The 57,671-nt window shown below is 69.1% G+C and carries 49 protein-coding genes and 1 tRNA gene (2 of these 50 only partly in view); 9 read left to right on the top strand and 41 right to left on the bottom strand.

Translation table 11 applies throughout. The features are described 5' to 3' along the window. Positions 1–285, bottom strand: partial view of a DEAD/DEAH box helicase gene (locus B9Y95_RS05660; protein WP_085510914.1) — the 5' end (the start) only. It extends 2,265 nt beyond the left edge of the window; 285 of the gene's 2,550 nt are visible here — the first part of the coding sequence; it begins with the start codon at positions 283–285; its stop codon lies beyond the left edge, outside the window. Between the two features lie 4 nt (positions 286–289). Beyond that, a complete protein-coding gene (locus B9Y95_RS05655) occupies positions 290–1,210 on the bottom strand; it encodes a heme o synthase (RefSeq protein WP_085510913.1) in 921 nt (306 codons plus the stop codon). Positions 1,211–1,587: 377 nt separating this feature from the next. Here B9Y95_RS05655 and tkt point away from each other — a divergent pair, with 377 nt between their 5' ends. The 6 genes from tkt to pgl are packed head-to-tail and all read left to right on the top strand — an operon-like array spanning position 1,588 to position 9,737. Further along, complete coding sequence (gene tkt / locus B9Y95_RS05650) at positions 1,588–3,678, top strand: transketolase (protein ID WP_064296932.1); 2,091 nt, start codon at positions 1,588–1,590, stop codon at positions 3,676–3,678. A gap of 24 nt (positions 3,679–3,702) precedes the next feature. Continuing rightward, entirely contained in the window at positions 3,703–4,812 is a 1,110-nt protein-coding gene (tal, locus tag B9Y95_RS05645; protein ID WP_085510912.1) for a transaldolase, read from the top strand. Continuing rightward, positions 4,809–6,422 (top strand): glucose-6-phosphate isomerase, encoded by a 1,614-nt coding sequence (locus tag B9Y95_RS05640; protein WP_085510911.1) that lies wholly within the window; start codon positions 4,809–4,811, stop codon positions 6,420–6,422. Before tal ends, B9Y95_RS05640 begins: the two co-directional genes overlap by 4 nt. A gap of 23 nt (positions 6,423–6,445) precedes the next feature. Then, positions 6,446–7,990 carry a glucose-6-phosphate dehydrogenase gene (gene zwf, locus B9Y95_RS05635; RefSeq protein WP_064296929.1) on the top strand — a complete coding sequence of 515 codons (1,545 nt, stop codon included), beginning with the start codon at positions 6,446–6,448 and terminating at the stop codon, positions 7,988–7,990. After that, positions 7,987–8,949, top strand: coding sequence for a glucose-6-phosphate dehydrogenase assembly protein OpcA (locus tag B9Y95_RS05630; RefSeq protein ID WP_085510910.1), 963 nt, complete (start codon positions 7,987–7,989; stop codon positions 8,947–8,949). Before zwf ends, B9Y95_RS05630 begins: the two co-directional genes overlap by 4 nt. Further along, on the top strand, positions 8,949–9,737 hold the full coding sequence (pgl, locus tag B9Y95_RS05625; RefSeq protein WP_085510909.1) for a 6-phosphogluconolactonase: 789 nt from the start codon (positions 8,949–8,951) through the stop codon (positions 9,735–9,737). The genes B9Y95_RS05630 and pgl overlap by 1 nt, the downstream gene beginning before the upstream one ends. Before the next feature lie 88 nt (positions 9,738–9,825). Here pgl and B9Y95_RS05620 read toward each other — a convergent pair whose 3' ends face one another. From B9Y95_RS05620 to polA, 16 genes are all read right to left on the bottom strand, one after another. After that, positions 9,826–10,188, bottom strand: coding sequence for an RNA polymerase-binding protein RbpA (locus B9Y95_RS05620; protein ID WP_064296926.1), 363 nt, complete (start codon positions 10,186–10,188; stop codon positions 9,826–9,828). An 86-nt stretch (positions 10,189–10,274) separates the two neighbouring features. After that, positions 10,275–10,523: a preprotein translocase subunit SecG gene (gene secG / locus B9Y95_RS05615; protein WP_056005661.1), complete on the bottom strand. Its 249-nt coding sequence runs from the start codon at positions 10,521–10,523 to the stop codon at positions 10,275–10,277. A gap of 135 nt (positions 10,524–10,658) precedes the next feature. Continuing rightward, on the bottom strand, positions 10,659–11,462 hold the full coding sequence (gene tpiA, locus B9Y95_RS05610) for a triose-phosphate isomerase (RefSeq protein ID WP_085510908.1): 804 nt from the start codon (positions 11,460–11,462) through the stop codon (positions 10,659–10,661). Then, positions 11,450–12,667 carry a phosphoglycerate kinase gene (locus B9Y95_RS05605; RefSeq protein ID WP_079705956.1) on the bottom strand — a complete coding sequence of 406 codons (1,218 nt, stop codon included), beginning with the start codon at positions 12,665–12,667 and terminating at the stop codon, positions 11,450–11,452. Before B9Y95_RS05605 ends, tpiA begins: the two co-directional genes overlap by 13 nt. A 136-nt stretch (positions 12,668–12,803) precedes the next feature. Continuing rightward, positions 12,804–13,811, bottom strand: coding sequence for a type I glyceraldehyde-3-phosphate dehydrogenase (gene gap, locus B9Y95_RS05600; protein WP_064296923.1), 1,008 nt, complete (start codon positions 13,809–13,811; stop codon positions 12,804–12,806). 124 nt (positions 13,812–13,935) lie between these two features. Further along, positions 13,936–14,562: a superoxide dismutase gene (locus tag B9Y95_RS05595; RefSeq protein ID WP_085510907.1), complete on the bottom strand. Its 627-nt coding sequence runs from the start codon at positions 14,560–14,562 to the stop codon at positions 13,936–13,938. Between the two features lie 155 nt (positions 14,563–14,717). Then, the gene (gene whiA, locus B9Y95_RS05590) at positions 14,718–15,695 is read right to left on the bottom strand and encodes a DNA-binding protein WhiA (RefSeq protein WP_064296921.1); all 978 of its coding nucleotides are present in this window, start codon (positions 15,693–15,695) and stop codon (positions 14,718–14,720) included. A gap of 124 nt (positions 15,696–15,819) precedes the next feature. After that, on the bottom strand, positions 15,820–16,701 hold the full coding sequence (rapZ, locus tag B9Y95_RS05585; RefSeq protein ID WP_064296920.1) for an RNase adapter RapZ: 882 nt from the start codon (positions 16,699–16,701) through the stop codon (positions 15,820–15,822). Between the two features lie 34 nt (positions 16,702–16,735). Next, the gene (gene uvrC / locus B9Y95_RS05580) at positions 16,736–18,661 is read right to left on the bottom strand and encodes an excinuclease ABC subunit UvrC (RefSeq protein ID WP_085510906.1); all 1,926 of its coding nucleotides are present in this window, start codon (positions 18,659–18,661) and stop codon (positions 16,736–16,738) included. Between the two features lies 1 nt (position 18,662). Then, positions 18,663–21,554 (bottom strand): excinuclease ABC subunit UvrA, encoded by a 2,892-nt coding sequence (gene uvrA / locus B9Y95_RS05575; RefSeq protein ID WP_085510905.1) that lies wholly within the window; start codon positions 21,552–21,554, stop codon positions 18,663–18,665. A gap of 79 nt (positions 21,555–21,633) precedes the next feature. Then, the gene (uvrB, locus tag B9Y95_RS05570; protein WP_056777426.1) at positions 21,634–23,700 is read right to left on the bottom strand and encodes an excinuclease ABC subunit UvrB; all 2,067 of its coding nucleotides are present in this window, start codon (positions 23,698–23,700) and stop codon (positions 21,634–21,636) included. Between the two features lie 68 nt (positions 23,701–23,768). Further along, positions 23,769–24,398 carry a dephospho-CoA kinase gene (gene coaE, locus B9Y95_RS05565; RefSeq protein WP_085510904.1) on the bottom strand — a complete coding sequence of 210 codons (630 nt, stop codon included), beginning with the start codon at positions 24,396–24,398 and terminating at the stop codon, positions 23,769–23,771. Between the two features lie 120 nt (positions 24,399–24,518). Then, entirely contained in the window at positions 24,519–25,976 is a 1,458-nt protein-coding gene (rpsA, locus tag B9Y95_RS05560) for a 30S ribosomal protein S1 (RefSeq protein WP_056005690.1), read from the bottom strand. A gap of 174 nt (positions 25,977–26,150) precedes the next feature. After that, positions 26,151–27,137 carry an epimerase gene (locus B9Y95_RS05555; protein WP_085510903.1) on the bottom strand — a complete coding sequence of 329 codons (987 nt, stop codon included), beginning with the start codon at positions 27,135–27,137 and terminating at the stop codon, positions 26,151–26,153. Further along, entirely contained in the window at positions 27,134–28,810 is a 1,677-nt protein-coding gene (locus tag B9Y95_RS05550) for a DUF885 domain-containing protein (RefSeq protein ID WP_085510902.1), read from the bottom strand. The genes B9Y95_RS05555 and B9Y95_RS05550 overlap by 4 nt, the downstream gene beginning before the upstream one ends. Before the next feature lie 55 nt (positions 28,811–28,865). Continuing rightward, positions 28,866–31,526: a DNA polymerase I gene (gene polA, locus B9Y95_RS05545; protein ID WP_085510901.1), complete on the bottom strand. Its 2,661-nt coding sequence runs from the start codon at positions 31,524–31,526 to the stop codon at positions 28,866–28,868. A 55-nt stretch (positions 31,527–31,581) separates the two neighbouring features. On the opposite strand from polA, the gene B9Y95_RS05540 reads away from it, so the two are divergent. Next, positions 31,582–32,004, top strand: a complete 423-nt coding sequence (locus B9Y95_RS05540) for a hotdog fold thioesterase (protein ID WP_079705949.1) — start codon at positions 31,582–31,584, stop codon at positions 32,002–32,004. A 75-nt stretch (positions 32,005–32,079) separates the two neighbouring features. On the opposite strand, the gene B9Y95_RS05535 is transcribed toward B9Y95_RS05540, so the two are convergent. Further along, positions 32,080–32,685 carry an ANTAR domain-containing response regulator gene (locus tag B9Y95_RS05535; RefSeq protein WP_064296913.1) on the bottom strand — a complete coding sequence of 202 codons (606 nt, stop codon included), beginning with the start codon at positions 32,683–32,685 and terminating at the stop codon, positions 32,080–32,082. A gap of 54 nt (positions 32,686–32,739) precedes the next feature. On the opposite strand from B9Y95_RS05535, the gene B9Y95_RS05530 reads away from it, so the two are divergent. Further along, positions 32,740–32,820: transfer RNA gene (locus B9Y95_RS05530), tRNA-Leu, on the top strand. A gap of 257 nt (positions 32,821–33,077) precedes the next feature. After that, positions 33,078–33,350, top strand: coding sequence for a hypothetical protein (locus B9Y95_RS05525; RefSeq protein ID WP_124769355.1), 273 nt, complete (start codon positions 33,078–33,080; stop codon positions 33,348–33,350). On the opposite strand, the gene B9Y95_RS05520 is transcribed toward B9Y95_RS05525, so the two are convergent. The 22 genes from B9Y95_RS05520 to gmk all read right to left on the bottom strand — a co-directional run. Continuing rightward, a complete protein-coding gene (locus B9Y95_RS05520; protein WP_085510900.1) occupies positions 33,351–34,013 on the bottom strand; it encodes a histidine phosphatase family protein in 663 nt (220 codons plus the stop codon). It abuts the gene before it with no gap. A gap of 60 nt (positions 34,014–34,073) precedes the next feature. Next, complete coding sequence (locus B9Y95_RS05515) at positions 34,074–35,414, bottom strand: CoA transferase (protein ID WP_085510899.1); 1,341 nt, start codon at positions 35,412–35,414, stop codon at positions 34,074–34,076. 115 nt (positions 35,415–35,529) lie between these two features. After that, positions 35,530–36,945 carry a pyruvate kinase gene (pyk, locus tag B9Y95_RS05510; protein ID WP_079705946.1) on the bottom strand — a complete coding sequence of 472 codons (1,416 nt, stop codon included), beginning with the start codon at positions 36,943–36,945 and terminating at the stop codon, positions 35,530–35,532. Positions 36,946–37,037: 92 nt separating this feature from the next. After that, the gene (locus B9Y95_RS05505) at positions 37,038–38,495 is read right to left on the bottom strand and encodes a glutamate synthase subunit beta (protein ID WP_085510898.1); all 1,458 of its coding nucleotides are present in this window, start codon (positions 38,493–38,495) and stop codon (positions 37,038–37,040) included. After that, the gene (gltB, locus tag B9Y95_RS05500; RefSeq protein WP_085510897.1) at positions 38,488–43,050 is read right to left on the bottom strand and encodes a glutamate synthase large subunit; all 4,563 of its coding nucleotides are present in this window, start codon (positions 43,048–43,050) and stop codon (positions 38,488–38,490) included. Before gltB ends, B9Y95_RS05505 begins: the two co-directional genes overlap by 8 nt. 118 nt (positions 43,051–43,168) lie before the next feature. Next, a complete protein-coding gene (gene lgt, locus B9Y95_RS05495; RefSeq protein WP_085510896.1) occupies positions 43,169–44,182 on the bottom strand; it encodes a prolipoprotein diacylglyceryl transferase in 1,014 nt (337 codons plus the stop codon). 75 nt (positions 44,183–44,257) lie between these two features. Next, positions 44,258–45,070, bottom strand: coding sequence for a tryptophan synthase subunit alpha (gene trpA, locus B9Y95_RS05490; RefSeq protein ID WP_085510895.1), 813 nt, complete (start codon positions 45,068–45,070; stop codon positions 44,258–44,260). Next, entirely contained in the window at positions 45,067–46,317 is a 1,251-nt protein-coding gene (trpB, locus tag B9Y95_RS05485; protein ID WP_370281926.1) for a tryptophan synthase subunit beta, read from the bottom strand. The genes trpA and trpB overlap by 4 nt, the downstream gene beginning before the upstream one ends. After that, entirely contained in the window at positions 46,314–47,090 is a 777-nt protein-coding gene (trpC, locus tag B9Y95_RS05480) for an indole-3-glycerol phosphate synthase TrpC (protein ID WP_085510893.1), read from the bottom strand. Before trpC ends, trpB begins: the two co-directional genes overlap by 4 nt. A 2-nt stretch (positions 47,091–47,092) precedes the next feature. Further along, the gene (locus tag B9Y95_RS05475; RefSeq protein ID WP_079705940.1) at positions 47,093–47,323 is read right to left on the bottom strand and encodes a DUF6704 family protein; all 231 of its coding nucleotides are present in this window, start codon (positions 47,321–47,323) and stop codon (positions 47,093–47,095) included. Positions 47,324–47,438: 115 nt separating this feature from the next. Further along, positions 47,439–48,131 carry a Trp biosynthesis-associated membrane protein gene (locus B9Y95_RS05470; protein WP_085510892.1) on the bottom strand — a complete coding sequence of 231 codons (693 nt, stop codon included), beginning with the start codon at positions 48,129–48,131 and terminating at the stop codon, positions 47,439–47,441. A 13-nt stretch (positions 48,132–48,144) separates the two neighbouring features. Then, the gene (gene hisI, locus B9Y95_RS05465; protein ID WP_085510891.1) at positions 48,145–48,534 is read right to left on the bottom strand and encodes a phosphoribosyl-AMP cyclohydrolase; all 390 of its coding nucleotides are present in this window, start codon (positions 48,532–48,534) and stop codon (positions 48,145–48,147) included. After that, a complete protein-coding gene (gene hisF, locus B9Y95_RS05460) occupies positions 48,531–49,295 on the bottom strand; it encodes an imidazole glycerol phosphate synthase subunit HisF (protein WP_079002513.1) in 765 nt (254 codons plus the stop codon). Before hisF ends, hisI begins: the two co-directional genes overlap by 4 nt. Positions 49,296–49,342: 47 nt before the next feature. Next, the gene (gene hisG / locus B9Y95_RS05455; RefSeq protein ID WP_064293848.1) at positions 49,343–50,182 is read right to left on the bottom strand and encodes an ATP phosphoribosyltransferase; all 840 of its coding nucleotides are present in this window, start codon (positions 50,180–50,182) and stop codon (positions 49,343–49,345) included. A gap of 76 nt (positions 50,183–50,258) precedes the next feature. Further along, complete coding sequence (locus tag B9Y95_RS05450; protein WP_064293847.1) at positions 50,259–50,522, bottom strand: phosphoribosyl-ATP diphosphatase; 264 nt, start codon at positions 50,520–50,522, stop codon at positions 50,259–50,261. 65 nt (positions 50,523–50,587) lie between these two features. Further along, positions 50,588–51,256, bottom strand: coding sequence for a ribulose-phosphate 3-epimerase (rpe, locus tag B9Y95_RS05445; protein WP_085510890.1), 669 nt, complete (start codon positions 51,254–51,256; stop codon positions 50,588–50,590). Positions 51,257–51,266: 10 nt separating this feature from the next. After that, on the bottom strand, positions 51,267–52,754 hold the full coding sequence (locus tag B9Y95_RS05440) for an RsmB/NOP family class I SAM-dependent RNA methyltransferase (protein WP_085511082.1): 1,488 nt from the start codon (positions 52,752–52,754) through the stop codon (positions 51,267–51,269). After that, a complete protein-coding gene (gene fmt / locus B9Y95_RS05435; protein WP_085510889.1) occupies positions 52,751–53,680 on the bottom strand; it encodes a methionyl-tRNA formyltransferase in 930 nt (309 codons plus the stop codon). The genes B9Y95_RS05440 and fmt overlap by 4 nt, the downstream gene beginning before the upstream one ends. Before the next feature lie 28 nt (positions 53,681–53,708). Further along, on the bottom strand, positions 53,709–55,643 hold the full coding sequence (locus tag B9Y95_RS05430; protein WP_234993971.1) for a primosomal protein N' family DNA-binding protein: 1,935 nt from the start codon (positions 55,641–55,643) through the stop codon (positions 53,709–53,711). A gap of 26 nt (positions 55,644–55,669) precedes the next feature. Continuing rightward, on the bottom strand, positions 55,670–56,863 hold the full coding sequence (gene metK / locus B9Y95_RS05425) for a methionine adenosyltransferase (protein ID WP_085510887.1): 1,194 nt from the start codon (positions 56,861–56,863) through the stop codon (positions 55,670–55,672). A 202-nt stretch (positions 56,864–57,065) separates the two neighbouring features. Continuing rightward, a complete protein-coding gene (rpoZ, locus tag B9Y95_RS05420) occupies positions 57,066–57,323 on the bottom strand; it encodes a DNA-directed RNA polymerase subunit omega (protein ID WP_085510886.1) in 258 nt (85 codons plus the stop codon). Between the two features lie 68 nt (positions 57,324–57,391). Then, positions 57,392–57,671, bottom strand: partial view of a guanylate kinase gene (gene gmk / locus B9Y95_RS05415; protein ID WP_085511081.1) — the end only. Its footprint extends 599 nt past the window's final position; 280 of the gene's 879 nt are visible here — the last part of the coding sequence; its start codon lies beyond the right edge, outside the window — the gene reads right to left on this strand; its stop codon occupies positions 57,392–57,394.

The raw sequence follows: 57,671 nt of genomic DNA, 5'->3' as shown, positions 1-57,671 counted from the left end.
GAACTTCTCGCTCACGAGCGCCTTGATGGGCGCCGTGTAGTAGCTGCGGCGACCGGAGCTCAGCGCCGCGAAGTGTGCGCCGGCGGCGACGAGGCTCTTGCCGGTGCCCGTCGGCGTGGAGAGGATGACGTTGGCGCCGTCGACGATGCCGATGAGCGCCTCCTCCTGCGCCGGGTACAGGCTGAGTCCGCCGGCCTCGGCCCAGGAGACGAACCGGTCGAAGACGATGTCGGGGCTCTCACCCGTCGCAGCGATCAGCCGGCCGCGTTCCGCTGCGTCAGCCACCGGGTCAGAACGGGAGCAGCGGGTCGATGCCGACGGCGAGGAACAGGAGGGTCAGGTAGGTGATCGACCCGTGGAAGACGCGCATCGGCGAGACGTGCTCGTGGCGGATCGCGAGGTTGTAGAGGCGGTGGGTCTCGTAGACGAACCAGCCGCCGGACAGGAGGGCGACGGCGCTGTACAGCAGCCCCATGTCGGCCACCGGGATGAGCAGGAGCGAGCAGACGACGGTCGCCCACGCGTACAGGATGACCTGGAGGCCGACCTGCGCGCGACCGCGGACGACGGCGAGCATCGGCACGCCGACGGCCTGGTAGTCACTGCGGTACTTCATGGACAGCGGCCAGTAGTGCGGCGGCGTCCAGAGGAACACGACCGCGAAGAGGATGATCGGTGCCCACGTGAGCGAACCGGTGACGGCGGCCCAGCCGATGACGACGGGGAAGCAGCCCGCGATCCCACCCCAGATGATGTTCTGCTGGGTGCGTCGCTTCAACCACAGCGTGTACACGAAGACGTAGAAGAGGATCGCGCCGACGGACAGGGCTGCAGCGAGCCAGTTGGTGGTGGCGAGGAGCCAGACCGTCGAGACGACGCCGAGCGTCCACGCGAACACGAGTGCCTCGCGCGGCGTGAGCTCGCCGGTCACGAGAGGGCGCTTCTTCGTGCGGTCCATGACCGCGTCGATGTCGCGGTCGATGTAGCAGTTGAACGCCGCCGCGGAGCCGGCGCTCAACGACCCACCGATCACGGTCGCGATGACGAGCCACCAGTCGGGCAGACCGCCCTTCGCGAGGATCATGACGGGGATCGTCGTCACGAGCAGCAGTTCCATGACCCGCGGCTTGGTGAGGGCGATGTACGCCTTCGCCTTGCGTCGGAAACCGAGCTTGGGGCTCGACACACGTTCTGCTACAGCGACGTCCATTGCTCCTCTAACGTTCGGTTCACCACGCACTGCTCGCCCGGTGCGCGGTCCGCAGACGATTCTACGACACGCGCGGGCGGCTCCCTACTCATGGCGTGCAGGCGCACGGTCCGTCACCGGGTGACGCCCGTCCTGCGAGCTCTGCGACGATCCGTGACGTCGCGTGTTCGCGCTCGTCGAACATCGACCCTCGGCTGCAGGGGTTCGCTATGCTGGGAAGTGCTCGCCAGCCACTGTGCACGCGTGCGCCCCCCTTCACCCAGTTCGAAGAGCGGTGTCGTGTGCTCGGACGCCGAAGACGACGTGGGCCGCGAACGCACAGAAGAAGGCTCGACCGCTCGTCGGCCTCCTGTTCCGATGAGAAGGGTCAGTATTCAGTGGCAGATCTGCAGTGGGAAAGCATTGACAGCAAAGCAGTCGACACGGCGCGCATCCTCGCCGCCGACGCGGTGGAGAAGGTCGGCAACGGCCACCCGGGAACGGCGATGAGCCTCGCCCCCGCCGCCTACCTGCTGTTCCAGAAGGTCATGCGACGTGATCCGAAGGATCAGGACTGGCTCGGACGCGACCGCTTCGTCCTGTCGGTCGGGCACAGCTCGCTGACCCAGTACGTCCAGCTCTACCTGGGCGGCTACGGTCTGGAACTCTCCGACCTCGAGGCGCTCCGCACCTGGGGCTCGCTCACGCCGGGTCACCCGGAGTACGGCCACACCGACGGCGTCGAGATCACCACCGGTCCCCTCGGCCAGGGGCTCGCCTCCGCCGTGGGCTTCGCGTACGCGTCCCGCTTCGAGCGTGGCCTGTTCGACCCCGAGGCCGAGGCCGGCACGAGCCCGTTCGACCACTTCGTCTACGTCATCGCCGGCGACGGCGACCTGCAGGAAGGCGTCACGAGCGAGGCCTCCTCGCTCGCCGGTCACCAGCAGCTCGGCAACCTCATCGCGATCTACGACTCCAACCAGATCTCGATCGAGGACGACACCAACATCGCCTTCACCGAGGACGTCAAGGCCCGCTACGAGGCCTACCACTGGCACGTCCAGGTCGTCGACTGGAAGAAGACGGGCGAGTACGTCGAGGACGTCCACGCGCTCAACGACGCGATCGAGGCCGCGAAGGCCGAGACCGACAAGCCGTCGCTCATCATTCTGAAGACCATCATCGGTTGGCCGGCTCCCAAGAAGCAGAACTCCGGCAAGATCCACGGTTCGGCGCTGGGCGCCGAGGAGCTCGCGGCCGTCAAGGAGGTGCTCGGCTTCGACCCCGAGCAGAACTTCTTCGTCGCAGACGAGGTCATCGAGCACACCCGCAAGGCGATCGACCGCGGTGCCGAGGCACGCGCCGAGTGGCAGCAGACGTTCGACGCCTGGGCCGCGGCCAACCCGGAGCGCGCTGCGCTGCTCGAGCGTCTCGAGGCCGGCGAACTCCCCGAGGGTGTCGAGTCGGCGCTGCCCGTCTTCGAGGCAGGCAAGGACGTCTCGACCCGCGCCGCATCCGGCAAGGTGCTCAACGCCCTCGGCCCGGTCATCCCGGAGCTGTGGGGCGGTTCGGCCGACCTCGCCGAGTCGAACAACACGACGATCGAGGGCGGTGCGTCGTTCATCCCGAGCGAGCACTCCACCCACGAGTGGACCGGGAACCCCTACGGTCGCGTCCTGCACTTCGGCATCCGCGAGCACGCCATGGCCGCGATCCTCAACGGCATCGTCCTGCACGGCCCGACCCGCGCGTTCGGTGGCACCTTCCTCATCTTCAGCGACTACATGCGTCCGGCCGTCCGTCTCGCCGCGCTCATGAACGTGCCGTCCATCTTCGTGTGGACCCACGACTCCGTCGCCCTCGGTGAGGACGGCCCCACGCACCAGCCGATCGAGCAGCTCGCCTCGCTCCGTGCCATCCCGAACCTCGCCGTCGTGCGACCGGGTGACGCGAACGAGGTGGCCTACGCCTGGCTCGAGATCCTCAAGCGTCGCGGCGGCCCGACCGGCATCGCGCTGACCCGGCAGAACATCCCGGTGTTCGAGCGCGGCACGGGCGACGCCACCGGCGAGACCTTCGCTGCAGCGTCGAACGTCGCCAAGGGTGCGTACATCCTCGCCGAGGCGCCCGGCGGCACGCCGGACGTCATCCTCATCGCGACGGGCTCCGAGCTCCAGCTCGCCGTCGAGGCCCGCGAGGTCCTGCGCGGCGAGGGCGTCAACGCCCGCGTCGTCTCGGTGCCCGCACTCGAGTGGTTCGAGGAGCAGTCCGCCGAGTACCGCGAGTCCGTCCTCCCGAAGGCCGTCACCGCACGCGTGTCCGTCGAGGCGGGTCTCGGCCTGACCTGGAAGAGCATCGTCGGCGACGCCGGCCGGACCGTGTCGATCGAGCACTTCGGTGCGTCCGCCGACTACAAGACGCTGTTCCGTGAGTTCGGCATCACCACGGAGGCAGTCGTCTCCGCAGCACACGAGACGCTCGGCAAGTAGCCCGGGCGAAGGAGACAGAAGAACATGACTGAAACCCCAACCGCCCAGCTGTCCGCCGCCGGCGTCAGCATCTGGCTCGACGACCTCTCCCGCGGACGCATCCAGTCCGGTGGGCTGGAGCAGCTCATCGCCGACCGCAACGTCGTGGGTGTCACGACGAACCCGACGATCTTCGCGTCCGCCCTCAGTAACGGCGACGTCTACGCCGAGCAGGTCGCCCAGCTCGCCGCCGCCGGCAAGGACGTCACCGAGGCGGTCTTCGAGATCACCACCGACGACGTGGCCGCGGCATCGAAGATCTTCCGTGGGGTCTACGACTCCTCGAACGGGTACGACGGCCGCGTGTCGATCGAGGTCGAGCCGGGCTTCGCGCACGACGCAGCCTCGACGATCGACCAGGCCAAGCAGCTCTGGGCCAAGGTCAACCAGCCCAACGCGATGATCAAGATCCCCGCGACGGTCGAGGGCCTCGAGGCCATCACCGCGGTCATCGGCGCCGGCATCAGCGTCAACGTCACGTTGATCTTCAGCCTCACCCGGTACCGCGAGGTCATCAACGCGTTCCTCACCGGTCTCGAGCAGGCCAAGGCCGCGGGCCACGACCTCTCGACGATCCACTCGGTCGCCTCGTTCTTCGTGTCGCGGGTCGACACCGAGATCGACAAGCGTCTCGACGCGATCGGCAGCCCCGAGGCGACCGCGCTGAAGAGCAAGGCCGGCGTCGCGAACGCCCAGCTCGCCTATCAGGTCTTCGAGCAGGAGTTCGCGAGCGAGCGTGCCACCGCGCTCCTCGAGGCCGGCGCCAACAAGCAGCGTCCGCTCTGGGCCTCGACGGGCGTCAAGTCCGCCGAGCTCCCCGACACGCTCTACGTGACCGAGCTCGTCGCCGACGGCGTGGTCAACACCATGCCGGAGAAGACCCTCGAGGCGACCTTCGACCACGGCGTCATCACCGGCGACACCGTCACCGGCTCCTACGCGGCTGCGAACGAGGTCCTCGACGCCATCGCCGCACTCGGCGTGTCGTACGACGAGGTGACGGCGCTGCTCGAGCGTGAGGGCGTCGAGAAGTTCATCGTGTCCTGGGACGAGCTGCTCGAGACCGTGAAGACGGCTCTGGAGGCCTCCAAGTGAGCTTCAAGATCCGCGTGAGCGGCGCGGCGGAAGCCGCTGTCGCATCGGTGGTCCCGACGCTCGTCAGCGACCTCGTCGCGTCGCGCATCACGGACCAGGACCCCACGCTGTGGGGTCCTGCGGCCGAGGCCGAGGCGTCCAAGCGCCTCGGCTGGGTCCAGGCGGTCTCCATCTCCCGCCCGCTGGTCGAGCCGATCCTCGCGCTCCGTGAGCAGTTCAACGACGAGGGCATCGACCACATCGTGCTCGCGGGCATGGGCGGTTCCTCGCTCGCACCCGAGGTCATCACGAACACGCTGGGGGGCGACCTCACCGTCCTCGACTCGACCGCTCCCGGTCAGGTCCTCGCGGCTCTGGCGGACCGCCTCGAGACCTCGGTGCTCGTCGTCTCCTCGAAGTCCGGCTCCACGGTCGAGACCGACAGCCAGCGTCGCGCCTACGAGGCCGCGTTCACGGCTGCAGGGATCGACCCCGCCGGCCGCATCGTCATCGTCACCGACCCGGGCTCCCCGCTCGAGGCGGCGGCGAACGAGGCCGGCTACCGGGTCTTCAACGCCGACCCCAACGTCGGCGGTCGCTACAGTGCGCTCACCGCTTTCGGTCTCGTGCCGTCCGGTCTGGCCGGTGTCGACATCGGCGCGCTGCTCGACGAGGCCGACGCGGTGCTCGGAGAACTCGCGATCGACGACGCGTCGAACCCGGGACTCATCCTGGGTGCGGCGATCGGCGGCACCGTTCCGCTGCGCGACAAGGTCGGTCTCATCACCGACGGGACGCACATCGTCGGATTCCCGGACTGGGCCGAACAGCTCATCGCCGAATCGACCGGCAAGTCCGGTCGTGGCCTGCTGCCCGTCGTACTCAACCCGCTCGCTCCCGAGCTCGAGTCGAAGCCGGCCGACCTCCAGATCGTCCGCATCGTCGACGACGCCCACGAGTTCCACCTGCTGCGCCATGACCGCCACGAGGGCGAGATCCTCGTCAGCGGCAGCCTCGGCGCGATGATGCTGGTGTGGGAGTACGCGACCGTCGTCGCCGGGCGCCTCATCGGCATCGACCCGTTCGACCAGCCGGACGTCGAGTCCGCGAAGGTCGCCACCCGTGGCCTGCTCGACAACCGTCCGGAGCCTGAGGCACCCGCCTTCGTCGCCGACGGTGTCGAGGTCCGCGGTTCGGCCGGTCTGCTCGACGGCGTGACCACCCTGTCCGGCGCCGTCGAGGCACTGCTCGCGCAGCTCCCCTCCGACGGCTACGTCGCGATCCAGGGCTACGTCGACCGTCTCGCCTCCCCGCAGCTCGAGAGCATCCGCGACCTCGTCGCGGCGAAGGCGGCACGACCCACGACCTTCGGGTGGGGTCCGCGCTTCCTGCACTCGACGGGTCAGTACCACAAGGGCGGCCCCGCGAACGGCGTGTTCCTGCAGATCACCGAGACGGCCCCCGTCGACCTGGAGATCCCCGAGCGCCCGTTCACCTTCGGCCAGCTCATCGAGGCCCAGGCGGGCGGCGACGCCCGCGTCCTCGCCGAGCACGGTCGTCCGGTCCTCACGCTGACCCTCACGTCGCCGGACCAGAACATCGTCACCCTCTTCGACGCCGTCAACGACTAGCGCGTCACTGCACAAGGAGCTTCATGTCCCCGGTGGAAATCACCCCGGAGTCCAACCCGCTGCGGGTGGACACCGACCGACGCCTCAATCGGATCGCCGGTCCGAGCGGCCTCATCATCTTCGGCGTGACAGGCGACCTGTCCCGCAAGAAGCTGATGCCGGCCGTGTACGACCTGGCGAACCGGGGCCTCCTGCCCCCTGGCTTCTCACTCGTCGGGTTCGCCCGACGGGACTGGGAGGACCAGGACTTCATGGAGGTCGTCCACGAATCCGTCAAGCAGTACGCCCGGACCGAGTTCCGCGAGGACGTCTGGAACCAGCTCGCCCAGGGCATCCGGTTCGTCCCCGGTGAATTCGGCGACGACGCGGCGTTCGAGAAGCTGAAGGAGACCATCGAAGAGCTCGATGCGGATCGCGGGACGATGGGCAACCACGCGTTCTACCTCTCGATCCCGCCGAAGGCCTTCCCGCAGGTCACCGAGCAGCTCCGTCGCTCGGGACTCGCGGAACCCGCTGACGGTCAGTGGCGCCGGGTGGTCATCGAGAAGCCGTTCGGCAGCGACCTCAAGACGGCTCGCGAGCTGAACGACATCGTGCAGTCGGTCTTCCCATCGGACTCGATCTTCCGGATCGACCACTACCTCGGCAAGGAGACCGTCCAGAACATCCTGGCGCTCCGGTTCGCGAACCAGCTGTATGAGCCCATCTGGAACGCCAATTACGTCGACCACGTGCAGATCACCATGGCCGAGGACATCGGCGTCGGTGGTCGGGCCGGGTACTACGACGGCATCGGAGCGGCGCGCGACGTCATCCAGAACCACCTGCTGCAGCTCCTCGCCCTCACGGCGATGGAGGAGCCGATCTCCTTCAACGCCGCAGACCTGCGCGCGGAGAAGGAGAAGGTCCTCGCGGCCGTCCGCCTCCCCGACGACCTCGGGGCCGCGACGGCCCGTGGACAGTACGCCGGCGGTTGGCAGGGCGGCGAGCACGTGCTGGGCTTCCTCGACGAGGACGGGATGAACCCGGAGTCGACGACCGAGACCTACGCGGCGATGCGGCTCGACATCAACACCCGCCGGTGGGCCGGCGTGCCGTTCTACCTGCGTGCCGGGAAGCGCCTCGGACGCCGCGTCACCGAGATCGCGGTCGTCTTCAAGCGTGCTCCGCAGTACCTGTTCGCGGAGAGCCAGACCTCGGCGCTCGGCCAGAACGCCTTGGTCATCCGCGTCCAGCCCGACGAGGGTGTCACCATCCGCTTCGGTTCGAAGGTCCCGGGTGCCGGCACCCAGGTCCGCGACGTCACGATGGACTTCGGCTACGGCCACGCCTTCACCGAGGCGAGCCCGGAGGCGTACGAACGTCTCATCCTCGACGTCCTGCTGGGCGACCCGCCCCTCTTCCCCCGTCACGAGGAGGTCGAGCTCTCCTGGAAGATCCTCGACCCGATCGAGGAGTACTGGGCCGCTCAGGACACGCCGCTCGAGCAGTACGCTCCCGGCACCTGGGGCCCGTCCTCGGCCGACGACCTCATGAACCGCGACGGACGCACCTGGAGACGACCATGATCGTAGACCTGCCAGACACGACCACGAGCAAGCTCTCGAAGGCGCTCGTGACCATCCGCGAGGACGGCGGAGCCGTCGCCCTGGGGCGCGTGCTCACCCTGGTGATCTCGACGCGGCTCGGAGCCGAGGAGGAGGCCATCGAGGCCGCCAACGAGGCCTCCCGCGAGCACCCCATGCGGGTCATCGTCCTCTCCACCGAGCATGACGACCAGCACTCCTCCATCGGAGACCGACTCGATGCCCAGATCCGAGTCGGCGGTGACGCCGGAGCGAGCGAGGTGGTCATCCTCCGCGCCTACGGTGCGGTCGCCGAGAACGAGGAGAGCCTCGTGACCGGTCTGCTCCTGCCCGACGCGCCCGTGGTCGCCTGGTGGCCAGGAGAGGCTCCGGAACGCGTCTCGACGTCACCGATCGGCCGCATCGCCCAGCGTCGCATCACCGACGCGTCTGCGGCAGCGGACACCCACGCCGCCCTCCGCGGTCGCGCTGAGAACTACGCCCCCGGAGACACGGACTTCGCGTGGACCAGGCTCACGCTCTGGCGTGCACAGCTCGCGGCGGTGCTCGACCAGCCGCCGTACGAGCCCGTCACGGCGATCGAGGTGTCCGGAGCATCGGACTCCCCATCGACCGAGCTGCTCGCCGCCTGGCTCCAGCTGCAGTTGCAGGTCGACGTGACCCACGAGCTCAGCATGGCGCACGGGTCGAGCGGCATCCACGGTGTCCGCCTCACGCGGGCGTCCGGCAACGTCGTCCTCGAGCGACCCGTTCCCGACATCGCGACGCTGATCCAGCCCGGACAGCCGACGCACGACCTCTCGCTCCCCCGTCGCAGTCTGCGCGACTGCCTCGCCGAGGAGCTCCGCACGCTCGACCCGGACGTCCTGTACGGACAGGTCATCACCGTGGGCCTCCCCGGCCTCGGCGAGCCGGTCACGCTCCGCGCTCGGACCAGCTGATGCCGACCGAGCGACGCGTCCTCGTCTACCAGGACCGCGACCAGCTGACGACCTCGGTCGCCAAGCGGTTCCTGTCCCGAACCCGTGAACTGCTCGAGTCGCAGGAGACGGTCCACGTCGTCCTGACCGGCGGTACGGTCGGCACGGGGACGCTCGCCGCCGTGGCCGCGTCGAAGGACCGCGACCGGGTGGACTGGTCCCGGGTGCACCTCTGGTGGGGAGACGAGCGCTGGGTCGCTCGCGACGACGCCGATCGGAACGAGCTGCAGGCACGCGAGGCCTTGCTGGAGATCCTGCTGGTGCTGCCGGAGCGTGGCCTCGTCGCCGAACACGTGCACGGATACCCGGCGCCGGAGGACGGCATCGACCTCGACGCCGCTGCGGTGCGCTACGCCGACGAACTCCGTCGGTTCGCGCGGCCCGGCGAGGACCACCCGCGGTTCGACATCACGTTCCTGGGTGTCGGTCCCGACGGTCACGTCGCGTCGCTCTTCCCGGAGCGTGCCGAGGTCTCGGTGACCGACACCTCGGTCGTCCCGGTGCGGAACTCCCCCAAGCCGCCGTCCGAACGACTCAGCCTCACCCGGCCGGCCATCAACTCCTCCGTGCGGGTCTGGCTCGTGCTCGCCGGCGCCGACAAGGCGTCGGCACTCGGCCTCGCCCTTGCTGGTGCCAGCTACAACGAGGTCCCCGCCGCCGGGGCCAAGGGACGCAAACGGACGGTGTTCTTCGTCGACCAGGATGCGGCCGCAGAGGTCCCGGATTCACTGATCCTCCCGGAGTACTAGCGGGAGGCCGGTCGCCGAGCCGGTGCCAGTACGCGGAAAGGCCGTTCCCCCCGGGGAACGGCCTTTCCGCGTATGTGGTGCTGTCCGGCTACTTCGCTGCCGTACCGCGGCGTGCACGGAGCTGCTGGAGCGCCTCTTCGAGCAGCTGCTCGGCCTCTTCCTCCGTGCGCCGTTCCTTCACGTAGGCGAGGTGGGTCTTGTACGGCTCGAGCTTCGCGACCTCCGGCGGGTTCGCCTTGTCGCGACCGGCCGGCAGACCGGACGTCGGGCAGTCGATCGTCTCCGGGATCTCCTCGTCGGGGACGTTCGCCGCGAAGTGGCGGACCGTCTCGTTGCCGAGGGCGTCCCAGTAGGAGATGGCGATGCGGTCCGCGTGGTAGCCGTGGTCCTGCTCGCCCATGGGACCGGCGCCGACGCGTGATCCCCTGATAGCGCTTCCGCCTGATGCCATGGTGTTTCCTCTTTCTCGTACTGTCGAGAGTGGTTCGGGTGTGGTGCGTCGAGTTGCGTCCCCGGGATCGGGGCTTCGCGGCCGGTCTAGGCGGCGGCGAACTTCGTCAGGAGCCCGATCACGACGATGCAGGCACCCCAGGTCAGGCCGAGGATGACGGTGAAGCGGTTGAGGTTGCGCTCGGCGACCCCTGACGAACCGAGGTTGCTGGAGGAGCCGCCGCCGAACATGTCGGACAGACCGCCGCCGCGGCCCTTGTGCAGCAGGATCAGGAAGGTGAGCAGGAGGCTGGTGATGCCGAGCAGCACCTGCAGGATGACCTGGAGAATCTCCACGTGAGACCTTTCGCATTCGCGTTCAGAGGGGCTGAACCGCCGTCCAGTATACCTCGACGGTTCAGCGGACACGGCTCGGCCCGCGGCTGGTGCCGCGGGCCGAGCCGTGTCGGTGCTGCTGGTGCAGCAGGTCGGTCAGAGTCCGACGTGCTGCGAGAAGCGGGCGATCCCGGCGAACTCGTCGGCGAGCAGGCTCGCACCACCGACGAGGGCTCCGTCGACGTCTGGTTCGCGCATGAAGCCGGCGATGTTCGAGGCCTTCACCGAACCGCCGTAGAGGATCCGCGTGCGCTGTGCCGCCTCGTCGCCGAGGACCTCGGCGAGCGTGCTGCGGAGAGCGGCTGCGACCTGCTGCGCCTGGTCGGGCGTCGCCGCCTGACCGGAACCGATGGCCCACACCGGCTCGTAGGCCACGACGATGTCCGCGTCCGGTGCGAGTCCGTCGATGGCTGCCTTGAGCTGCGCCACTGGGACGGCCGACGGGCCGTGTTCCTCGAGGTCTTCGGCGGTCTCGCCGATGCAGATGACGGGGACGAGGCCGTGTCGCACGGCTGCGGCCGTCTTCGCTTGGACGACCTCGTCGGTCTCGTTGTGCAGCGTGCGGCGCTCGGAGTGTCCGACGAGCACGTAGCGGCAGTCGAGCTTCGCGAGGAACGCTCCGGAGATCTCACCGGTGTAGGCGCCCGAGTCATGCTGCGACAGGTCCTGCGCGCCGTAGGCCAGCTTGAGCTTGTCGGCGGCGACGATCGTCTGGACCGAGCGGAGGTCCGTGAACGGCGGGAAGATGGCCACTTCGGCGTCGGCGTAGTCGTGCTTGCCGTCCTTGAGCGTCCAATCGAGCTTCTGGACGAGGGCGATCGCCTGGAGGTGGTCCAGGTTGAGCTTCCAGTTGCCGGCGATCAGGGGCACACGCGTGTGCCCGGGGGTTACTGCTGCCATCCGAGGACCTCCAGTCCAGGCAGACGCTTGCCCTCGAGGAACTCGAGGCTGGCGCCGCCACCAGTTGAGATGTGACCGAACTGGTCATCATCGAAGCCGAGCGCACGAACCGCTGCGGCCGAGTCACCGCCACCGACGACGCTCAGGCCGTCCGTGCGGGTGAGTGCTTCAGCGACCGCGCGCGTACCGGCGGCGAAGGGCGCGAGTTCGAACACGCCCATCGGGCCGTTCCAGAACACCGTCTTGGACGCGGCGACGATCTCGGCGAACGCTGCAGCCGTGTCCGGTCCGATGTCGAGTCCGAGTCCTGAGGCACCGAACGGGGTGTCCTCGATGGCGTCGGCAGGGCGCACGACATGCTCGGCGTCGGCACCGAACGCCGAGGCGACGACGACGTCGGTCGGCAGGACGATCGTCACGCCGAGCTCGTCGGCCTTCGCGAGGTACCCGCGGACGGTCTCGATCTGGTCAGCTTCGAGCAGGCTCGAACCGACGGCGTGCCCCTGGGCGGCGAGGAAGGTGAACAGCATGCCGCCGCCGATGAGCAGCGAGTCGACGCGCGGCAGCAGGTGTCCGATGACGCCCAGCTTGTCGGAGACCTTCGAGCCGCCGAGGACGACCGTGTAGGGGCGCTCCGGGGTCTCGGTGAGGCGGTCGAGGACCTCGAGCTCGGCGGCGATGAGCAGCCCGGCAGCGCTCGGGAGCAGCTTCGCGAGCTCGTACACGCTCGCCTGCTTCCGGTGGACGACACCGAAGCCGTCGGAGACGACGACGTCGCCGAAAGCGGCGAGCTTGGCGGCGAACGCCTCACGTTCGCCGGCGTCCTTGCTGGTCTCGGCGGAGTTGAAGCGCAGGTTCTCGAGCAGGACGACGTCGCCGTCGGTCTGCGCGGCGACGGCGTCGGTCGCGGCGCTGCCGACGGTGTCGGCGGCGAAGGTCACGGGCTTGCCGAGGAGTTCGGACAACCGCTGCGCGACGGGCGCAAGGCTGTACTTCGCGTCGGGTGTGCCGTCGGGGCGGCCGAGGTGCGAGACGATGACGACACGCGCACCCTGGTTGATGAGCGCGTTGAGGGTGGGGAGTGCCGCGCGGATGCGGCCGTCGTCGGTGATGACGCCGTCCTTCAGCGGGACGTTGAGGTCGAGGCGGACGACGGCTCGGCGACCGCTGAGGTCGCCCAGCGAGTCGAGGGTGCGGAGGGTCATGAGGAGGGTCTTTCTCTGCGCTGAGCCACGACCACCGACGAAGCCGAACGGGCGCCCTGAAGATGATTCAGGACGCCCGTTCGGACCATACGGTGTCTGGCTGCTCGGGTGAGGAGTGCGGCAGACAGCCGATTGGTTAGAGGCGGTCCGCGACGTACTCGGTGAGGTCGACGAGGCGGTTCGAGTAGCCCCACTCGTTGTCGTACCACGAGGCGACCTTGACCTGCGAGCCGATGACCTTGGTGAGGCCGGCGTCGAAGATCGAGGAGTGCGGGTCGGTCACGATGTCGCTCGAGACGATCGGGTCCTCGGTGTACTTCAGGATGCCCTTGAGGGGGCCCTCTGCGGCAGCCTTGTACGCGGCGTTGATCTCCTCGACCGTGGCCGGGTTGGTCAGCTCGACCGTGAGGTCGGTGATCGAACCGGTCGGGACCGGGACGCGCAGGGCGTAGCCGTCGAGCTTGCCGACGAGCTCCGGGATGACCAGGCCGAGTGCCTTGGCTGCACCGGTGGAGGTCGGGATGATGTTGACGGCGGCGGCGCGTGCACGACGGAGGTCGCTGTGCGGGCCGTCCTGCAGGTTCTGGTCGGCGGTGTAGGCGTGGACCGTGGTCATGAGGCCACGCTCGATGCCGAAGTTGTCGAGCAGGACCTTGGCGAGCGGCGCGAGGCAGTTCGTCGTGCAGGACGCGTTCGAGATGATGTCGTGCGTCGCGGCGTCGTAGGTGCCCTCGTTGACGCCGAGGACGATCGTGGCGACGTCGCTGCCGGTGGCCGGAGCCGAGACGAGGACCTTCTTGGCGCCGGCGGTGATGTGCTTGCGGGCGTCGTCGGACTTCGTGAAGCGACCGGTCGACTCGATGACGATGTCGACGCCGAGCTCGCCCCAGGGGAGGTCGGCGGGGTCGCGCTCCGCGAGCACGATGATGGGCTTGCCGTTGACGATGATCTTGTCGCCGTCGAGCTCGACCGTCGCGTCCAGACGACCCGTGATGGAGTCGTACTTCAGGAGGTGGGCGAGCGCCTTGTTGTCGGTGAGGTCGTTGACAGCGACGATCTCGAGGTCGCTGCCCTTGGCGAGGGCGGCGCGGAAGAAGTTGCGGCCGATGCGGCCGAAGCCGTTGATGCCGATCTTGACGGACACAGATGACTCCTGATACTGAGGCGCCAGACGGCGCGATTGTACGGTCTGCTCGGAGTGAGCGCCCTCCCCGAGTGAGGAGGAAGATGGTCCGTCCCGGCCCGTGGGACCGGGACGGACCGGTCAACTACGACAGTACCAGCAGGCCGTTGGTCTGCTTGCGCGCGACCTCGAAGCGTGCCTGGACGTCGGCCCAGTTGACGATGTTCCAGAACGCCTTGACGTAGTCGGCGCGGACGTTCTTGTAGTCCAGGTAGTAGGCGTGCTCCCAGACGTCGAGCAGCAGCAGCGGGACGGTGCCGGCCGGGAAGTTGCCCTGCTGGTCGAAGAACTGCTGGATGTTGATGCGCTGACCGAGGGTGTCCCAGGTGAGCGCGGCCCATCCGGAACCCTGCACGCCGAGCGCAGCGGCGGTGAAGTGCGCCTGGAACTTGTCGAAGCTGCCGAAGTACTCGCCGACGGCGGACTCGAGCTCGCCGGTCGGCTTGTCGCCGCCGTCCGGGGAGAGGTTGTTCCACCAGATGGTGTGGTTGACGTGGCCGCCGAGGTTGAACGCGAGGTCCTTCTCGAGCTTGTTGACGTTCGTGAAGTCGTTGGCGTCGCGGGCCTCAGCGAGCTTCTCGAGGGCCGTGTTCGCACCGGCCACGTAGGTGGCGTGGTGCTTGTCGTGGTGGAGCTCGGTGATGGTCGCACTGATGTGCGGCTCGAGCGCACTGTAGTCGTACGGCAATTCGGGCAGTGAGTAAACAGCCATTCTTCGTGATCTCCTCGTGTTGTCCCGTGCGCTGTCTGCACACGGCTCTGAGCGTCATCACCCAGTCTAGTGAGCGGCAACCGTCGGGAGTCGGGGCTTGTTCCCAGCATGACGAACCGCGACGATGCCGGGTCGGCGAGGATTCACGAGCTGCTTCAGTCCTCGTAATCCGCCGGGAGGTTGGCGTCCGTGCCTGGGATGCCGAGATCGCTCGCGTGCTTGTCCGCCATGGCGAGCAGGCGCCGGATGCGGCCGGCGATGGCGTCCTTCGTCATCGGAGGGTCGGCGAAGTGGCCCAGTTCGTCGAGGCTGGCCTCACGGTGGTCGAGGCGCAGGGCGCCGGCGTACTGCAGGTGGTCGGGCACCTCGTCGCCCAGGATCTCCAGGGCGCGCTCGACGCGCGCGCAGGCCGCCACGGCAGCCTGGGCGGAGCGGCGCAGGTTGGCGTCGTCGAAGTTGACGAGGCGGTTCGCGGTCGCCCGGACCTCCTTGCGCTGTCGCATCTCCTCCCAGGAGGTGACGGTGCCGGTGGCACCCATGAGCGACAGCATGCCGCTGATCGCGTCGCCCTCGCGGATGACGACACGATGGATGCCGCGGACCTCACGTGCCTTCGCGGAGACACCGATGCGGCCCGCGGCACCGACGAGCGCCATCGCGGACTCGTTGCCGGGGCACACGACGTCGAGTGACGCAGACCGGCCGGGGTCGGTCAGGGACCCGGTCGCGAGGAACGCCCCCCGCCAGACGGCGGCGAGTTCGTCGCGCGACCCGGTGGTCAGCCGGTTCGGCAGCCCGCGGACCGCACGCCGTCGGGCGTCGAGGAGTCCGGTCTGCCGGGCGAGGGTCTCCCCGCCCTCGATGACGCGCACCACGAACAGGCTCGGTTTGCCCGAGCTACCGGGGTTCTGCACCAGGATCTCGCTGCGGATCCCGTAGAGCTCGCCGATGTCGCGACGCACCCGCTGGGCGAGGGTCGGACTGTCGAGTTCGGCTTCGATCGCCACGCGTCCGGAGATCGTGTGGAGTCCGCCGGAGAAGCGAAGCAAGGACGCGAGTTCGGCCGCTCGGACCGAGTTGCGGGTCTCGCGGACGAGCGCCAGTTCGTTCTTGACGTCGGCGGTGAGGGCCACGGTGGTTCCTATCTGTCGTGATCGCGCCGTCGGAGTGCGGCGTCGATCCTGCATGTTCGCGATCCGGAGGCGTGGTGCCTCGGACCGTTCGGGCTCCGCCGCGGCTGCGTCGGGCCCGTGGGCGTCATTCGCGCCCGAGGTCTCGGTGCCGGACGTGCACGGCGACGCCGGACTGGTTCCGCAGCCGGTCGGCGAGTTCGAGGGCGACCGCGACCGAGCGGTGCTTGCCCCCCGTGCAGCCGACGGCGATGGTGACGTGACGCTTGTTCTCGCGCTGGTACCCGGCGAGGACGGGTTCGAGGGCGTGGGCGTAGCTCTCCAGGAACTCGGCGGCTCCGGTCTGCGAGAGTACGTACTCACTGACCTCGGGGTCCTGACCGCTCAACGCACGCAACTCCGGGACCCAGAACGGGTTCGGGAGGAACCGCATGTCGGCGACGAGGTCCGCATCAGGCGGCAGGCCGTACTTGAACCCGAAGCTCAGCACGGTGACCTGGACACCCGGTGTCTCCGCGCCGGCGAAGAGCTCACGCGTGGTCGTGGCGAGCTGGTGGATGTTGAGGTCGCTCGTGTCGATGATGACATCGCTCGACTCGCGGATCTCGCTCAGTCGGTGACGCTCCGCCACGATGCCGTCGAGGATCGTTCCCTCGCCCTGCAGCGGGTGCGGCCTGCGGACGGCCTCGAACCGGCGGACGAGCGCCGCGTCGGTCGCCTCCAGGAAGATCATGCGGAGGTGCGTCCCGCCCCGGAGCGCCGGCACGATCTCCTGCAGCTCGCTGAAGAAGTCGCGGCCGCGGACGTCGACCACCGCGGCGATCCGCGGCAGACGTGATCCGGCGCGCTCGGCGAGGTCGACGAGGGGACGGAGCATCTGCGGGGGCAGGTTGTCGACGACGTACCAGCCGAGATCCTCCAGCGCGTTCGCGACGGTGGAGCGTCCGGCGCCGGACATCCCCGTGACGATGAGGACTTCCTGCTGGTGCTGCGGCTGGCCCGGGGTCATCGACACGCTTTCCTCGAAGGTCTGAAGTCCCAGCCTACCCATTCCGCGAGGCCTGCGAGGGCTGTGCGGAGCCGGAGGTCAACGCCTCGTGCACCGTGGCGGCCAGTTTGTCGCCGATACCCTTGACCTCGGTGATCTCGGCCGGCGTCGCGGTCTTCAAGCGGGCGACGGATCCGAAGTGCTTGAGCAGCTCGCGGACCTTCGCCGGTCCGAGCCCCGGGATCTCGCCGAGGACGGTCGAGATGTCGCGCTTCCGCTTCTGTCGCTGGAAACTGATGGCGAACCGGTGCGCCTCGTCGCGGACCCGCTGGAGGAGGAACAGGGCTTCGCTCCCCCGCGGCAGGATCACCGGATACGGGTCGTCGGGCAACCAGATCTCCTCCAGTCGCTTCGCCAGTCCGCACAGGGTGATCCCGGTCAGGCCGGACTCCTCCAGTGCACGCGCGGCAGCGGCGACCTGCGGTTGCCCGCCGTCGACGATGAGGAGCTGCGGCGGATAGGTGAACTTCCGGCGCTTGCGCTCCTGCGTGGTCTCGTCGACCGTCTCGACGGGCTCGGACGACGTGAGGTGCGCGAGTCGCCGGGAGACGACCTGGTAGATCGAGTCGGTGTCGTCGGTGGACTCGGCGACGCCGAAGCGGCGGTACTCGTCCTTGCGGGACAGTCCGTCCTCGAAGACCACCATCGACGCCACGATGTTGGTACCGCTCAGATGAGACACGTCGAAGCACTCGATCCGCAGCGGCGCCTCGGGCATCCCGAGCGCATCGCGGATGTCCTCGAGCGCCTGCGTCCGGGCGACGAAGTCGGAGCTGCGCCGGGTCTTGTAGAGCATGAGGGCCTGCTTGGCGTTGACGACCGCGGTCTCCATGAGCGTCGCCTTCTCGCCGCGCTGGGCGACGCGGAGGGCGACCTTCGAGCCGCGGCGCTCGGCCAGCCAGTCCTCGAGGCTCTCGGCGTCGTCCGGCAGCTCCGGGACGAGTACCTCTCGCGGGACCTCGGTCCCGCTCGCGGCGGCGTACACCCGTTGGACGACGCTGTCGACGAGCTCGGCGGTCGACATGTCGAGCTCCTTGTCGACGGTCCACGACCGCACACCGCGGATGCGGCCACCACGGACGATGAACTGCTGCACCGACGCGGCGAGCTCGTCGTGGTCGATGCCGAACAGGTCGGCGTCCACGGCGTCGCGCAGGACGACCGCGCTCTTCGCGAGCACCTGGTCGAGCGCCTGGAGCTGATCCCGGTAGACGGCGGCGGACTCGTAGTCCTGGCGGGCCGCGGCGGCCTTCATGTCGGCGGTGATGCGCGTCGTGAAGCGGCGGTCGTTGCCGACCATGAACGAGACGAAGTCGTCGACGATCGCGCGGTGTTCCTCGATGGTGACCTTGCCGGAGCACGGGCCGCCGCACCGTCCGATCTGCCCGGGGAAGCAGGGCTTCCCCGAGGCCATGGCCCGCTTGTACGCCGAGTCGGAGCAGGTGCGGATCGGGAAGACCTTGATCATGAGGTCGACCGTGTCGTGGACGGCCCAGATCTTCGGGTACGGACCGAAGTACTTGGCCCCCGGGATCCGGGTGTTCCGGGTGACCATGACGCGCGGCGCCTCGTCACCGAGGGTGACCGCGAGGTACGGGTACGACTTGTCGTCTCGGAACTTGACGTTGAACGGCGGGTCGTACTCCTTGATCCACGTGTACTCGAGCTGCAGCGCCTCGACGTCGCTGCCGACCGTCGTCCAGGTGACCCCGGTCGCGGTCGTCACCATGCGGCGCGTGCGCTCGTGGAGGGTGTGCAGGGGCGCGAAGTAGTTGCTGAGCCTCGCCCGGAGGTTCATCGCCTTGCCGACGTAGAGCACCCGGCCCGAGTCGTCGCTGAAGCGGTACACACCGGGCATGGTGGGGATCTCCCCCGCCTTCGGCCGGTACGCCAGACCACTTCCGCCGCGGACGGCCGCCACGTCAGCCCGCCTTGCGGCTGCCGCCGGCCTCTGCCTCGAACAGTTCGTTCAGGAAGAAGCCCGTGTGGCTGCCGGGGACCGTCGCGAGGTGCTCGGGTGTTCCGGTGGCGAGGACCGTCCCGCCACCGGCTCCACCCTCCGGGCCCATGTCGATGAGCCAGTCGGCGGACTTGATGACATCGAGGTTGTGCTCGATCACGATGACCGTGTTGCCCTTGTCGACGAGCCCGCCGAGGACGAGCAGCAGCTTCCGGACGTCTTCGAAGTGCAGACCCGTGGTCGGCTCGTCGAGGACGTAGACACTGCGCCCGTTGCTCCGCCGCTGCAGCTCCGTCGCGAGCTTGACGCGCTGGGCCTCGCCGCCGGACAGCGTCGTGGCGCTCTGGCCGAGACGGACGTAGCCCAGGCCGACCTCGACGAGGGTCTTCAGGAACCGGTGGATCGAGGAGATCGGCTCGAAGAAGTCGGCGGCTTCGGCGATCGGCATGTCGAGGACCTCGGCGATGTTCTTGCCCTTGTAGTGGATCGTCAGGGTGTCGCGGTTGTACCGCGCTCCCCCGCACACCTCGCAGGCGACGTAGACGTCGGGCAGGAAGTTCATCTCGATCTTGATCGTGCCGTCGCCCGAGCAGGCCTCACAGCGGCCGCCCTTGACGTTGAAGCTGAACCGACCGGCGAGGTAGCCGCGGACCTTGGCCTCCTGCGTCTCCGCGAAGAGGTTCCGGATCTTGTCGAAGACGCCGGTGTACGTGGCGGGGTTCGAGCGCGGGGTACGGCCGATGGGCGCCTGGTCGACGTGGACGACCTTGTCGAGGTGCTCCAGACCCGTGACCCTGGTGTGCTTGCCGGGCAGCTTGCGCGCGCCGTTCAGCTTGTTGGCCAGGACCCGGTACAGGACGTCGTTGACGAGCGAGGACTTCCCGGAGCCGCTCACGCCGGTGACCGCGGTGAGGACTCCGAGTGGGAAGTCCGCGCTGACCTTCTTCAGGTTGTTGGCCTGCGCTCCGATCACCTGGATCTGACGCTTCGTGTCGATCGGACGACGCTTCGCCGGGATCTCGATGGCCTTGCGGCCGGAGAGGTAGTCACCGGTGAGGGACTCGGTGTTGGCCTCGAGCGCCTCGTACGATCCGGAGTGCACGACACGGCCGCCGTTGACGCCCGCGCCGGGACCGATGTCGACGATCCAGTCGGCGGTGCGGATGGTGTCCTCGTCGTGCTCGACGACGATCAGCGTGTTGCCGAGGTCGCGCAGAGCCACGAGGGTCTCGATGAGGCGGCGGTTGTCGCGCTGGTGCAGGCCGATGCTCGGTTCGTCGAGGACGTACAGCACGCCGGTGAGTCCCGAGCCGATCTGCGTCGCGAGGCGGATGCGCTGCGCCTCACCGCCCGAGAGGGAGCCGGCGGTCCGGGCCAGGTCGAGGTAGTTGAGTCCGACCTGGATGAGGAAGTCGAGTCGGACCTTGATCTCGCGCAGCACCTGCGCGGCGATGTGGGCCTCGCGGTCGCTCAGTTCAAGGCGGTCCATGAACGCGCGGGCGTCGGAGAGGCTCAGTTCGGCGACCTCGGCGATGTTGTGCTCGTGGATCAGGACGGAGAGGACCTCGGGCTTGAGGCGACGACCGCCGCAGACCTGGCATGGGACTTCGCGCAGGTACTCGGACCAGCGCACGCGCTGACTGTCGGTGTCGGCCTGGAGGTACTGACGCTCGATGTACGGGATGACGCCCTCGAAGCCCGAGGAGTAGCTCATCTCGCGGCCGAAGCGGTTCTTCCACTTGACCTTGACCTTGAAGTTGTCGCCGCGGAGCACCGCTTCCTGGACCGAGGCCGGCAGGTCGCGCCAGGGGGTGTCGAGCGAGAAGCCGAGGTCGCGGGCCAGCCCGTCGAGCAGCTTCTCGTAGTACTGGTAGAGCCCCTTGCCCTGGGTGGTCCACGGGACGATGACGCCCTCGTTGATGCTGAGTTCCTCGTCGCCGAGGAGCAGCTCCGCGTCGACCGACATGCGCGTGCCGAGACCCGAGCACTCCGGGCAGGCACCGAACGGGGCGTTGAACGAGAACGTCCGCGGCTCGATCTCGGTCAGCTGCAGCGGGTGGTTGTTCGGGCAGGAGAGCTTCTCGGAGAAGGTGCGCCAGGCGTCGTCGCCCTCCTCGTCGACGAAGTTGATCGTCACGAGACCGTCGGTGAGCTGCAGTGCCGTCTCGAGGGAGTCGGTCAGGCGACCGAGGATCTCGGGGCCGGCGACGAGGCGGTCGACGACGACCGCGATGTCGTGCTTGACCTGCTTCTTGAGGGTCGGCGGTTCCGCGAGCTGGATCGCCTCGCCGTCGACGATGGCGCGCGCGAAGCCCTTGGCCGAGAGCTCCTTGAAGAGGTCGACGAACTCGCCCTTCTTCTGGCTCACCACGGGGGCGACGATCTGGTAGCGGCGTCGCTCCTCGAGCTCCATCAGCTGGTCGGCGATCTGCTGCACCGTCTGGCGCTGGATGACCTCACCGCAGACCGGGCAGTGCGGGACGCCGATGCGCGCCCAGAGCAGCCGCATGTAGTCGTAGACCTCGGTGATCGTCCCGACGGTCGACCGGGGGTTGCGGTTCGTGGACTTCTGGTCGATCGAGACCGCGGGGCTCAGGCCCTCGATGAAGTCGACGTCCGGGCGGTCGACCTGACCGAGGAACTGGCGGGCGTACGCCGAGAGCGACTCGACGTAGCGTCGCTGGCCCTCGGCGAAGATCGTGTCGAAGGCGAGTGAGGACTTCCCCGAGCCCGAGAGACCCGTGAAGACGACGAGCGAGTCGCGAGGGATCTCGAGGTCGACGTTCTGAAGATTGTGGACGCGGGCACCGCGGACGCTGAGCGTGGAGTGGTGATCTACCTTGGCAATTGACACCCTTCGAGTCTACGCAGCACCACCGACACCGGACTCCCGAGCGGTGTCTGTGGTACTGCGCTCTCAGCGAAGCGGCGGACTAGATGTGCCCGGCCTTGGCCATCTGTCGGAGTTCCTGCTTGAGCTCGGAGACCTCGTCGCGGAGACGGCCGGCGAGTTCGAACTTGAGTTCCGCCGCGGCGGCCAGCATCTGGGCGTTGAGGTCGGCGATGATCGACTCGAGGTCGTTCGCGCCCTCGGCGGCGATGCCCTCCCGACGCAGGTTCGGCGTCGGGCTCTTCTTCTTGCCGTTGTCGCGTCCGGCGAGCAGTGCCGCGGTGTCCGCGCCTTCCCTGGCGAGCGCCTCGGTGATGTCGGCGATCCGCTTGCGCAGCGGCTGCGGATCGATCCCGCGCTCCTCGTTGTAGGCGACCTGCTTCTCGCGGCGACGGTCCGTCTCCTCGATCGCGCGCTTCATCGAGTCGGTCAGGACGTCGGCGTACATGTGGACCTCGCCGGACACGTTGCGGGCGGCACGACCGATGGTCTGGATGAGCGAGGTCGACGAGCGGAGGAAGCCCTCCTTGTCGGCGTCGAGGATCGCCACGAGCGAGACCTCCGGGAGGTCGAGCCCCTCGCGCAGCAGGTTGATGCCGATGAGGACGTCGTAGACGCCCTGCCGGAGTTCGCTCAACAGCTCGACCCGCCGCAGGGTGTCGACGTCGGAGTGCAGGTAGCGGACGCGCACGCCGGCCTCGGTCAGGAAGTCGGTGAGCTCCTCCGCCATCTTCTTGGTGAGGGTGGTGACGAGGACGCGTTCGTCGCGCTCGGCGCGGACCCGGATCTCCTCGAGGAGGTCGTCGATCTGGCCGTTGGAGGGCTTGACGATGATCGCCGGGTCGACGAGGCCGGTCGGGCGGATGATCTGCTCGACGATGCCGTCCGCGATGCCCATCTCGTACTTGCCCGGCGTCGCCGAGAGGTACACCGTCTGGCCGACGCGGTTCTTGAACTCGTCCCACCGGAGCGGGCGGTTGTCCATCGCACTCGGGAGTCGGAATCCGTGCTCGACGAGGGTGCGCTTGCGGGAGGCGTCGCCCTCGAACATCGCGCCGATCTGCGGGACGGTGACATGCGACTCGTCGATGACGGTGAGGAAGTCGTCGGGGAAGTAGTCGAGGAGGCAGTTCGGTGCCTCACCGGCCGAGCGGCCGTCGATGTGGCGCGAGTAGTTCTCGATACCGGAGCAGAAGCCGATCTGCTGCATCATCTCGAGGTCGAAGGTGGTGCGCATGCGGAGCCGCTGCGCCTCGAGGAGCTTGCCCTCGCGTTCGAGCGACTGGAGCCGCTCCGCCAGCTCCTCCTGGATGGTGCCGATGGCGCGCTGGATCGTCTGCGGGCTGGCGGCGTAGTGGGAGGCCGGGAACACCGACACCGCGTCGAGCTTCTTGACGACGTCGCCGGTGAGCGGGTGCAGGGCGTAGAGGGCCTCGATCTCGTCGCCGAAGAACTCGATGCGGATCGCCAGCTCTTCGTAGACCGGGATGATCTCGATGGTGTCGCCGCGCACGCGGAAGTTGCCGCGCGAGAAGTCGACGTCGTTGCGGTTGTACTGCATGCCGACGAACTTGCGGATGAGGCGGTCGCGCCCGATGTTCTGCCCGACCTGCAGCGCCGCCATCGCCTCCAGGTACTCCTCCGCCGCACCGAGACCGTAAATGCACGACACGGTCGACACGACGATGACGTCGCGACGGCTCAGCAGCGAGTTGGTGGTCGAGTGCCGCAGTCGCTCCACCTCGGCGTTGATCGACGAGTCCTTCTCGATGAAGGTGTCGGTCTGCGGGACGTACGCCTCGGGCTGGTAGTAGTCGTAGTAGGAGACGAAGTACTCGACCGCGTTGTTCGGCATGAGCTCGCGGAACTCGTTCGCCAGCTGGGCCGCGAGCGTCTTGTTGTGCGCCAGGACGAGCGTCGGGCGCTGGACGGCTTCGATGAGCCAGGCGGTCGTCGCGGACTTGCCGGTACCCGTTGCACCCAACAGGACGACGTCGGTCTCGCCGGCGTTGATGCGCCCGGACAGCTGCTCGATGGCGGCGGGCTGATCGCCGCTCGGCTCGTACTCGCTGATCACCTCGAAGGGGCGGACGGCGCGTGTTGGTTCCATGCTCCGAGTCTACGGAGGACCACCGACACCACTGCCCCGCTTCGCCCACAGCGGAGCGGGTAACGCGCTCAGGCGCCGTCGTGACGGTCGGGCGCCGGTACAGCGGCCGCGGCGGCGCGGTGCCAGACCGCGTCGACCTGGCTGAGGGTGTGCTCGAGCGAGCCGGCGGTGTCGATCACCACGTCGGCGACGGCGGCGCGCTGCTCCTCGGTCGCCTGGGCTGCGATCCGTCGTTCCGCCTCGCCCCGGTCCAGCCCGCGGAGGTCGACGAGCCGACGGGCGCGCTCCCCCTCCGGAGCCGCGGCGACGACCACGAGGTCGAACTCGTCGGCGCGGCCGGTCTCGACGAGCAGCGGGACGTCGTAGACGACGACGGCACCGGCGTCGCTCGAGGCTTCGGTGATCCGGGCCTGCGAACGCCGTTTGACCTCCGGGTGCACGATGGCGTTGAGTTCGGCACGCGCCTGGTCGTCGGCGAAGACGATGGAGCCGAGCGCCGCGCGGTCGAGTGCTCCGTCGGGCCCGATCACATCGGCACCGAAGCGCTCCGCGATGGCGGCCAGTCCCGGGGTCCCCTGCTCGACGGCCTCTCGTGAGAGGACGTCCGCGTCGATGACGACGGCACCATGTTCAGCGAGCCGGGCCGCGATGGTCGATTTGCCGGAGGCGATCCCGCCGGTGAGGCCGATGAGGTACATGTCAGCCAGCGTACCCGCGGAGCGCGCAGCGCCTTCGACGAGCGCCCCCGCCCAACGCAGCAGGGGGCCGCCCGAAGGCGACCCCCTGCTGGACACCGACCCTGGTCGGTGCTGGTGGGACTAGTTGCTCGAGAGCTTCTCGCGGAGGGCCGCGAGGGACTCGTCGTCAGCGAGCGTGCCGCCGCCGGCGGAGTCGCTCGAGAACGAGGAACCGGCCGACGAGGACGCGGTCGACGAGGAAGCCTGGTTGGCCTCTTCGACGGCTGCGGCAGCGACCTGCTTCTTGTGCGCTTCCCAACGAGCCTGGGCGGCAGCGTAGTCCTGCTCCCACTTCTCGCGCTCGGCGTCGAAGCCTTCCTTCCACTCCTGCGTCTCGGCGTCGAAGCCCTCGGGGTACTTGTAGTTCCCGAGCTCGTCGTACTCCGTGAGCATGCCGTAGAGGGCCGGGTCGAACTCGGTGCCCTCGGGGTCGACACCCTCGTTGGCCTGCTTGAGGCTCAGCGAGATGCGGCGACGCTCGAGGTCGATGTCGATGACCTTGACGAAGACCTCTTCGCCGACCGAAACGACCTGCTCGGCGAGCTCGACGTGCTTGCCGGAGAGCTCCGAGATGTGCACGAGGCCCTCGATGCCGTCTGCGACGCGGACGAACGCGCCGAACGGGACGAGCTTGGTGACCTTACCCGGTGCAACCTGGCCGATGGCGTGGGTGCGGGCGAAGACCTGCCACGGGTCCTCCTGGGTCGCCTTGAGCGACAGCGAGACGCGCTCGCGGTCCAGGTCGACCTCGAGGATCTCGACGGTGACTTCCTGACCGACCTCGACGACCTCGCTGGCGTGCTCGATGTGCTTCCAGCTGAGCTCGGAGACGTGGACGAGACCGTCGACGCCGCCGAGGTCGACGAACGCGCCGAAGTTGACGATCGAGGAGACGACGCCCTTGCGGACCTGTCCCTTCTGGAGGTTGTTGAGGAAGGTGGTGCGGCTCTCCGACTGCGTCTGCTCGAGGAGCGCACGGCGCGACAGGACCACGTTGTTGCGGTTCTTGTCGAGCTCGAGGATCTTCGCCTCGATCTCCTGGCCGAGGTACGGCGTGAGGTCGCGGACGCGGCGCAGCTCGATGAGCGAAGCCGGGAGGAAGCCACGGAGGCCGATGTCGACGATGAGGCCGCCCTTGACGACCTCGATGACCGAACCGGTGACGACGCCGTCGGATTCCTTGATCTTCTCCACGTCGCCCCAAGCACGCTCGTACTGCGCGCGCTTCTTGGACAGGATCAGACGGCCTTCCTTGTCCTCCTTCTGGAGAACGAGAGCCTCGATCGTGTCGCCGACGTTGACGACCTCGGAGGGGTCGACGTCGTGCTTGATGGAGAGTTCACGCGAGGGGATGACACCCTCGGTCTTGTAGCCGACGTCGAGGAGGACCTCGTCGCGGTCGATCTTCACGACGGTGCCCTCGATGAGGTCGCCGTCGTTGAAGAACTTCAGAGTCTTTTCGACCGCTGCGAGGAAGTCCTCAGCAGATCCGATGTCGTTGATTGCGACCTGCTTGGGGGCGGTCGTTGCGCTTGTCATGTAGTAATTGCTCCAGGTGGACAATGATTCAGGCCGGCCTCGCGCACGGCTCCGGACCCGTGGATGACCACGGACGTTGATCGAAGCGATGCTGTTGTGTGAACCGATCCGGGGATCGGTGTCGCTCTGCGAGACGGGCAGGCGGATAGGACGTCACAATTGTGACAGTCCAGTCTAGCTATTTTCCGGGTGTGCAGGCAAGCCGCGGTCGGAGAGGATGTCCCGCAGTGCTGGATCGAGCGTCGGGTGCTCGAACCGGTAGCCCGCCTGCAGCAACCGCTCCGGCATCGCCCAGCGACTCTTCAGGACCAGCTCGCTCTCGGTCCGCAGGACGGACATCCCGATCTCCAGCAACCAGCGGGGTGCGGGGAGGCCGAGCGGCATCCCGAGCACGTACCGCACGGTCCGCATGAATCCGCGGTTGTCGGTGGGGTTCGGTGACGTCACGTTGACGACGCCGTCGAGTTCGGGATGGCCACGGAGGAACCGGACGATGCCGACGACGTCGTCCAGATGGATCCAGCTGAACCGCTGCCGCCCGCCCGGCGTCCCGAACCGGTGATCCGTCCCGGCGGCACGACGCGATCGGGAAGTGGGCCAGTGACCGTCCAGTTGCGGTCCGCCGAGGCCGAGACGCGCCAACCACCGGAGCGGCGTGAGCGCTCCGCCGTCGCCCAGGACGATCGCGATGCGGAGGGCGACCCGTCGTGTCCCGGGCAGTTCGTCCGCGAAGAACGCCTGCTCCCAGGCGGTCGCGACGTCGACGGAGAACCCGGAACCGATCTCGCCGTCGGCCTCCGTCATCGGGCGGTCGTCGGCATGGCGGTAGATGGTGGCGGTCGACGAATTGATCCAGAGCGGCGGAGGCGAGGCGGCTGCACGCACCGCCCGCGCCAGCTCCGTCGTCGTGTCCACGCGGGACCGGAGGATCTCGGCGCGGTTCGACGGGGTGTAGCGACAGTTCACGCTCTTCCCAGCGAGGTTGACCAGGAGGTCCGCGCCGTCGACCAGCCGGGCGATGCCCGTGTGGTCACCCCACCGCGCGTCGGCGGCACCGCGCCCGATGACGGAGACGGTGGCGCCGTCGGCCTGGAACGACTCGACCAGACGACGCCCGATGAACCCGGACGCGCCGGCGACGACGATCCGTTCGGTCGTCATCCGAGCATCGCCGACCGCAGCGTGTCGAGCCCGACGCCCCCGAGGTCGAGCGCCCGACGGTGGAAGTCCTTGATGTCGAAGCCGTCTCCGGCGCGGCGGGCCGCGTCGTCGCGGAGCTGTTCCCAGATGCGCTGGCCGATCTTGTAGGACGGCGCCTGGCCGGGCCAACCGAGGTACCGGTTGACCTCGAACCGGACGAACTCCGGCGACATGTTGACGTTGCGACCCATGAAGTCGAAGGCGTACTCGGCGGTCCAGGTCCCGCTGCCGTCCGGCAGCGGCTTGCCGAGGTGCACGCCGATGTCGAGGACGACGCGGGCCGCGCGCATCCGCTGACCGTCGAGCATGCCCAGGCGGTCAGCCGGGTCGTCGAGGTATCCGAGCTGTTCCATCAGGCGCTCGGCGTAGAGCGCCCAGCCCTCGGCGTGGCCGGAGGTGCCGGCGAGCTGTCGACGCCAGAGGTTGAGCGTCTTCCGGTTGACGACGGCCTGCCCGATCTGCAGGTGATGTCCTGGCACACCCTCGTGGTAGACGGTCGTGAGCTCACGCCACGTGTCGAACTCGGTGACGCCGGCGGGGACGGACCACCACATGCGGCCAGGGCGTGAGAAATCGTCCGTCGGGCCGGTGTAGTAGATCCCGCCCTCCTGCGTCGGCGCGATCATGCACTCGAGCGCGCGGATCTCCTGCGGGATGTCGAAATGCGTGCGCCCCAGCTCCTCGACCGCACGATCACTCGTCTCCTGCATCCACCGCTGGAGCGCGTCGGTGCCGTGCAGCTTGCGCGCCGGATCCTGTTCGAGGAAGGCGACCGCCTCCTCGACGGACGCGCCGGGGAGGATCTCGTTCGCGATCGCCTCCTGCTCCGACACCATGCGCGCCAGTTCCTCGATGCCCCATTCGTAGCTCTCGTCGAGGTCGACCGTCGCACCGAGGAAGCGACGGGACTGCAGCGCGTAGAGTTCGCGGCCGATGGCGTCCTCCTGGGTTGCAGCAGGCAGCAGTTCGTGCGCGAGGAAGTCCGCCAGGCGGTTGTAGGCGACGGCTGCGGCGCCGGCACCCGTCGAGAGTTCGGCGGCGAGGGACGCCGGGAGCTGGCCGTCCGCCGGACCCGCGTTGGCGGCGAAGCCGATGAAGAACCCGTCGTCGGCGCCGGTGCGGAGGACCTGCTCGTAGACCTCGGTCACCTGGCGACGCGCCGGGGTGATCCCCCGGGCGACGCCCTCGCGCAGGGTCTCGATGTACCCGTCGACCGCGTCCGGCAACGCGCCGAGGCGGGTCCGGATCGTGCTCCAGTCCTCGACCGTCGCGGTCGGCATCAGATCGAAGACGTCGCGCAGCTCCTGCGACGGCGACGCGATCACGTTGAGGTCGCGGTACTGGAGACCGGCCTCCGACGAGGCGAGGTCGAGCTCCAGTTCCGCCGAGAGGTCGGTCTGGGTGACGCGGTCGACGGCGTCGACCGGTGCGGCCGACCGCAGCTCGCGAAGCGTGCGCGACGCGGCTTCGATGTACGCCTCGTGGCCTGCCGGCGAGTAGTCGCCGTACCGTCCGCCGACGTCCGTGCGGCCGATGTAGGTACCGACCTCCGGCTTCAGCTGAACGAGGGTCTCCACCCAGCTCTCGGCGATGGCGTCGATCGGTGTGCTCTGACGAGGTTCTTCGTGGGACATGACGTCGAGCCTAGTCCGCACCCGTCCGGCGCCGGGGTACGGACCTGCGGGGCGCTCAGTGGGCTGCGGCGTCCCAATCGTGGCCGCGGCCGATCTGGACCTCCAGCGGTACCGACAGTTCGGCGGCACCCGCCATCTGTGCTCGCACGATGCGCTCCAGGGCGTCCCACTCCCCCTCGGCGACCTCGAAGATCAGTTCGTCGTGCACCTGCAGCATCATCTGCGAGCTGAGGGACTCGGACCGCAGCTCGGACTCGATGCCGATCATGGCGCGCTTCATGATGTCGGCGGCCGAACCCTGGATCGGGGCGTTCAGCGCCTGGCGTTCAGCGTTCTCCCGGACCAGTCGATTGGGGCTCGAGAGTTCGGGGAAGAGTCTGCGACGACCGAAGATCGTCTCGGTGTAGCCGTCGAGTTTCGCCTGCTCGACGACGTTGCGCAGGTAGTCGCGGACCGCACCGAAGCGCTCGAAGTAGTCGATCATGAGCTGCTTCGCCTCAGCGCTCGAGATCCGCAGCTGCTTCGAGAGCCCGAACGCGCTCAGGCCGTAGGCGAGTCCGTACGACATCGCCTTCACCTTGTTGCGCATCGCGGGCGTGACGTCCTCGGCGGCGACGCCGAAGATGCGTGCGCCGACGAAGCGGTGGAGGTCCTCGCCGGACTTGAACGCCTCGATGAGGCCGGCATCGCCGGAGAGGTGCGCCATGATCCGCATCTCGATCTGCGAGTAGTCGGCGGTCAGCAGGGTCTCGTACCCGGAGCCGGCCTGGAAGGCGGCGCGGATGCGGCGTCCTTCCTCGGTGCGCACGGGGATGTTCTGCAGGTTCGGGTCGGTCGAGGAGATCCGGCCGGTGCTGGTCCCGATCTGCACGTACGTCGTGTGGATGCGGCCGTCGGGCGTGATCGCCTTGTCGAGCGTCTCCACGATCTGGCGGAGCTTCGTCGCATCGCGGTGCTCGAGGAGGAGCCCGAGGAACGGGTGCGGGCTCTTCTCCTGGAGATCGGCCAGGGCGCCGGCGTCGGTCGAGAAGCCCGTCTTGTTGGCGCGTGTCTTCGGCATGGCGAGCTGGTCGAAGAGGACCTCCTGCAGCTGCTTCGGTGATCCGAGGTTGACCTCTCGGCCGATCTCCGCATAGGCGTTGCTCGCGAGCTCCGCGGCCCGGTTGCCGAGCTGCTCGGACAGGCCGCTCAGGATGCCGTGGTCGACCGTCACGCCGGTCAGCTCCATGTGGGCCAGCACCTGGAGGACCGGCAGCTCCATGTCGAGCAGCACGCCGAGCGATCCGGCGTCGAGTGCCGTGCGGGTGGCCTCGGCGACACGGAGGGCGTACCAGGCGGTGCCGCCGGCACCCACGGGGTCGGTCTCGGGGACGAGCTGGTTCGGGTCGGCGACGGGCATCGTCTCGTCGAGATAGCGCGTGATGAGGTCGGCGATGGTCTTGTCGCCGCCGCTCGGACGCAGGAGCCAACCGGCGACCGCGGTGTCGTAGCCGAGTCCTTCGACCGTCAGGCCGGCGCGCGTGACCGCCTGGAGCTGTGGCTTGGCGTCGTGCATGATCTTCGGGGCGTCGCTCGCCAACCACGCTTCGAGCGGGGCGTAGTCGGCTTCACCGGGACGCCAGGCGAGCGAGACGATCTCCGTGGGGGTCGCGAGGCCGGCTGCGACCGGGAGGCCTCCGTCGAGGTCGAGGTGGAGACCGATCCCGGCGGGATGTGCGGCGACGGCACGGGTGATCCACGCCTCGAGCTCTTCGTCGAGCAGCTCCTTCTGCGGTGGCATGACCACGCCGCCGGCCTGCGGTGCGGACACATCCGTGTTGGCCTCGAGTCCGTCGAGTTTGAGGACCCGATCGAGCAGCGTGCGGAACTCGAGCCGCCCGAAGACGGCCGCCACCGCGTCCGCGTCGATCGGTCGGCGTTCGAGGTCCTTCGGTCCGACGGGCAGTTCGACGTCGGTGAGGAGTCGGTTGAGGCGGCGGTTGCGGACCGCGTTCTCCTTGTGCTCGCGGAGGCTCTCCCCCACCTTGCCGGTGATCTCGTCGGCACGCTCGAGGATCTGCTCGAGGGAGCCGAACTGGTTGAGCCACTTCACGGCGGTCTTCTCGCCGACCTTCGGGATGCCCGGGAGGTTGTCGCTCGTCTCGCCGACGAGCGCTGCGATCTCCGGATACTGCTCGGGCCGGATGCCGTACCGCTCGAAGACCTTGGCGCCGTCGTACCGGGTGAGCGCGGAGACGCCCTGGCTCGACGGGTACAGCAGGGTGACGTCGTCGGTGACGAGCTGGATGGTGTCGCGGTCGCCGGAGACGACGAGCACGCGGAAGCCGTCCTCAGCGCCCTGCTTGGCCAGGGTGGCGAGGATGTCGTCGGCCTCGTAGTCCTCTTTGCTGATCGTCGTGATGTTCATCGCCTTGAGCGCCTCTTCGAGCAGCGGCACCTGTCCCTTGAACTCCGCCGGGGTCTCACCGCGCGTGCCCTTGTACTCGGGGTACTCGCGGGTGCGGAAGGAACGGCGCGAGATGTCGAACGCCACGGCGATGTGGCTCGGGTTCTCGTTCTTGAGCAGGCTGATCAGCATGGAGATGAAGCCGTGGATGGCGTTCGTGTGCTGACCGTCGCGGGTTTGGAAGCTGTCGACCGGCAGGGCGTAGAACGCCCGGAATGCGAGCGAGTGGCCGTCGACGACGAGGAGGGTAGGCTTTTCTGATTCCGACACGCGCCCAGCCTACAAGCCGGTGCCGACACGGCTCAGGCCCGATCCGAAGGTGGACATGACGAACGAGACCGACGACGCACTCGAGTTCCTGCGGACGAGGGGCAGCGGCGCACTCGCCGCCAAGATGGGCATCGAGTTCACCGAGTTCACGGTGCAGCGATCCGTCGCCACCATGCCCGTCGAGGGCAACACCCAACCCGCGATGCTGCTGCACGGTGGGGCGTACGTCGTGCTCGGCGAGTCCCTCGGCTCCATGGCAGCCAACCTCTTCGCGGGCCCGGGCAAACTCGCGGTCGGCATCGACATCAACGCGACGCACACCAGGTCCGCCACCGAGGGCATCGTGACAGGTGTCTGCACCCCGATCCACCTCGGTCGCTCGCTCACCGTGCACGAGATCGCCGTCACCGACGAGCAGGGACGACGGTGTTCCACGATCCGCATCACGAACCTCATCAAGGACGCGCCAACCGGCTGACGAGCCCGGCACCGGACACAGCAGAGCGGCCCGCCCCCCGAGGGGACGGGCCGCTCTTGCGACGAGGGAGGAGCGCTACTTCTTGGCGCTGAGCTGCTCGATGATGGCCTGCGCGACATCGTGCATGGTGAGGCGGCGGTCCATGGAGGCCTTCTGGATCCAGCGGAACGCCTCGGGCTCGGTGAGGCCCATCTTCTCGTTGAGGAGGCCCTTCGCCCGGTCGACGAGCTTGCGGGTCTCGAAGCGCTCGACCATGTCGGCGACCTCGGCCTCGAGGGTGATGATCTGCTGGTAGCGCGAGAGGGCGATCTCGATCGCGGGAAGGAGGTCGTTCGGCGTGAACGGCTTCACGACGTAGGCGAGGGCGCCTGCCTCGCTCGCCCGCTCGACGAGCTCCTTCTGGCTGAAGGCCGTGAGGAGGACCACCGGGGCGATGTGCGCCTTGCCGATGCGCTCGGCCGCGGAGATGCCGTCGAGCTGAGGCATCTTGACGTCCATGATCACGAGATCCGGACGGAGTTCCGTCGCGAGGGCGACAGCGGTCTCGCCGTCGCCGGCCTCGCCGACGACCTCGAAACCGTTGTCGCGGAGGATCTCGACGATGTCGAGGCGGATGAGGGATTCGTCCTCAGCGACGACGACGCGCCGTGGGGCTGCGGGAGGGGTCTCTTGCTCGGTCACCCTCAAATCCTACGGTACTCTGATGCAGGTTGCTGTTCGCCGTGCGGCGGACGCGCCGGTGTGGCGGAATGGCAGACGCGGAGCACTCAAAATGCTTTGTCGAAAGACGTGTGGGTTCGAGTCCCACCACCGGTACCGCGATGAGTGGGAAAGCCCTCCGGGTGCACTCAAAATGCTTTGTCGAAAGACGTGTGGGTTCGAGTCCCACCACCGGTACTCTCTTCAGCCAGTTCAGGCCCGGACTCAGGCCCCGGACACAGCCCGTCCAGGCTCCGACGATTCGCGAACCGCGCTCCATCGTCAAGCCCCTGCGGGAGGTGTCGGCGACGCCGTAGCGTACCGTCGAGAGCACGGCGTACCTCACGTCGTCCGACACGATGGGACCCGACACCATGACCGCAGAGCACACCGACCCGCGCCAGGACGTCCACGACGCCAGCACCGACGACCGGCTCCAGGGCATCCTCGTGCAGGTCGCAGCAGACCGGTCCCTCACCCCCGACCTCGACGTCCGGGCAGCGTTGGCGGACCGTCTCAGCGACCAGGGCATCGACGTCGACGCGGCCGAGCTCGACCGTCTCGTCGGCTCGCTCCCGGGTCAGCCCGGCGAAGAGCCCGGACCGTTCCTCACGGACGGCGCGACCTCGGCCGACGACGCGAACTGATCAGAAGCCGCGCTCGACGGCGGCGGCCGGACCGTCGGCCTCCGTCGTCAGCTCCGGTCCGCCGACGGCGTCGCCCGTCCACGTGTCGACCCGCCAACCGGTCGTGGTGTCCCCGTCGACGATGATGACGCCCGTGTTCGTGATGGGGTGCGTGCCGATGAAGTGTCCGTCGACGTTCGCCCCGCGCAGCCCGAGCCAGGACCGGAGCATCGCTCCGTGGCTCACGACCACCACGCTCTCCAGCCCGGAGCCCTCGAGCTCCTCGATCACCGCGTCGAAGCGCGCGAACACCTCGTGTCCGTTCTCGCCGCCCGGCATCCGGGTGTCGAGGTCGCCCATCGCCCACGCCACGATGGTGTCGATGTAGACCTGGACCGCCTCGGGTGACCCGTGCATCTCGTTGTCGCCGGCGCTGATCTCCCGGAGTCCGTCACGGACGATCACGGGGAGCCCGCTGACCTCGGCGACGGGTGCGGCGGTCTGTTGCGCCCGCACCGCGGTGGAGGCGTAGACCGCGTCGATCCGCTCCCCAACAAGCGCTTTGGGGAGGGCGGACGCCTGCGTCTCGCCGAGTTCGGTGAGGACGGCCCCGGGGATCGCGGTGTCGAGCAAGCCGGCGACGTTGGATGAGGTCTGACCGTGTCTGATGAGGATGAGGCGCATACCTCCAGGGTAGGCGAGCGACCGGACGGCGGTCATCTCCCGGTGCGGAGTGTGCCGGGATCAGCTGCGGAGGGGCCACTGCGGTTCGGCACTGCCCAGGACCGCCGCCGGGGACGCGTGGTCGTCGAAGGCGCTGAGCGCGGGGCGGGCCGTCGTCACCGCACCGTGGGTCACCAGACACCGCGCTCCCGGGAGGCCCGGCGTCGGGCGTTCCTCGGATCGTGGCAGTCGCTGGAGCGCCGCACCGACGCGCGCGAGTGACACCGACGACCGGCCGGCCTCACCGCCGCCGACGACCCTCGCCACGTCGTCGACGATGGCCGCCGCCAGCAGGTATCCCGCGCTGTGGTCGAGCGCCTGAGCCGGCAGGGCACCCGGGGCGGCGTCCGCCCCCTCGACCAGCGCGATGCCCGTGGCGGCCTGGACCAGGCTGTCGAAACCGCGTCGATCACCCCAGGGACCCGTCGTGCCCCAGGCGTCGACGGAGCCGGTGACCAGACCGTCGCGACCTCGCAGCCCGAGGTGCTCGAGGGCGTGTGGTCGGTACCCCGTCACCAGGATGTCGGCTTCCTCGCTCAGCGTCTGCAGTGTCGCGAGGCCGCGCGGCGTCGACGCGTCGAGGGTCGCCGTCCGCTTCCCCTGGCCGCTGTCGGCGTGCTGCCACGGGATCTCGGGGACCTGCGGTGGATCCACACGCAGGACGTCCGCGCCGAGGAGCGCGAGGGTCCTCGTCGACACCGGACCGGCGATCACCCGCGTCAGGTCGAGGACGCGGAGGCCGCGCAAGGGTTGCCGCCTCGTGGGCCGCACCCACGAGGCGATCCTCGAGCCGGCGGAGCCGCCGTGACGCCTGACGAGCGGTCCGTCACCGACCGAGGCCTGCGGTGTGGACGACCATTCGGCAGCGCTCCGGACGGCGACGAGCAGTGCGCCGACTCCCGCGGCCTCCGATTCCAGATCGAGAGCCGAGCGGGAGGCGATCGCCGAGGCGAGCTCTGCGCGAGTGGCCTCGTCGCCGATTCCCAGCATGGCGCTCAGGCGGCGACGATGGTGGGGGTAGTTCGCGTGCGTGCGCACCCAGCCGTCTGCCGCGGCGAAGAAGCCGGACAGTGGCGCGAACGCGTCCACGGCTGCTCCGTCGATCCGCAACAGGCGGTCGCTCTGGTAGGCCGCGCCGATCCGCTCGAGGTCGAGAGCCGTGTGCAGCGGCTCGTATCCGAGGGCGATGCGGAGTCGGTCGGAGGCATCCTCCACGGCGCCGACGGCGACCGCGGCGAGCTCCAGGACGGCGAATCGGGAGGCCAGGAGTCCCGCCGACCCGGTCGCCTCACGGTCGATTCCTCCCGGGTCCAGGCCCACGGCGCTGCGGAGGGCGTCGTCGACGAGGACGGAACGGTTCATGGGCATCAGGCTAGACCCACGGCGTCCGGAATCGCGGTGCCACCGCACACCCGGCGGACGACGAAGGCCGTGGTCCCCGTACGGGAGGACCACGGCCTTCGCTGCAGTTCGACGACTAGAGGACGTCGCCCACCTTGTGGACGCGGATGTCGTTCGTCGTCCCGGGGATTCCGGGAGGGGAACCGGAGATGATGATGACCGGCTCGCCGACGGCGGCCTTGCCCGTGGCGACGAGGACCTCGTCCACCTGTGCGACCATCTGGTCGGTGTGCGTGACACGCTCGACGACGAAGGACTCGACGCCCCAGTTCAGCGCCATCCGACGACGGATGGCCGGGTCAGGCGTGAACGCCAGGATCGGGATCCGGTTACGCAGACGGGCCATGCGGCGGACCGACTCCCCCGACTCGGTGAAGACGCAGAGGAACTTCGCCTCGACGAAGTCCGCCACCTCGACGGCGGCCAAGGTGATCGCTCCGGCCTGGGTGCGCGGCTTCGTGCCGAGCGGCGGAACGCGGTCGAGGCCGTGGATCTCGGTCGACTCGACGATCCGGGCCATGGTCTGGACCGTGATGACCGGGTAGGCGCCGACACTCGTCTCGCCACTGAGCATGACCGCGTCAGCACCGTCGAGCACCGCGTTCGCGACGTCGGAGGTCTCCGCGCGGGTCGGGATGGGGCTGGAGATCATCGACTCGAGCATCTGCGTCGCGACGATGACCGGCTTCGCCATGCGACGGGCGAGCTCCACCGCGCGCTTCTGCACGATCGGGACGGCCTCGAGCGGGAGCTCGACACCGAGGTCGCCACGGGCGACCATGATCGCGTCGAACGCCTCGACGATGCTCTCGAGGTTCTCGACGGCCTGCGGCTTCTCGATCTTGGCGATCACGGGGACCTTACGGCCCTCCTCCGCCATGATTTCGTGGACGCGGTCGATGTCGGCCGCGTCGCGCACGAAGGACAGGGCGATGAGGTCGGCGCCGAGACGCAGCCCCCAGCGGAGGTCCGCTTCGTCCTTCTCGCTGAGCGCGGGGACGTTGACGGCGACACCGGGGAGGTTGATGCCCTTGTTGTTCGACACGGGGCCGGCGACGATGACGCGAGTGGTCACGACGGTGTCGTCCGCTTCAACGACCTCGACCTTGACCTTGCCGTCGTCGATCAGGAGGAAGTCGCCCGGCTTGACGTCCTGGGGCAGACCCTTGAACGTCGTCGAGGAGATCTCCTTGGTGCCGAGGATGTCCTCGATGGTGATCTTGAAGATGTCGCCGACGGCGAGGTCGTACGGGCCGCCCTCGAACTTGCCGAGGCGGATCTTCGGGCCCTGCAGGTCGACCAGGACGGCGACGGCACGGCCGGAGTCCTCGGTGGCCTTGCGCACGTTGGCGTAGATGGCCTCGTGCACGTCGTAGCTGCCGTGGCTCAGGTTCATCCGGGTGACATCGACCCCCGCATCGATGATGGCCCGGATGTTCTCATAGCTGGAGACTGCAGGCCCCAGCGTTGCGACGATCTTGGCTCGTCTCATGTGTGTGTGTTCTCCATGGTTTCTGCGCACGAGGCGCTTCGGTACTCACTGCTCGGCATGATGCGTCCGACGCTTGTCGTCCGCCTGAAAGCCTAGAGGGAGATGGGCTGGTCCGTGGGACGGACCGGGAAGGGAAGCTGGGTCTCGCCCTCGAGGTACTGGTCGACGGCCGACGCCGCAGCGCGGCCCTCGGCGATCGCCCAGACGATGAGGGACTGGCCACGACCGGCGTCGCCGGCGACGAACACGCCGGGCTGGTTGGTCTGGTAGTCGTGCTCCCGTGCCACGTTTCCGCGCCCCGTGAAGGGGAGCTGGAACTGCGACTCGAGGGTCTCGCCCTCCGGGCCCGTGAATCCGAGCGCGAGAAGGACGAGGTCGGCCGGGATCTCCCGTTCGGTGCCGCTCTTCGGCACGCGACGGCCGTCGACGAACTCCGTCTCGGCGACGCGGATCGCCCGCACCTCGCCGGCCTCGTTGGAGAGGAACTCGACGGTCGACACCAGGTACTCGCGGTTGCCGCCCTCTTCGTGCGCACTCGCGACCTCGAAGAGCGTCGGCATCATGGGCCACGGCTGGTGCTCGGGCCGCTCCCCCGCCGGCTGCGTGCCGATGGCGAGGTTCGTGACGGAGGCGGCACCCTGACGGTGCGCCGTGCCGATGCAGTCGGCACCGGTGTCGCCGCCGCCGAGGACCACCACGTGCTTGTCCTCCGCCGTGATCTGGTCGGAGACCGTGTCGCCGGCGCCGACGCGGTTCGCCTGCACGAGGTACTCCATCGCGAAATGGACCCCGGAGAAGTCACGACCGGGGATAGGGAGGTCGCGCGGCACCATGGCTCCGGTGGCGATGACGACGGCGTCGTAACGGGCGCGGAGCTCGTCCCAGCTGATGTCGACCCCGATGTTCACGCCGGCGCGGAATCGGGTGCCCTCGTCCTGCATCTGCTTCAGCCGGATGTCGAGGTGCTTCTTCTCCATCTTGAAGTCGGGGATGCCGTAGCGCAGCAGGCCGCCGATGCGGTCGTCGCGCTCGTAGACCGCGACCGTGTGCCCCGCACGCGTCAGCTGCTGGGCTGCGGCGAGACCGGCCGGACCGGAACCGACGACGGCGACCGTCTTGCCGGTCAGCCGCTCCGGCGGGTGGGACTCGACCCACCCGTTGGCGAACGCCTGATCGATGATCGAGACCTCGACCTGCTTGATGGTCACGGCGGGCTGGTTGATGCCCAGCACGCACGAACTCTCGCACGGCGCCGGGCAGAGACGACCCGTGAACTCCGGGAAGTTGTTCGTTGCGTGCAACCGCTCGATGGCCGAGCGTCCTTCGCCTCGCCACATCAGGTCGTTCCACTCCGGGATGAGGTTGCCCAGCGGGCAGCCCTGGTGGCAGAACGGGATGCCGCAGTCCATGCAGCGACCAGCCTGCTTGCGGACGGTCGCGGGGTCGCTCTGCTCGTAGACCTCTTTCCAGTCCATGATGCGGACCGGCACGGGCCGGCGCTTCGGGAGCTCGCGCTCCGGTACCTTCAGGAATCCCTTGGGATCAGCCACCGGTCACCTCCAGGATTCGGTTCCATACGATGTCGCCGTCGGGGTCGAGCCCCTCGTCGAGTGCGGTCTGTCGGGTCGCCAGGACTGCCGCGTAGTCACGCGGGAGGACCTTGACGAATCGGGCGAGTGAGTCTTCGATGTCGGCGAGCAGCCGGCCGGCCAGCGGAGACCCGGTCTCCACGATGTGCCGTTCGAGGAGGTCGCGGACGATCTCGGCGTCGGCACTGTCGAGTCCGGACAGGGTGAGCTCCCCCGAGGCGAGGGAGTCGCGGTTGACCTGGTCGCGTTCGAGGTCGAACACGTAGGCCGTGCCGCCGGACATGCCCGCGCCGAGGTTCCGGCCGGTCTGACCCAGGATGACGGCGAGACCACCCGTCATGTACTCGAGCGCGTGGTCACCGACGCCTTCGACGACCGCCGTGGCGCCGGAGTTGCGCACCAGGAACCGCTCGCCGACGATCCCGCTCAGGAACATGGTGCCCTGGGTCGCGCCGTACCCGATGACGTTGCCGGCGATCACGTTCTCCTCGGGCGCGAAGGCTGCGCGCTCGGGTGGTCGGACGACGATCTGTCCACCGGACAGGCCCTTGCCGACGTAGTCGTTCGAGTCACCGATGAGCCGCAGGGCGATGCCGCCGGGGAGGAACGCACCGAAGGACTGCCCGGCCGAGCCGCGCAGGGTGATGTCGATGCTCCCTGCCGGGAGCCCGTTCTCGCCGTGCCGCCGGGTGACCTCGTGGCCGAGCATGGTGCCGACGGCCCGCTCCGTGTTGCGGATGGGCAGGTCGACCGAGAAGTGGCCGCCGTGTTCGAGCACGTCCGAGGCGGCCGTGATGAGCTGCTGGTCGAAGTGCTTCTCGAGCTCGTGCTCCTGCGGGCGGCGGTTGATCCGCGGCTCGTCGTCGGCGAAGACGGGACCCACGAGGACCGGGGCCAGGTCGAGCCCGGACGCCTTCCAGTGGTCGATCGCCCGGTCGGCGTCGATCAGTTCGTTGTGGCCGATCGCCTCCTCGAGCGTCCGGAACCCGAGCTCGGCGAGGTACTCGCGCACCTCCTGGGCGATGAACTCGAAGAAGTTCACGACGAACTCCGGCTTGCCGGTGAACCGCTCGCGCAACACCGGGTTCTGCGTCGCGACGCCGACCGGGCAGGTGTCGAGGTGGCACACGCGCATCATGACGCACCCGGAGACGACGAGCGGTGCCGTCGCGAAGCCGAACTCCTCGGCGCCGAGCAGAGCACCGATGACGACGTCGCGTCCGGTCTTCATCTGACCGTCGACCTGCACCACGACGCGGTCGCGCATGTTGTTGAGCATGAGCGTCTGCTGCGTCTCAGCGAGACCCAGCTCCCACGGCGTGCCGGCGTGCTTCAGGGAGTTCAACGGGCTCGCACCGGTTCCGCCGTCGTGACCGGAGACCAGGATCACGTCGGAGAGCGCCTTCGCGACGCCCGCGGCCACCGCACCGATGCCGGACTGACTCACCAGCTTGGTGTGGATCCGGGCCTTTGGGTTCGCACGCTTCAGGTCGAAGATGAGCTGCTTGAGGTCTTCGATGGAGTAGATGTCGTGGTGCGGCGGCGGCGAGATCAGTCCGACGCCAGCCGTGGCGTGCCGCGTCCGTGCCACCCACGGGTACACCTTCGTCGGCGGCAACTGCCCGCCCTCACCGGGCTTCGCGCCCTGGGCGAGCTTGATCTGGATGTCGTCGGCGTGCGTGAGGTACATGCTCGTCACGCCGAACCGGCCGGAGGCGACCTGCTTGATCGCGCTGCGGCGCGTCGGGTCGAGGAGCCGGTCGACGTCCTCGCCGCCCTCACCCGTGTTCGACTTGGCACCGATGCTGTTCATCGCGATCGCCAGCGTCTCGTGCGCCTCGCGCGAGATGGAACCGTAGCTCATCGCCCCGGTCGAGAACCGCTTCACGATCGACGCGACCGACTCGACCTCGTCGAGCGGGACGGGTGGGCGGGCACCGGCGCGGAGCGTGAACATCCCGCGGAGCGTCATGAGCTGGGCCGCCTGGGAGTCGACCATGTGGGTGTACTCGCGGAAGATGTCGTACCGGCGCGTCTTGGTCGCGTGCTGCAGCTTGAAGACCGTCTCCGGGTTGAAGAGGTGCGGCGAACCGTCGCGACGCCACTGGTACTCGCCGCCCGACTGCAGGCGCTCGTGGGCCGTCGATGCGGCGTCCTCGGGGTACGCGTACCGGTGACGCTTCGCGTTCTCCTCGGCGATCACCTCGATGCCGACACCGCCGAGCTTCGTCTCCGTGCCGGTGAAGTAGCTGTCGACGAGCTGCTGGCTCAGACCGACGGCCTCGAAGGCCTGTGCTCCAGCGTAGGAGGACACCGTGGAGATGCCCATCTTCGACATGATCTTGAGCACGCCCTTGCCGAGCGCCTTGATGACGTTCTTGACGGCCTGCTCACGGGTGACGCCCTGGATGAGGCCGCTGCGGACGAGGTCCTCGCAGCTCTCCATGGCCAGGTACGGGTTGATCGCGGAGGCGCCGTAGCCGATGAGCAGCGCGACGTGGTGGACCTCGCGCACGTCGCCGGCCTCGACGACGAGCCCGACCTTCATCCGGTTCTCGGCGCGGATGAGGTGGTGGTGCACGGCGGCGAGCGAGAGCAGGGACGGGATCGGCGCGAGGTCGGAGTTCGAGTCACGGTCGCTCAGGACGATGAACTCCGAGCCGGCGAGGATCGCCTGGTCGACCTCGTCGCACATCTCGCGCAGGCGCGTCTCGAGTCCGGCCGAGCCGTCCTCGACGCGGTAGAGCGCCTTGACGGTCGTCGTCAGCGGGCTCGCCGGGTTCGGGTCGATGTGCTGGATCTTGGCGAGCTCGTCGTTGTCGATGACCGGGAAGTCGAGGACGACCTGCTTGGCGTGCTCCGGCCCCCACGAGAGGAGGTTGCGCTCCGGGCCGAGCCCGAGCTTCAGCGAGGTGACGACCTCTTCGCGGATCGAGTCGAGCGGCGGGTTGGTGACCTGGGCGAACTGCTGCACGAAGTAGTCGAACAGGAGCCGAGGGCGGTCGGAGAGCACCGCGATCGGGGTGTCCGAACCCATCGCGCCGAGCGGCTCCGCACCGTTCTGCCCCATGGGCTGCAGGAGGATGCGCACCTCCTCCTCGGTGTACCCGAAGGTCCGCTGGCGGCGGGTGACGGATGCCGGCGTGTGCACGATGTGCTCGCGCTCCGGCAGGTCGCTCAGGTTGATGCGTCCGGCGTCGAGCCAGTCGCCCCAGGGTGCCGATGCCGAGAGCTCGTCCTTGATCTCGTCGTCCTCGATGATCCGCCCGGCCTCGGTGTCGACGAGGAACATCTTTCCGGGGCGCAGGCGGCCCTTGCGCTTGACCCGGCTCGGGTCGACGTCGAGGACGCCGATCTCGCTGCCCAGGACGACGAGACCGTCGGTCGTCTCCAGCCAGCGACCGGGACGCAGGCCGTTCCGGTCCAGGGTTGCGCCGACGAGTGACCCGTCCGTGAACGTGAGGGCGGCCGGGCCGTCCCACGGCTCCATCTGCATGGAGTTGAACTCGTAGAAGTCGCGTCGCTCCTGCGACAGCCCGGTCTGCTTCTCCCAGGCTTCGGGCACCATCATCATCATGGCGTGCGGGAGGGACCGTCCGGTCAGCGTCAGCAGCTCGAGGACCTCGTCGAACGAGGCGGAGTCGCTCGCTCCGGGCGTGATGATGGGGAGCAGTGGGCGGATGTCGCCGATGAGCTCGGACTCGAGCTGCGACTGCCGCGCGCGCATCCAGTTGCGGTTGCCCTCGACCGTGTTGATCTCGCCGTTGTGCGCCATCATCCGCAGCGGCTGGGCGAGCGGCCACGACGGGAACGTGTTGGTGGAGTACCGCGAGTGGACGATGGCGAGCTTGGTCGCGAACCGCTCGTCGGACAGGTCGGGGTAGAACGGTTCGAGCTGGAGCGTCGTGACCATGCCCTTGTAGACGAGCGTGCGGCTCGACAGGGAGATGAAGTACGCCCCGAGCTCGCGCTCCGCCCGCTTCCGGAGCCGGAAGGCGAGCCGGTCGAGGGCGATCCCGGTCGGCGTCGAGGCGCCGGACCCGGTGACGAACAGTTGCTCGAACGCCGGCATGGCTGCACGGGCGAGCTTCCCCAACTCGTCGGGGTCGACCGGCACCTCGCGCCAACCGAGGACGGTGAGTTCCTCCTCGGCGGCGATCGCGGCGATGCGCGTCTGGAGCTGTGCGCGCTCGGAGGCGTCGGTGGGCAGGAAGGCGATGCCCGCGGCGTACGCACCGAGCGGCGGCAGGTCGAATCCGGAGACGCCGCGCAGGAAGGCGTCGGGCATCTGGGTGAGGATGCCCGCGCCGTCGCCGGTCCCGGCGTCGGACCCGATCGCGCCGCGGTGCTCCAGGTTGCGGAGCGAACCGAGGGCCGCGTCGATGATGCTGTGCGAGGCCTCACCCGTCAGGGTCGCGACCATCGCCAGGCCACAGGCGTCCTTCTCGTTCGCCGGGTCGTACATGCCCTGCTTGGGCGGAACCGAGCTGAACGAAGCGTACGGTGCATGCGCCATGGAATTACCGTCCTCACGAAAGGGGATCAGAAGGGGGACGTCGCTGGCCCTGGGACGAAACGGGTGATGGATCCCCTGCTGGGCCGGGATCCACCGGGCCGACGAGGGTGCGTTCAGCCTAGGAGCGAGAGCCGGTCTTGCTTGTGGCGACCGTGGCTTCGGACGACGGAGTGGATGACGCAGTGCGGTCTGATCCGTCGGCATCGTCGTCGGCGGAGGCACTGCGCAGCCCCAGGTTCTCCGCGTCGGTGTTGTAGTAGTCTACCGCAGCCTTCGGACCGGCCCAGGAACGGCCGGGGACGTACGGCGACGGCTCGGCACCGGTGTGGCGACGCGACTGGATGACGATGATCGCGAGTCCGACGACGATCGCGAGGATCGCGGCCCAGACGTTGGCGCGGATGCCGAAGAGGTACTCGCTCGGGTCGATCCGGATGGTCTCCCAGACCGTGCGACCGGCGCCGTACCAGATGAGGTAGACACCGAACAGGCGGCCCCACTGCGGGTTGAAGCGGTGTCCGATCCAGAGGATGACGGCCACGCCCAGCAGGTTCCAGATGATCTCGTACAGGAACGTGGGGTGGAACAGCGTGCCAGCGGGAAGACCGATCGGGAACGCGGGATTGCTGGCCTCGATCTCGAGGCCCCAGGGCAGGTCCGTGGGGAGCCCGTAGAGCTCGTGGTTGAAGTAGTTGCCGAGGCGGCCGAACGCCTGGGCGAGCAGCAGGCCGGGCGCGAGGGCGTCGGCGAAGGTCCAGAACCGGATCCCGGTCATGCGGCAGCCGATGAAGGCGCCGACCGCTCCGCCGATGAGCGAACCGAAGATCGCGATGCCGCCCTCCCAGATGTAGAGCGTCCGCAGGAGGTCGGCACCCGGGTAGAAGTAGTCGCCGGGGTGGGTCAGGACGTGGAAGATCCGCGCACCGATGATCCCGAGCGGGATGGCCCACAGGATGATGTCGAGCACGATGCCCGGCTCGGCACCGCGCTTCGTCAGCCGGCGCGAGGTCAGGATGGTGGCGGCGACGATCCCGGCGATGATGCAGAGCGCGTACATGTGCACCGTGAACGGGCCCACGCTGAAGGTCGCGATGTCCGGGTTCGGGCTCGGGATGCTGAGGGGTGCAATCACTGCAGTGGTCGCCTTTCGTTACGAACTCTGATCGAGTGTACGGCTTTCAGCATCGCGGACGTGGTGAGGATACCCTCAGCGGGCGGTGCCGGCCGAGAGTGAACGGGCGACCTCGGTGATCGCCGGGACACCGCCGTCGGCGAGAGCCTTGACGAAGACGGAGCCGACGATGGCTCCGTCGGCGTACTCGAGGACCGAGCGGACCTGCTCCGCGGTCGAGATGCCGATGCCGACGCACGCGTGCTGGGCCCCCGCCGTGCGGAGACGACCGACGAGGGTCTTCGCGGCCGCGTCGAGGTCCTGCCGGGCACCGGTGATGCCCATCGTGGAGACGGTGTACACGAAGCCGCGGGAGCGCTCGGTCACGAGCGACAGGCGCTCGTCGCTCGACGTCGGTGCTGCGAGGAAGACCCGGTCGAGACCGTGGCGTTCACTGGCGTCCAGCCAGTCCGCGGCGGCGTCGGGCGTGATGTCGGGGGTGATGAGCCCGGCTCCGCCGGCCGCTGCGAGGTCGGAGGCGAACCGCTCCACGCCGTACTGCAGCACCGGGTTCCAGTACGTCATGACGAGGACCGGGACGTCCACGGCGGCGCGGATGGCGCTGATCGCCGTGAAGACGTCGCGCAACCGGAACCCCTCCGCGAGGGCGGTCATGGTCGCGGCCTGGATGACCGCTCCGTCCATCACGGGGTCGGAGTAGGGCACGCCGAGCTCGAGGACGTCGACGCCGTTCTGCGCGAGCGCGATGGCGGCGTCGATACTCGTCTGGAGGTCGGGGAACCCGACGGGGAGGTACCCGATGAGGGCGCCGCGGCGGTCGACGGCGGCGGCGTCGATCGCCGAGGCGACCGGTGAGACCGTCGTGTGGTCGGTGGCCGGGGCGGTCATGCGTTCCGCCCGGCTTCGTCGAGGAGCCCGAAGTAGGTGGCGGCCGTCTCGACGTCCTTGTCTCCGCGCCCGGAGAGGTTGATCAGGATGGTCGCCTCGGGGCCCAGTTCCTTGCCGAGGACGATGGCCCCGGCCAGTGCGTGGGCGGACTCGATCGCGGGGATGATCCCCTCGGTGCGGCTCAGGAGCCGGAAGGCCTCCATCGCCTCGGCGTCGGTCGCGGGGACGTACGTCGCCCGGCCGGTGTCGGCGAGCCAGGCGTGCTCCGGTCCGACGCCCGGGTAGTCGAGGCCTGCGGAGATGGAATGGGACTCGACGGTCTGGCCGTCGTCGTCCTGGAGGACGAAGGTGCGGGCACCGTGCAGGACACCCGGACGACCGCGGCCGATGGACGCGGCGTGCCGTGGGGTGTCGACGCCGTCGCCGGCAGCCTCGACCCCGTAGAGCGCGACGTCCGCGTCGTCGAGGAAGGCGTGGAAGATGCCGATGGCGTTGGAGCCGCCACCGACGCAGGCGACGACCGCGTCGGGAAGTGAACCGTTCAGCTCGAGGAGCTGTGCGCGGGCCTCTTCTCCGATGATCTTCTGGAAGTCACGGACCATGACCGGGAACGGGTGTGGGCCCGCTGCGGTGCCGAAGATGTAGTTCGTTGTCTCGACCGACGCGACCCAGTCGCGGTACGCCTCGTTGATGGCGTCCTTGAGGGTCCGCGACCCCGTCGTGACGGGGATCACGGTCGCGCCGAGGAGCCGCATGCGGGCGACGTTGAGCGCCTGGCGCTCGGTGTCGACCTCGCCCATGTAGATCGTGCAGTCGAGGCCGAAGAGTGCGGCCGCGGTGGCCGTGGCCACGCCGTGCTGACCGGCGCCCGTCTCGGCGATGACGCGGGTCTTGCCGATGCGCTTCGTGAGGAGCGCCTGGCCCAGGACGTTGTTGATCTTGTGCGAGCCGGTGTGGTTGAGGTCCTCGCGCTTCAGGAAGATGCGCGCACCACCGGCCGATGCGGCGAAGCGTGGCACCTCGGTGATGATCGACGGGCGGCCGGCGTAGTCGCGGAGCAGCGTCGTCAGCTCGGCCTGGAAGCTCTCGTCGGCCTTGGCGGCCTCGTAGGCCGTCGCGAGTTCGTCGACCGCGGCGATGAGCGCCTCCGGCATGTAGCGTCCGCCGAAGTCGCCGAAGAACGGACCGGCCTCGTCTCGGAGGTGCGTCGGTTCCGCGTGGGCGGGGGTGGCTGGTGACATGGTCATGCGGTGGCTCCCAGGAACTGTTCGAGGGTGGCGACGGGGTCGCCGGTGACGAGCGCCTCGCCGACCAGGACGACGTGGGCGCCGTCACGTCGGTAGGCGGCGACGTCGGCGGCGCGGAGCACAGCGGACTCGGCCACCTTGACGGCGTCGGCGGGGAAACGGTCGGTCAACGACCCGAAGAGGTGTTGGTCGAGTTCGAAGGTGCTGAGGTTCCGCGCGTTGACACCGATGAGCCGCGCGCCGATGTCGCTCGCTCTGGCCAGTTCCTCGGCTGAATGGGTCTCGACCAGCGGGGTCATGCCGAGTTGCACGACGAGTTCATGCAGCGACGACAGGGTGGCCTGGTCGAGTCCGGCGACGATCAGGAGGACCAGGTCGGCGCCGGATGCCCGGGCTTCGAACACCTGGTACGGCAAGGAGATGAAGTCCTTGCGCAGGACCGGGATGCGGATCGCGGCACGGACGGCCTCGAGGTCCTGCAGGGAACCGCCGAACTTCCGGCCCTCGGTCAGCACGCTGACCGCGCTGGCACCACCCTGCTCGTAGAGCGAGGCGAGGAGCGCCGGGTCGGGGATGTCGGCCAACGCGCCGCGGGACGGACTGGACCGCTTGACCTCGGCGATGATCTTGACCTGGTCGGCCGGGGCGAGCGCAGCGAGGGCGTCGATGGCCGGTGGGGCGTCGACAGCAGCGGCTTCGACGACTGCAGCCGGACGGCCCGCGAGGCGCCCGAGAGCGTCCTCCTTCGCGCCGGCCATCAGGTCGGCGAGCATGTTCAGTGCTCTTTCGCCACGGTCTTGGACCCGCCGACGCCGTATCCCGCCTTGGCGAGGACCCCGCCCGTGATCCACCCGAGCAGGAGGACGCCGGCGGAGGCCCAGACGAGGACGGGCATGTCGAGCCAGAAGAAGACCGTACCGGCGGCGAACGCGACCAACATGATGATCACGGCCGTCCAGGCGGCGGGCGAGTGTCCGTGGCCGGGGTCCGAGGGGTCGGTGCTCATGGTTCTCCTTCTGTGCGAGTGCGGGTTCCAGTGTACCGGCAACCGGTGCGCGGTTCCGTGCGTGGGCCACGAGTTCTCAGGTGGCCCGGGGTGCCGTCGTGGGTCGGCGGAGCGGTCAGCGCGTCGGGTCGTCTCCGCGGCTGAGGTCGTCCCAGGCGCCCACCGGATCGGCGCTCGGGGCCGTCTCGACCTGCGTGAACCGGACCGCCTGGTACTTCTTCGACGGACCGGGCCACCGGCGGTGGGTGAGCACGGTGGCGAGCCCCGCGAGGCCGAGCACGACGCCGAGCACCAGGGTGATCGCCGGCCAGGCGGTGAGCGTGGTCGCCGCGACGAGGTCGATGGTCGACTGGCTTCCGGCGACGCCCGTGGCCTCGGTCACGGCGGCCGCGCCCGCAGTCGCCGGCGAGGCGAGCACGGCGATCGACGAGATCATGACGCAGGCGCCGATCACGGCCTCCAACAGGCCGAGGATGATGCGGAACACCGGCCCGGCGATCGCCAGCGCCGCGACGAGGGCGAGACCGGCGAGGGCGAGTGCGGACAGGGCGGGAGCGGCGACGGAGCCGACCACGTCGAGCGCGCCGGAGTGCGGGCCGACGCCCACGAGGCTGATCGAGAGCCAGGTCTGGGTCCACGCCGCGAGGATGAGCGCGTCCGCGAGGACGGCGGTGACGAGGAGCAGGGTCTTCAGGCGGCGCTGACGACTGCGGAGAGCCCTGGACTCGAGCTCGTCAGCCTCGGACGGTTCGTCGGGCCTCGGCGGCTCCACCGGCCCGGACTGGGGTGCTGCAGTGCTCTCGGTCATGCTCCAACTCGATTCATGGTGTCGGCGATGGCGCTGCGAGGACGTCGAGGCCCCGGCCGTCGAAACAGCTGCGCGTTCCCGTGTGGCAGGCGGCACCGTGCTGATCGACCTCCACCAACAGGGTATCCCCGTCGCAGTCGTAGGCGAGCGCCCGGACGAACTGCACGTGGCCGGAGGTGTCGCCCTTGCGCCAGTACTCCTGTCGTGACCGGGACCAGTAGGTGACCCGACCCTCGGTCATCGTCCGGCGGACGGCCTCGGCGTCCATCCACCCGAGCATGAGCACCTCGCGGGAGTCCCACTGCTGCACGATCGCGGGCAGCAGTCCCTGCGCGTCGAAGGTGAGCTGTCCGATCGCGGTCTCCGGATCGGCTCCCACCGGGATGGTGATGTCCGCGCTCATGCCCGCACCGTCCAACCGGCGTCGGCGAGTTCCTGTTTGACCTGGCCGATCGTCAACTCGCCGTTGTGGAAGACGCTCGCAGCGAGGACGGCGTCGGCACCCGCGGCGATCGCGGGTGGGAAGTCGGCGAGGCGGCCTGCTCCCCCGGACGCGATGACCGGAACCCGGCTGATCTCGCGCATGGCGCTGATGAGCTCGGTGTCGAATCCGGCCTTGGTGCCGTCGGCGTCGATCGAGTTCACCAACAGCTCGCCCGCACCGCGTTCGATCGCCTCGGTGGCCCAGGCGAGCGCGTCGAGTTCGGTCTCACGTCGGCCGCCGTGGGTCGTGACGATCCATCCGGATGCGCTGCCGGCGTGTCGCTTCACGTCCAGGGAGAGGACGAGGACCTGAGCGCCGAAGCGGTCGGCGATCTCCCCCAGCAACTCCGGCCGGGCGATCGCGGCGCTGTTCACGCCGACCTTGTCCGCCCCGCTGGCGAGCAGCCGCGAGACGTCCTGGGTCGAGCGGACCCCGCCGCCGACCGTGAGCGGGATGAAGACCTGCTCGGCGGTCCGGCTGACGAGGTCGTAGGTGGTGTCGCGTTCGGCCACGGTGGCCGTGACGTCGAGGAAGGTCAGTTCATCCGCGCCCTGCTCGGCGTAGCGCTTCGCGAGTTCGACGGGGTCGCCGGCGTCGCGGAGGTCGAGGAAGTTGACGCCCTTCACGACGCGCCCGTCGGCGACGTCGAGACAGGGGATGACTCGGGTGGCAAGTGACACGGAGGCCTCCGCAGAGCGACTGGGACGGGTGGTGAGGGACGGGCGGCTCAGAGTCGGGCGGCGTGGATGGCCGTGACGAGGATGGCGCGTGCGCCGAGCTCGTAGAGGCGGTCCATGACGTCGTTCGCGTCGCCGCGAGGGATCATGACCCGGACCGCCACCCACTCGGGGTCGCGGAGCGGCGAGATCGTCGGCGACTCGATGCCACCGGCGACGGCGGTCGCCTGCTCGAGCAGCCGGACCGGGAGGTCGTAGTCGACGAGCACGTACTGCCGCGCGACGAGGACGCCCTGCAGTCGGCGGATGAGTGTCGCGGTGGTGGGCTTCGTCTCCGGCGACGCGATGAGCACGGCGGTGGAGTCGAGGATCACCGGGCCGAAGATGCCCAGTCCGGCCTTCCGGAGGGTCGTGCCGGTGGACACGACGTCGGCCACCGCGTCCGCGACCCCGAGCTGGACCGCCGACTCGACCGCACCGTCGAGGTGGACGAGCGTCGCATCCACTCCGGCGTCGCGGAGGAAGTTGCCGACGAGGCCGGGGTAGCTGGTGGCGACCGTCTTCCCCGCGAGATCGGAGAGCTCGGAGAACTCGTCGGCCGGACCGGCGAAGCGGAAAGTCGAGCCGCCGAAGCCCAGCTCGGCGAGTTCGGTCGCGGCGGAGTGCGAATCCAGGAGCAGATCGCGCCCCGTGATGCCGATGTCGAGGGCGCCGGAACCGACGTAGGTCGCGATGTCGCGCGGACGGAGGTAGAAGAACTCGACGTCGTTCCGTGCGTCGACGACGTGGAGCTCCTTGGTGTCGCGACGGGTCGCGTAGCCGGCCTCCTGCAGCATCTCGACGGCGGTCTCGGACAGCGAGCCCTTGTTGGGCACGGCGACTCTCAGCATGGGGTGACTTTCGTGTTGTGCGATGGTGTCTCGACAGGGTGATCAGGAGGCGCGGCGGATGCGCCGCGACGTGCTCCTACAGATGTCGGTAGACGTCGGCGGGGGTGAGCCCCTTCGCCACCATCATCACCTGCACGTGGTAGAGCAGCTGGGAGATCTCCTCGGCCGTCTCGGTGTCGCTCTGGTACTCGGCCGCCATCCAGACCTCGGCGGCCTCCTCGACGATCTTCTTCCCGATGCCGTGCACACCCGTGTCCAGTTCGCGGACGGTGCCGGAACCCTCCGGCCGGGTCTCGGCCTTCAGGCGCAGCTCGTCGAACAGCTCGTCGAAGGTTTTCACGTGCTCCAGGGTACCGGTTCCGGGCGGCGGCGCGCACCGCGGACGCGCTCGACCGGCCAGCCGAGTCAGTGGGTGTGCGTCGACGCCTCGGCGGCGGCACGGAGCAGCGCGATGTTCGAGGCAGGATCGGAACCGCTGTAGACGGCCGACCCCGCGACGAAGGTGTCGGCACCGGCGGCGGCCGCGATCCCGATCGTGTCTGCGGAGATCCCGCCGTCGACCTGGAGCCAGACGTCGAGACCGGTGCGTGCGACCTCGGCTGACAGCGCCTGCAGCTTCGGCATGGTCTCCGGCATGAACGACTGTCCGCCGAAGCCCGGTTCGACCGTCATGACGAGCACCTGGTCGAACTCCGGCAGGAGTTCCAGGTACGGCTCGATGGGCGTGCCGGGCTTCACGGCGATCCCGGCACGCGCCCCGATCGAACGCAGGCGCCTGGCGAGGGCGACGGGGTCGTTGGTGGCCTCGGCATGGAACGTCACCGAGTACGCCCCGAGCTCGGCGTAGCCGGGAGCCCATCGATCGACGTCCGAGATCATGAGGTGGACGTCGAGCGGGACCGGAGACACGTCCTGGATGCGACCGACCATCTGCGGACCGAACGTGAGGTTCGGGACGAAATGGTTGTCCATGACGTCGACGTGGACGAGGTCGGCGCTCGCGATCCGCTCCAGGTCGGCCTGGAGGTTCACGAAATCGGCGGACAGGATGCTCGGGTTGATGCGCGCGGACATGTGCTCGAGCCTATCGATCGACAGCGGGTTCGGCCGACTCCGCGGGCTTGCGGAGCAGCGCGATGTACATGGCGTCGGTGCCCTGGCGGTGCGGCCAGAGCTGGACCGCGCCACCGGGCGCCGCGGCGTCGAGCGGTTCGGTCGTGACCTGGTCGAGCACCGCGGAGGTGTCGAGTCGCTCCATCCCGGGGTGGGCTCGCAGGGCGCTCTCCACGATCAGTGCCGTCTCGCCGACGTGCGGCGAACACGTCACGTACGCCACGATACCGCCGGGAGCGAGCGCGGTGATGGCGGCGTCGAGCAGTGAGCCCTGCAGTCGGGTGAGTTCGGAGACGTCCTTCGGGGTCTTCCGCCACCGCGCCTCCGGTCGTCGTCGCAGCGCGCCGAGCCCGGTGCACGGGGCGTCGAGGAGGATCCGGTCGTAGGTCGCGGGATGCTCCGCAGCGAGCTTCGTGCCGTCGGCGGTGGAGACCGACACCTCGAGCGGGACACCTGCGAGGGCGCGTTCCACGAGACGGGCCCTCGCAGGGACCAGTTCGTTCGCGTCGAGGCGTGCCTCCCCGGCGAGAGCCTCGGCGGCCAGGAGTGCCGCCTTGCCACCCGGGCCCGCGCACAGGTCGAGCCATCGCTCGCCGGGCCGCACCGGTACCGCCCGCGTCAGCGCGAGCGCGGCGAGCTGCGAGCCCTCGTCCTGGACGCGAAGGCGCCCGCCGCCGGTCCCGACGAGCTGGACCGGGTCGCCGCCGGGGTTGCGGAAGCCGTACGGGGAGAAGCGGTTCGGTTCGGCGTCCTCAGGCCGGTCGGCGAGCCCCGGGAGCGCGATGAGGTTCACCTGCGGGGCGAGGTTGTCCGCGGCCAGCGCGTCCTCGAGTTCGTCGCCGCGGTCCTGCAGGTCGAGCGCCTGTCTGATGGCCCGAACGACCCACGACGGGTGGGCGGTGCTCACGGCCAGACGATCGGTGTCGTTCGTGACCTCACCCAGCAGGATCCGCTCCCACTCGGCGGGTTCGGTCCGCGAGATGGTGCGGAGGACACCGTTGGTGAAGCCGGCCGCCGACCGCGAACCGGCGGACCGGGCGAGTTCGACGGACTCGTTCACGGCGGCATGGCCTGCGACGCGCATGGAGAGCAGCTGATGGGCACCGAGCCGCAGGACGTCGAGGATCGCGTCGTCGATCTCGGTCACGGGACGCTTGGCCGCATGCGCGATGACGCGGTCGTAGTACCCGCGTCGGCGGAGGGTGCCGTACGTCAGCTCGGTCGCGAGGCCGGCGTCCGCCGGACTCAACTTCGCCTCGGCCAGCCGGTGCGGCAGGAGGAGGTTCGCGTAGGCGTCCGAGGTGCTGACGGCGTGGATGACGTCGAAGGCGACTCGGCGTGCCGGCTGCACGGTCGCCGAGTCACGCGGACGCGTGGGGCGCTGGCGTCCGCGTCGGGGTTCCTCGTCGCGGGGCCGTCGGTCGCGGCGTCGCTGGCCCTCGGGCTGCTGGCCGCTCACGCGGTGACCAGCCGATCGGTTCCAGCGGACGCGCCGCGCCACCAGTCGGCGGCCGGCATCGCCGTGCGCCCGGCCGGCTGCACCTGCAGGAGTTGCAACGGTGTGTCCGCCGTGCCGACCAGGACGAGGCCGTCGACGGACACGATCGTCCCGGGCGCCGGTGGGTCCGTCGGCACGGTCGACACGGGGACGGTGCGGTGCACCTTCAGCCGTGCCCCGTCGAGGAGGGTGAACGCGCCCGGCTCGGGCGTCACCCCGCGGATCTGCGACCACACGTCGGCAACGGGGCGGTCCCAGACGATCCGACCGTCCTGGCCGTCGAGCTTCGGCGCGAGCGACACCTCGCCCTGCTGCGGGGCCGCGACCGCGGTGCCGGCGGCGATGGCGGCGACGACCTCCGCGGTGAGCGGTGCGCCGAGCTCGGCGAGGCGGTCGAGGAGCTCCCCCGAGGTCTCGCCCTCGCCGATCGGCGTCTCCACCGTCGCGAAGACGTCTCCGGCGTCGAGAGCCGGCACGAGCTGGAAGACCGACGCACCGGTGACCGCGTCTCCGGCCATCACAGAGCGCTGGACGGGAGCCGCGCCACGCCAGGCCGGAAGCAGCGAGAAGTGCAGGTTGATCCAACCGTGCGCCGGCGCGGACAGGAGCGGTTCGCGGACGAGCCCGCCGTACGCGACGATCACGCCGAGTTCCGCACGGAGTGTGACGATCCGCTCGGTCGCGTCGTCGTCGAGACGTGCAGCGCGGACGACCGGGAGCCCCAGTCGTTCGGCGGCCACGGCCACCGGCGACGGGGTCAGGACCCGTTTGCGGCCGAGCGGGGCGTCGGGTCGGGTCACGACGGCCGCGATCTCGTGCCCGTCCGAGACGAGGGCGTCGAGCGTCGGGACGGCGACGGCGGGGGTGCCGGCGAAGACCAGTCTCATGCGGTTCGGACTTCGTGGACGGGGTGGATCATGACAGCATCTCCGGATCGTCGAATCGTACTCTGAGTGTAGGCGGGGCTTTCGGTGCCCGCCTGCCGGGGGTCGGCCGTCGACGCTTCGCCGCCTGCGCGACCACGGTCGCCCGCAACTGCTCGGCGACCGCCCTGGCGTGGCCGTAGTCGACCCGCAGGATCGCGACGCTGTCCCCCGCTTCGTCGACGGTCGGGCCGAGCACGCGGCTCCGGTACTCGGCGGGCAGCGCGGTGAGAGCAGCGTCGACGGCGTCGCGGGTGCCGGTGAGGGTCGCGCTCCGGACCGCGGGAGGGAACCCGAGCTCGCGGCGCTCGGCGAGCTCCTCACTCGCGAACCGCGGTTGCTGCCAGAGGGCGAAGGCGTTCGCCACGGGGGCCTCGACGCCGATCAGGAGCACCGGCGCGCGTGGAGCGGCCAGGGCTGCGGCGTTCGACCACCACCGAAGGCAGTCCTCGGCGACACGGAGCGACTCCCGCGCCAGCATGCGGTCGGCGTCGACCAGGAGGACGGCGGCATAGCCACCCGCGGCGACCGGCTCCGCGCCTCGGGTCGCGATCACCAGCGCCGGCTCCGGGCCGACCTCGAACTTGGGGGCGTCGCCGTCCGACACCACGACCCGGTACCGGGGGAACGCCCGGCCCAGTTCCTCGGCGGTCCGGCCGGTTCCGGCGGCCGTGACGCGGAACGCGGTGTCGTGGCAGGTCTCGCACGACCACCCTGCCGCGAGGTGACCGCACCACCGGCAGGAGGGCCGCGAACGGGCTGTAGCGAGTTGGAGTGGACCGTGGCACACCGAGCAGTGGGCCCTCGTCCCGCACCGGCGACAGGCGAGGTGCGGCGCGTACCCCGGCCGCGCGACCTGGACCAGCACGGGTCCGTGATGCAGCGCCTCGTCGACCGCGCGCCAGGCGCTCGACGGGATCCTCGCCTGGCTCGTCATGGCGTCGTCGCCGCTCGCCCGGGACACGACGACTCTCGGTCGTATCGGCGGGGTCGGTGCGACCTCGTGCAGCCAGCCGAGTTCGACGAGTCGCTGGGTCTCGGTGCTGCGCGAGTGTGCGGCGAAGACGAGTGCGGAGCCGCTCATCTCCTGCCGGGTCAACGCGACGTCGCGAGCGTGTACATAGGGGGCGAGCTGTTCCTGGTGGAGGGGGTCGCCGTCGTCCCACAGGGCGATGAGTCCGAGGTCGTGCGCCGGTGCGTAGACGGCCGACCGGTTGCCGACGACGATCCGGGGTACCGGATGCAGTCCGTCCAGGTAGGCGCGGTAGCGAGCAGCCGGGGTCTGCTTCGCGTCTGCCCTCGCGACCGCGGCACCGACGCCGAGGTCGTCGAGCGCCGCAAGGAGGTGTTCGACGTCCCGGTAGTCGGGGACGCACAGGATCGCACTCCTCCCCTCGGCCAGCTGGTTCACGGCGAGAGCCGCCAGCGTGAACGACCAGTCCGGGAGCCACACGCCCGCGCTCGTCGCGGTCAGGGTGGGGATCGCGCTGATCGCGTACCGCTCCCCCGGCGCGAGACGGTCGAGGGTGCCAGGGGCGAACCCCGGGACGGTGCGCCGCTCGACCGACGGACGCTCCGGCGGGGGCGCGGCGGCCCAGGTCTTCTCCACCCGGACCTGTCGCGGCGGAATGGCGAGACGCAGGACGTCCATCGCGCTCCCGGCGCTGCGATCCGCGACACGGCGTGCGAGCGTCCACAGGGTCGGGGTCAGGACCGGTACCGACGACACGACCGAGCTCAGCGGGCTGAGCGCTCCGCCGAACTCGCTCGATTCGGCGAGGTCCACGATGAACCCGTTCGCCGACCGCCCAGCCGAGCGCAACGGGACCGAGACGCGCGCGCCGAGCACGGCGTCATCGGCCAGTTCGTCGGGAATGGCGTAGTCGAACAGGTGGTCGAGCTGTGGCAACGGGGAGTCGAGTACCACCCTGGCGACCCTCGCGCCGACCACGGCTACAGCCCGGCTGCTGACCGCAACGCCTCCACCCGGTCGAGACGCTCCCACGTGAAGTCGGGGAGCTCGCGGCCGAAGTGCCCGTACGCCGCAGTGGCGGCGTAGATGGGGCGGATGAGGTCGAGGTCGGCGATGATCGCGGCCGGACGGAGGTCGAAGACGTCGCGGATCGCGCGCGTGATGTCCGCCTCCGGCACATGGGCCGTCCCGAAGGTCTCGACGTAGAGTCCGACCGGCGCGGCCTTGCCGATGGCGTAGGCGACCTGCACCTCGAGACGTTCGGCGAATCCGGCGGCGACCGCGTTCTTCGCCACCCAGCGCATCGCGTATGCGGCCGAGCGGTCGACCTTCGACGGGTCCTTGCCGCTGAAGGCCCCTCCGCCGTGACGGGCCGCTCCGCCGTAGGTGTCGATGATGATCTTGCGTCCGGTGAGCCCCGCGTCGCCCATCGGGCCGCCGACGACGAAGATGCCGGTCGGGTTGATCAGGTGCGTGACGTTGGAGCTGTCGAGCTCGACCGTCGCGAGGACGGGCTCGATGACGTGACGCTGGACATCGCGTCGCAGCTGCTCCGTGGAGATGCCCGGATTGTGCTGCGTGGACACCACGACCGTCTCGACGGTCTTCGGGAGGAAGCCGTCGTACCCGATGGTGACCTGGGTCTTGCCGTCCGGACGCAGGTAGTCGAGCTGGCCGGACTTGCGGACCTCGGCGAGTCGCTCCGCGAGACGGTGTGCGATCCAGCTGGGCAGCGGCATGTACTGCGGCGTCTCGGTGGTCGCGAACCCGAACATGATGCCCTGGTCGCCCGCGCCCTGGAGGTCGTAGGCGTCGACACTGGACTGTTCGCGGGACTCGAAGGCATGGTCGACTCCGGCGGCGATGTCCGCGGACTGCGAGCCGATCGACACGCTCACGCCGCAGGAGTCACCGTCGAATCCGATGTCCGACGAGGTGTAGCCGATGGACCGGATGCGCTCGCGGACGATCGTCGGGATGTCGACGTAGCCGCTCGTGGAGACCTCACCGGCGACATGGACGAGCCCGGTGGTGACGAGCGTCTCGACGGCGACTCGACTGCGCGGATCCACCTCGAGGAGTGCGTCGAGGATGCTGTCCGAGATCTGGTCGCAGATCTTGTCGGGATGCCCCTCGGTCACGGATTCGGAGGTGAACAGGCGCAGCTCGGTCATGCGGTCTCCCGTCGGAGGTGGTGGTGCGATGGTGGAGGGATCGGCCGTCGCGGTGTTCCGGGGCCCGACCGTTCATCACTCTAGTCGAGGCCTCGGACACGTCGTCCGTCCGTGACGCAAGGCGTCGCGGTGTTGGGAACGGGCCCGACACGACGAATCCGCCGGTCGTCTGGCGCCCGGCGGATTCGTCGTGGTGAAGCGGTTATTCGACGATCGGCTTGATCTGGAGCTTGTCCTCGTTGATCTCGTGCATCGCGATCGAGAGCGGCTTGTCCTCGACGGACGAGTCGACCAGCGGCCCGACGTTGTCGAACAGGCTGCCCTCGTGGAGGTCGGCGTAGTAGTCGTTGATCTGGCGCGCGCGCTTGGACGCGAAGATCACGAGTGCGTACTTGGACTCGACCTTGGTGAGCAGGGAGTCGATGGGCGGATCGATGATGCCCTTGAGCTTGTCAGCCATGCAGGTTCACACTCCTCGTGTGGTTGTGTTCGGGGAAGATCGGATCGATGCGGGGTGCGCGTCGGACGTCAATCCCCGTGAATCTTCATCAAGTCTACGACCTCTTGGGCCGCGCGGGCCACGTCGTCGTTGACGACACGGTGGTCGAACTCGTCCGCGGCGGCCAGTTCGACCTTCGCGGTGCGCAGTCGGCGCTCCCGTTCCTCCTCGTCCTCGGTACCTCGTCCGACCAGTCGACGGACCAGTTCGTCCCAGCTCGGGGGCAGCAGGAACACCAGGGTCGCCTCCGGCATCGCCTCCCGGACCTGCCTGGCACCCTGGATGTCGATCTCGAGCAACGCGCTGTCG

This window comes from Plantibacter flavus (assembly GCF_900177615.1).
Classification (GTDB): Bacteria; Actinomycetota; Actinomycetes; order Actinomycetales; family Microbacteriaceae; genus Plantibacter; species Plantibacter flavus.
The sequence above is the reverse complement of the archived record's forward strand: the minus strand, read 5'-3'. Positions and strand labels throughout refer to the sequence as shown.

Bases quoted from the DNA above. Each gene is read 5' to 3' on its own strand.
- hisG (WP_064293848.1), bottom strand. From the start codon at position 50,182: ATGCTGAGAGTCGCCGTGCCCAACAAGGGCTCGCTGTCCGAGACCGCC.
- coaE (WP_085510904.1), bottom strand. From the start codon at position 24,398: ATGTACCTCATCGGCCTCACCGGCGGGATCGCCTCCGGCAAATCGACC.
- B9Y95_RS05550 (WP_085510902.1), bottom strand. From the start codon at position 28,810: ATGTCCCACGAAGAACCTCGTCAGAGCACACCGATCGACGCCATCGCC.
- rpe (WP_085510890.1), bottom strand. From the start codon at position 51,256: ATGTCCGCGCGCATCAACCCGAGCATCCTGTCCGCCGATTTCGTGAAC.
- tal (WP_085510912.1), top strand. From the start codon at position 3,703: ATGACTGAAACCCCAACCGCCCAGCTGTCCGCCGCCGGCGTCAGCATC.
- tpiA (WP_085510908.1), bottom strand. From the start codon at position 11,462: ATGGCAGCAGTAACCCCCGGGCACACGCGTGTGCCCCTGATCGCCGGC.
- metK (WP_085510887.1), bottom strand. From the start codon at position 56,863: ATGACCGAGCTGCGCCTGTTCACCTCCGAATCCGTGACCGAGGGGCAT.
- B9Y95_RS05470 (WP_085510892.1), bottom strand. From the start codon at position 48,131: ATGACCGAGAGCACTGCAGCACCCCAGTCCGGGCCGGTGGAGCCGCCG.
- B9Y95_RS05630 (WP_085510910.1), top strand. From the start codon at position 7,987: ATGATCGTAGACCTGCCAGACACGACCACGAGCAAGCTCTCGAAGGCG.
- rpsA (WP_056005690.1), bottom strand. From the start codon at position 25,976: ATGACAAGCGCAACGACCGCCCCCAAGCAGGTCGCAATCAACGACATC.
- hisI (WP_085510891.1), bottom strand. From the start codon at position 48,534: ATGAGCGCGGACATCACCATCCCGGTGGGAGCCGATCCGGAGACCGCG.
- B9Y95_RS05525 (WP_124769355.1), top strand. From the start codon at position 33,078: ATGACCGCAGAGCACACCGACCCGCGCCAGGACGTCCACGACGCCAGC.
- B9Y95_RS05555 (WP_085510903.1), bottom strand. From the start codon at position 27,137: ATGACGACCGAACGGATCGTCGTCGCCGGCGCGTCCGGGTTCATCGGG.
- rapZ (WP_064296920.1), bottom strand. From the start codon at position 16,701: ATGACCCCGGGCCAGCCGCAGCACCAGCAGGAAGTCCTCATCGTCACG.
- B9Y95_RS05515 (WP_085510899.1), bottom strand. From the start codon at position 35,414: ATGAACCGTTCCGTCCTCGTCGACGACGCCCTCCGCAGCGCCGTGGGC.
- trpC (WP_085510893.1), bottom strand. From the start codon at position 47,090: ATGCTCGCCGACCTGATGGCCGGCGCGAAGGAGGACGCTCTCGGGCGC.
- trpB (WP_370281926.1), bottom strand. From the start codon at position 46,317: ATGACCATGTCACCAGCCACCCCCGCCCACGCGGAACCGACGCACCTC.
- trpA (WP_085510895.1), bottom strand. From the start codon at position 45,070: ATGACCGCCCCGGCCACCGACCACACGACGGTCTCACCGGTCGCCTCG.
- rpoZ (WP_085510886.1), bottom strand. From the start codon at position 57,323: ATGGCTGACAAGCTCAAGGGCATCATCGATCCGCCCATCGACTCCCTG.
- pgl (WP_085510909.1), top strand. From the start codon at position 8,949: ATGCCGACCGAGCGACGCGTCCTCGTCTACCAGGACCGCGACCAGCTG.
- pyk (WP_079705946.1), bottom strand. From the start codon at position 36,945: ATGAGACGAGCCAAGATCGTCGCAACGCTGGGGCCTGCAGTCTCCAGC.
- zwf (WP_064296929.1), top strand. From the start codon at position 6,446: ATGTCCCCGGTGGAAATCACCCCGGAGTCCAACCCGCTGCGGGTGGAC.
- B9Y95_RS05520 (WP_085510900.1), bottom strand. From the start codon at position 34,013: ATGCGCCTCATCCTCATCAGACACGGTCAGACCTCATCCAACGTCGCC.
- uvrB (WP_056777426.1), bottom strand. From the start codon at position 23,700: ATGGAACCAACACGCGCCGTCCGCCCCTTCGAGGTGATCAGCGAGTAC.
- fmt (WP_085510889.1), bottom strand. From the start codon at position 53,680: ATGAGACTGGTCTTCGCCGGCACCCCCGCCGTCGCCGTCCCGACGCTC.
- gltB (WP_085510897.1), bottom strand. From the start codon at position 43,050: ATGGCGCATGCACCGTACGCTTCGTTCAGCTCGGTTCCGCCCAAGCAG.
- B9Y95_RS05605 (WP_079705956.1), bottom strand. From the start codon at position 12,667: ATGACCCTCCGCACCCTCGACTCGCTGGGCGACCTCAGCGGTCGCCGA.
- B9Y95_RS05540 (WP_079705949.1), top strand. From the start codon at position 31,582: ATGACGAACGAGACCGACGACGCACTCGAGTTCCTGCGGACGAGGGGC.
- B9Y95_RS05655 (WP_085510913.1), bottom strand. From the start codon at position 1,210: ATGGACGTCGCTGTAGCAGAACGTGTGTCGAGCCCCAAGCTCGGTTTC.
- B9Y95_RS05475 (WP_079705940.1), bottom strand. From the start codon at position 47,323: ATGAGCACCGACCCCTCGGACCCCGGCCACGGACACTCGCCCGCCGCC.
- B9Y95_RS05595 (WP_085510907.1), bottom strand. From the start codon at position 14,562: ATGGCTGTTTACTCACTGCCCGAATTGCCGTACGACTACAGTGCGCTC.
- B9Y95_RS05620 (WP_064296926.1), bottom strand. From the start codon at position 10,188: ATGGCATCAGGCGGAAGCGCTATCAGGGGATCACGCGTCGGCGCCGGT.